The following is a 56682-nucleotide window of genomic DNA, read 5'->3' on the forward strand; positions in this document are numbered from 1 at the left end:
CAGAGCCAATGATCCCAAACGCATGTTCAATACCATGCATCTGCAAAACCTTAACAAAGGCCTCTTCCGTCGTCATCTTCATAGGGGTGTTCTCCAAGCAAGAGTGAGAAAACCGGGCACCGGGACCCGGGGGTTGATATGGTTTTGGCGTAAGGGTGCGACCTGCGTTAGGGCCAGACGCGTCTGCGGAATATGTCCAGTGCGATCTCAGGCAGACCGGATGGCATCCGCGATCAGTTCGACGCCGGGGCCTATGCGGTTGGTCGAAATTGAAGAGTACCCGAGGCGGTAGAAATTCTGCGGCCTGTCGGGCCCCGAGAAAAACGGAGCACCCGGTTCGATATGAACACCCTGGTTCTGCAGCTTTAGCGCAAGCTGCGTTGTGTTGACGTGCTCGGGGGCCGACATCCACATTGATGAGCCGCCCATTACGCCCCGTCCAGCCACTGTGAGCCCGCTTTCTTCGATGGCTTTGTCCATCGCATCGCGCCGCTCTTGCAGGGCTTTCGACATACGTCGGATCTGCGCGTCGTAATGGCCCAATGACAGAAAATACGCTGCCGTGCGTTGAATATGACCCGGCGGGTGGCGCAGGACCAACGAGCGAAGAGCACGAGCTTCGCGGATGAAAGGCTCGGATCCGACCATGTATCCAAGCCGCAATCCCGGAAACAGCGACTTGGAAAAACTGCCGACGTAAATCACGCGCCCATCCCGATCCATGGACTTGAGTGCAGGCGAAGGTGCGCTGCGAAAGGCCATTTCGAATTCATAGTCGTCCTCGACAACCATTGCATCCAGATCGCGTGCCCGATCCAGTAGCTTGTTGCGGCGGTCGATCGGCATCGTCGCGGTTGTCGGGCTTTGATGGCTGGGGGTGGTAAAGATGACATCCGCTTCGTCGGGGATCGCTTCTGGTGGCAAGCCGTCGCGATCGACGCTCAGGGGGGTCACAGCGCAGTCCCAGTGGTTCAAAAGGCTTCGCAGCGCGTAGTAGCAGGGATCTTCGATTACGGCCGTGCGTTTGTGTGTCAGCAAGATGCGTGAGGCCAGCCAAAGCGCGTTCTGCGCGCCCAGGGTGATCAAGATCTCTTCGGGGCGGGCGACGATACCACGGCGCGGCAGGGTGTGGCGCGCGATGAATTCGATTAGCAACGGATCATCCTGATCCACGTAATCCCCTGTCAGCGAATCGAAGTCTTTGTGCCCCAATGCGCGAACCGCGCATAATCTCCAGTTGGCGTGATCAAACAGGGTTCGGTCGGCCTGACCGTAGATGAACGGATAGCGGTATTCGCGCCAATTGCTGGGTTTCGGCAGGACGTCGCTGTCCAGAAAGCGGCGCGCCAATGCCCTGTCCCAGTCGACAGATTCCGTGCCGCGCTGCACGGGCGAGTATTTGGGCGGAACCGGTGCGTTTTGCGAGACGTAATATCCTGACCGGCCCTTTGCCGTCAGATAATCATTGGCCAGCAACTCGGTATAGGCAAGCGTCACCGTGATGCGGCTGACGCCCAGGTGTGCGGCCAGCTTTCGCGAGGATGGCAGTTTTTCCCCCACGTGAAAGCGACCGGACAGAATGCCCTCGGCAATCATCTGCTGGATCTGGGCCTGCAACGTGCCCTGACCGTTGAGCTCAAGAAAGAATGTTTCGACCGATATCCCCATGCCTGCTTATAGGTTGGACTTAAGGCAGGGGCAATCTGGACTTACAGTGTCATGAAAAATTTTCCCAAGTGGGTTGACCAGGGTCCTTTGTGAAACTACAAAACTAGAGATCTAGTTTAATGGAGGCAACTCATGTGGGAAACTGCTGCTGCCGGATTTTCCGCCATGGGTTCGGAAGCCCGGCTGAAAGTCCTCAAGACGCTAGTGCGGGCTGGTGAGGCCGGTCTGACCGTTGGCGAAATCCAGAACCGGACGGGGATTGCCCCGTCGACTTTGGCGCACCACCTGCGGTTTCTTGCAGCCGGAGGTGTGGTCGAGCAGGAAAAGATTGGTCGCACCACGATCAACCGGGCCTGTTATGACGAATTGAAGACGCTGGCGCAGTTCATTCTTAGCGAATGCTGCGCTGACGCGGTTGGAAAGGCGGCCAACGATGGCTGAATTGACGCAATCGCCCCGGCTGACCGCCAAAGGTGCACTTGAGATGATCAAGACACCCTGGGCATTGATTGTCGCCATTCTTGTGGCGGTGGCCGTTCTCGACCCCGGCAACATGCGCGAGGTTGCGAGTTTTGCAGTCAGGGCCTTGGCGCATACAGGACAATACATCCTGTTTGCCGTGCTTCTGTTGTCATATCTCAAGGCAACCGGGGCCGAGGTGATGGTGGCGCGCGCCTTTGAAGGGCGCGAGACCCGGATGATCTTTCTGGCCGCCCTGTTCGGCGGACTTGCACCATTTTGTTCTTGCGAAGTCATTCCCTTTATTGCGGGCTTGCTTGCACTCGGAGCGCCGCTGTCGGCCGTGATGGCGTTCTGGCTCAGCTCGCCATTGATCGACCCGCCGACGCTTTTGATTACGGCTGCTGCGCTGGGATGGCCCTTTGCCATCGGTAAAGCGGTTGCAGCCGTTGCGCTTGGCCTGTTCGGCGGGTTCGCGGTTCGGTTACTGATGCAGCAGGGGGCATTTGCCCAGCCCTTGCGCGAATACAAACCTGCCGGGTGTTGCGGATGTGGTCCGAAAGCGGATGACAAGCCGGTCTGGAAGTTCTGGCAAGAGCCCGAGCGTCGCGTTCGGTTCCGTTCGGAATTCGTGCACAACGGGCTGTTCCTGCTGAAGTGGCTGGCGTTGGCCTATGTGCTCGAAGCTTTGTTGGTCAACTATGTGCCTGCGGACCTGATCGCTGGCGTCGTTGGCGGAGAAGGCGTGCTGCCGATCATTGTCGCCGCGCTGGTGGGGATGCCGGCCTATCTGAACTCTTACGTCGCGCCGCCGCTGCTGGCGGGTCTGATCGATCAGGGCATGACCGCGGGGGCTGCGATGTCGTTCATGGTTGCGGGAGCCGTCAGTTCCATACCGGCGATGGCCGCAGTCTGGTCATTGGTCAAACCGCGCGTGTTTGCCGCCTACCTGAGCCTTGGTGTGGGGGGCGCAATAATCGCAGGTATCATCTTTCAGGTGGTTTGAATGAAAAAGCTGCCCGATGTCAGCATCGGGTGGCCTTATTTTGTTGGTTATCTCGATCAACCGGATTCGCAGAGGCTGGGCAGTTTGAATCGATACCGTGCTTCACCGCTTTTAACGTAAACGCGTTTTTCCACGCAGGCCGTCGTTCCAACGGTTTGTGAAATCTGCGACTCGGTCGACGTAATCGACGTGGCCGATCCATCGGGCAGGCGAACCGAGGCCACGACGCCGTTCTTCAGGTCCCCGTTCACCGGGGTTGCGGACAGAACCGGTACGATCAGGAAAGCCTCGTGCTCGTGTTCGCCTTCGTCCCCCAGCAGAAACAAGGTGGTAACGATGGCAATCATGACAATACCGCCCGCCAGACCCAGCCCCCATGTCCTGAGAAAGGCATAGATCGTTACGGCGCGGTGCGGGCCGAAAATCGCAGAAAGTATGTTCAGCATGACAAGTCCGTCAAAAAAGCCCCAGCCGTTCCGACCGGGGCTGATTGTCTGTTACAGACGAGGATCATCCTCGTCTTCATCATCCGCCCCGCCTTTGGGCAGGTTGAAGAAACTGTCGGCGTCGATGATAGGCTCGTCGTCTTTTTCATCCGACCGATCATCGGACAGCGAGAAGGTTTCCAGACCTTCGATCGCGGTCGGGATTTTCGGCGCAGCGTCCATTTCCAGCGACTGCTCGGTCGAAACCAGCTTGCGACGCTCGTCATCGCTCATCACGCCGCCTTCGGCCGCTTTCTTGGCAGCGGCCTTCTGCACGATCGCATCCAGTTCGGACTGTTTGCACAGGCCCAAAGCAACCGGGTCGATCGGCTGCATGTTTGAGATGTTCCAGTGCGTGCGCTCGCGGATCGACTGGATGGTCGGCTTGGTGGTGCCAACCAGCTTGGCGATCTGGCCGTCGCTGAGTTCGGGGTGGAACTTGACCAGCCACAGGATCGAGTTCGGACGGTCCTGACGCTTGGACAGCGGGGTATACCGCGGGCCACGGCGCTTTTCTTCGCCGGATGCCGCCGGATTGAACTTGAGCTTCAGCTTGTGCAGCGGGTTGTTCTGCGCGGCGTCGATCTCATCCTGAGTCAGCTGGTTGTTTGCGATCGGGTCAAAGCCCTTTACGCCTGCGGCCACATCGCCATCGGCGATGCCCTGCACTTCCAGTTCGTGCATCCCTACGAAATCCGCGATCTGCTTGAAGCTGATCGTGGTGTTGTCCACCAGCCATACGGCGGTTGCCTTGGCCATAAGCGGTTTTGCCATCAGCCCGTCTCCTATACATACATCTTTCCCGTCGCCGGAATTCGGCGGCCCCTTGGTCTTGGGGCAGGTTTCCGTTGTCGGGGAACTTGGCCCGTATATAGTCGCCACGCAGCAAGAAGGGAAGAGGCGAATGCGCTGGGTCGTATTGTGGGTCTTCAGCGCGATGACAGCGCTGGCCGAAGGTGAAAAAGCAGGTGAGTTCGACTATTACGTCCTGTCGCTTAGCTGGTCGCCCAACTGGTGCGCCCGTGAAGGGGACGCGCGCGGGTCAGACCAATGTGACGACCGGCACGACCACGGATGGATCCTGCACGGGCTCTGGCCGCAATTTCATCAGGGCTGGCCATCCTTCTGCCGCTCGCCCGAGGCGCCGCCAACACGCCGCATGACGCGGGAAATGGAAGATATTCAGGGTAGTGCGGGCCTTGCATGGCATCAGTGGAAGAAACACGGCACCTGTTCGGGGCTTTCTGCGCCCGACTATTTCGCCCTGTCCCGGCGTGCCTATGACGCTGTCGAACGCCCGCAGGTCTTCCGCAAGCTGGACGCATCCGTCAAACTGCCGGCTTCGGTGGTCGAGGATGCGTTTTTGAAAGCCAATCCGGAACTGGAGCGCGATATGATCACGGTCACCTGCAAACAGGGCTATATCGAAGAGGTCCGCCTATGCCTGTCGCGCGACCTTGATCCGGTGCCATGCGGCCGCGATGTAATTCGCGACTGCACCGCCAAGGACGCGCTGTTCGATCCGATTCGTTAAAGCTTTTTGTTCTGGCAGTCCCGCGCATAGTCCAGCGCCTTGGCGGTGCCTTTCAGATCAATCGCCATCACCACCTCGCCTGCGGGATTGTAAACTGTCATCGTCTTGTTCTGGGCAATCGCGGTGACGAAATTCCGGTCGGTAAAAAACACCGTCGCACCGGGCACTTTGCGTTCATTGAACCCGATAGCGGTGGCATCAAAGCTCTTGCCGTCCAGTTCGAACCGGATGGGATAGCTCTCACCTTGCTTAATGTCGCCCCAGGCTTTGTTGTACACGGCGAAATACCCGCGATTGCCCAACGCGTCGTAACCCAGCCTGACCACCGAGAGATCCTGATACACCGTCTGGATCAGACACCCGTTCCCAAGCGCGGGGTCCATCATAATGTTCCAGCCTTCGACGAAGCCCTTGTCGACCAGTTCCTGCGACAGGGCAGCGGTTGCGGTGAAGGCGGCGAAGGTAAAGGCGAGAAGGCGGGTCAAGTTAAGCACTCCCAACTAAAAAATGTGGTTGGCTGTATCTAACTGTAACTCGGTTTCAGGCAAACAGTATTCTCTGAAACCTAGTCCAGATGCTTCAGCAGTCTCAAAGTACGACAGTTTTGCGCGGCAACTATGCTACAGTGATTGCGTTCAAGAATGTGAGAAACGCTATGACTGCCAACAAAGCGCAGGCGGATTACTGGAGTTCAGCTCCGGGACTTCAGTGGATCAGGTTCGAAGAAGAACTGGACGCTGTTTTTGAAGCGGTGGACCAAGAACTCATCCGGCGAGCGGGTGATATCCATGATGCGGATGTACTTGATGTTGGTTGCGGAACCGGCGCCACGAGCCGTGCTTTTGCGAAAAAGCTGACCCCAAATGGAACACTGACGGCGCTGGATATTTCCAAACCGCTCTTGGAGCACGCTCAAAAGAAAGCTGGAAAACTTACTGTAAAATCAAAGTATTTTTTGATGGACGCGCAACAAGGTGCGATCCCAAGCGCGCCATTTGATCTTGTGATTTCGCGCTTTGGCGTCATGTTCTTTTCCGATCCGAACGCTGCGTTTGCCAATATACGAAAGCACATGCGGGCGCGGGGGCGTTTGATTGTAGCGGCTTGGGCTCCAATGGCAATAAACCCTTGGTTCGATGCTCCGTGCAAAGCGGCAGTTTCACGTTTGGGTCCACCTGATCCTGCTGATCCCAACGCACCGGGACCGCTGGGTTTTCAGGATATCGATTACGTTGTCGATGTGTTGAAAAAAGCAGGATTCAGAAATGTGACAGGAGAAGTTTCGGCGATCACACTAAAACATCAAGGACCGCTCAAAAAAGTTGCTGACTTGGCTTCCAACATAGGACCAGCAGCGCGAATTCTAAAAAAGTATTGTGGAACGGATGCGGATGTCGCGGCAATACAAGAAGCCGTTATGGAAAAATTCAGGGTATTCGAGAAGCCGGAGGGCGTGGGTATTCCCGCAAAGTTAAACTTTTTTGAAGCAGTTAACCCTGGATAAGCTTACAAAAGACAGCCAGGAGACAGACACGTACAGCTGGTGTAACACCCCACGTCAGTCTACAATTCCTTACGCGCCCTGAGCGCCGCCGTGATCGTCCCGTCGTCCAGATAATCCAACTCTCCACCGATGGGCACGCCTTGCGCCAGTGAGGTCAGGCGCACCTGGCCTTCCAGCTGATCGGCGATGTAATGGGCGGTGGTCTGGCCGTCGACAGTGGCGTTCAGGGCAAGGATCACTTCGGTGATCCCTTCGGCCAGGACCCGATCCCTGAGGCGGGGAATGCGCAGCTCGTCCGGGCCGATACCGTCCAGTGCAGACAGTGTGCCACCCAGCACGTGATAGCGGCCTTTGAAGACCCCTGACCGTTCCATCGCCCAAAGGTCGGCGACGTCCTCGACCACGCAGAGTTCGCCGGTCGCTCGGGCCTCGCTATTGCATATGTCACAGATATCCGTGGTGCCCACATTGCCGCAATTCAGGCATTCGCGGGCGGTGACGGCCACTTGCTGCATGGCGTCTGACAGGGGCGTCAGCAGCAGAGCGCGTTTGCGGATCAGGTGCAGCACCGCGCGGCGGGCCGAGCGCGGGCCCAACCCCGGCAGTTTGGCCATCAGGTCGATCAGATTGTCGATTTCGCTGTTCGTGCCCATGGCCTGTCCTGCTTTGCGCCGGAGGGAGCCTCCGGCGGGAGTATTTGGGAAAAGATGAAGCTCAGAACGGTAGCTTGATGTCTTTGGGCAAGCCCATGCTTTCGGTCAGCTTGCCCATCTCTTCCTGTGAACGTTCGGCGGCTTTGGCCTGAGCGTCCTTGATGGCGGCCAGGATCAGGTCTTCGACCACTTCCTTGTCGTCGCCGTTGAAGATCGACGGGTCGATGTCCAGCCCCTTGAGTTCACCCTTGGCTGTGGCCGTTGCCTTGACCAGCCCTGCACCGGATTCGCCGACAACCATCATGTTGTTCAGTTCTTCCTGCATTTCGGTCATCTTGGTTTGCAGGTCTTGTGCGGATTTCATCATCTTGGCCATGTCGCCCAGACCGCCAAGCCCGCCGAGTCCTTTCAGCATCAGTCGTCTCCTGTGTTTCTGTTTGGTTCTAAATACGGACCGCAGGCAGGCGGCACAAGAGGTCTCCCGCCTGTCCAGATCAGAGCGTCGCGGACTGATCATTTATCCGCCCGCATTCCCTCCCTCAGTTGCATGGTGGAGGGGCGTGAGTATGCCGGTTTCTTGAGGCGTGGACCCGCGGGCTTAGGCCTAATCCTCTTCGAACGGGTCCCATTCCTCTTCGACTTCGGGAAGGGCCTCGGTCACAACCTTGGCGGCGCGCTGCTCCGGTGTTTCGATCCGAATGATCTTTGCCTTGGGGAATTGCGTCAGCACGGCCTGAACCAGCGGGTGTTCTTCGGCCTCGGCTTTCAGGGCCAGTTCGGCCCGGTCCCGCACTTCCGCGATGGTCGCGGCATCCCCGTCCGAGACAATGGAGACGGCCCACCGATTGCCGGTCCAGCGTTGCAGGGCAGAGCCCAATCGCGACGCCAGATCCGACGGTGCCTGAGGTGTCTGGGTGAATTCGATCCGGCCAGGCTGGTACGACACAAGGCGCACGCCGCTTTCCACCTCGACAAGCAGTTTCACATCGCGGTTTGTGCGGATCAGTTCCACCACATGCCCGAAGGTTGGATAGCGGGCCAGGGCCGTCTGTGCATCCTGCGCCAGCGCGGCAACCGGTGCGCCACCCGCGCCGCGCGGGGGCGATGTATAGGCAGGCGGCGGGGTCGCGTTGGATTGCGTTGCCACAGTGGCCTGCCGGGACAGTGACATGCCCCCGCCCGGCCCGCCGGGAGGCGAAGGTGGGACGTCTTGCAGCCGTTTGATCAGCTCTTCGGGGCTGGGCAAATCGGCGACATGCGTCAGTCGGATAACAGCCATTTCGGCGGCCATCATCGCGTTGGGCGCGGCAGAGACTTCCTCCAGCGCCTTCAGCAGCATTTGCCACATCCGGGTCAGAACCCGCATCGGCAAGGCCTCGGCCATGTGCTGGCCCCGTGTGCGTTCGTCGGGGGAAACTGTCGGGTCTTCGGCCGCGTCAGGTGTGATCTTTACGACAGACACCCAATGCGTGATTTCGGCCAGATCGCGCAGCACGGCCAGAGGATCTGCACCTTCCGCATATTGACCGCTCAGTTCAGTGAGCGCCCCTGCCGCGTCACCACGCAGGATCATGTCCATCAGGTCCAGAACCCGTCCACGATCGGCCAGACCCAGCATCGCACGGACCTGATCCGCCGTCGTCTCACCGGCTCCGTGCGAGATTGCCTGATCCAGCAGTGAGGTCGCGTCGCGGGCCGATCCTTCTGCGGCGCGGGTGATCAACGCCAGCGCATCGTCGGCGATCTGCGCGCTCTCCGCCCCGGCGATCTTGCGCAGCAGGCCGATCATGTCTTCGGGCTCGATCCGGCGCAGGTCAAAGCGCTGACACCGCGACAGAACCGTGACCGGCACTTTGCGAATCTCGGTGGTCGCGAAGATGAATTTCACATGTGCGGGCGGTTCCTCGAGCGTCTTGAGCAGCGCGTTGAATGCGCTGGTCGAGAGCATGTGAACCTCGTCGATGATGTAGATCTTGTAGCGTGCACTGGCGGCGCGATAGCGGACACTGTCGATGATCTCGCGGATATCGTTGACGCCGGTACGGCTGGCCGCATCCATTTCCATCACATCGACATGGCGACCTTCCATGATTGCGACGCAATGCTCGCACTGACCGCAAGGCTCGGTTGTCGGTCCTCCGGTTCCATCCGGTCCGATGCAGTTCATGCCTTTGGCGATGATCCGCGCCGTGGTGGTTTTTCCCGTTCCGCGAATGCCGGTCATGATAAAGGCCTGCGCAATCCGGTCGGCCTCGAAGGCGTTTTTTAGGGTGCGCACCATAGCATCTTGACCCACCAGGTCGGCAAAGGTTTCCGGGCGGTATTTGCGGGCGAGAACCTGATAGGCGGGGCTTGGCGTGTCTGTCATGTCTTCTCGCTCGGATTCGGTGCTTCGGCACAGCGTAGTGGCGGCGGCACTCCGCGTCCACTGTGGGGCGCGATGATTTTTTGTTTCAGAAACGGGCTGGTTTCCAACTAAACTGGTCCAGCGGATTTAATGACTCATTTCTTAAAGAGTACCTTGGGGGAGGACGCACTTCATGTCGCAGCTGGTCATTTTTGCTCTGCAGGTCGGAGGCGGAACGCTTGCCCTTACTTCAATGCCCGGGCGAGGCGGGGATTACGTCGGCGATCTGGATATGATTGCGGCGTGGAAACCGGGCCTTGTGATTTCAATGACGACGGCTGTTGAAATGCTTCAGGATGGCGCGCAGCACTTTGGCAGCGACATCCAAAGCCGTGCCAGCCGGTGGGTTCACCTGCCGATCGAAGATTTTGGAGCACCGACGCAGGCGGTTCAGAAGGCCTGGCCAGAGGTCAGCGCCACGGCCCGACATGCGCTGTCGGGCGGTGGCCGGGTTCTTGTGCATTGCCGTGGGGGGTGCGGCAGATCCGGGATGATTGTTCTGCGACTGATGGTTGAATGCGGTGAACGCGCCAGCGACGCACTGGACCGCCTGCGGGCCGTGCGCCCCTGCGCTGTCGAAACCGATGCGCAGCTGGCCTGGGCGTCCCGGATCACCCCGGCACAGGTGGAAGTGGGATCAAGCTGACAGCTGATGGGTTGCGTAGCCGGTTTTCCGGGGCCGGATCGTTGAAACCTCGATCATGGCGCAAGGCGGGTTCGCGACAATGCCCGAGGGCAGCGTGCTGAATGTAGGTCCGAAGATCAAATCGGCATAGGCATCAAGGTCCCGAATTGCCGTATCAGGGTGCGCCCCGCAGAAAACGCGAACACTGTCGGATCGCGCTCGGATCGTTGCCATGCACCCTTCCGCGCAATGTGACAGCGCGCTGTTGCCTTCAAATTCGAAATCCTCGCTGGTGGCCGAAACCGCCTGCGCCATGGCTTCGGAAATCGAGCGGGCCAGTCGCGCCAAAGCCGGGCAGGTTTTCCCAGTCCGCTGGCACACAGTAGCGCTGTATTCGTGTGACTTTGTCTTCCAGATCATCCTGCGCCCTCCGCGCGTGGTGGGCTGGATATTGGGGCAGGTGGGACAGCATCTCGCTGTCAGGACCTGCCCGGACACCCCGCCCGAGTTTCGGTTTCAGTTCCGATGGCAGGTCTCCTGACTTGCGGGTCATTGCTCTGCCGACCTTCCCAGCCCGTGGGCCAGTGGTATTTCGGCATTGCTTACCGCTTACAGTTGCGGGGGCAGTCGCGGACTTGGTTGATATCTGTGTGACCAGACAAACCGCACCGTGTTCCCTTTTCATCCCGACCTCTTGTGGGGGCCGGAAACCATCACACAACCGCTAGCGCCTGATCGCGTTCCGAGTCAAGCCGATCTTTAGGCCGGACGTTTGGTCATGCTGGATGCGGTTTACGTTCCGGCTTAGTTTCGTCGGCATCGAAGGCAGGCAAACCATTGTTTCAGCGAAAGCCGGGGATCATGTTGGATACGGAACAGACGGTGTTGATCGAAGATTTCCGCTTTCCGTCAGGGTCCGTGACCTTGTCGGCGCGGCTGTACCGGCCAGTGGGTGAGCCGGAAACCGTTGTCGTACTTAACAGTGCCACGGGTGTGCCGCGTGACTATTATCAACATTTTGCGCGATGGCTGGCTACCAAGCGGGGGATAGCTTGCCTGACCTATGACTATCGGGACTACGGGCTTTCTTTGGTCGGCCGCCTGAAAGACGCAACTGCAACAATGGCGGATTGGGCGTTGATCGACATGCCAGCGGCACGGGCCGAAATGCGCAGGCGGTTTCCAAAGGCGCAGCAGTGGACCATCGGCCATTCCGTCGGTGCGATGCTGGGGCCGGTGCAGCCGGATATCGACCAGATCGACCGAATGATCGGTGTGTGTTCGGGACTGGTGACTTTGAAAGATCACCCATGGCCCTATCGGGGGTTGGCAGGGCTGTTCTGGTATGGCCATGCACCGCTGATGGTGCGGGCACTTGGCTATCTACCCGGCAAAGCAATCGGGTTTGGTTCGGACCTGCCCGCCTCGGTCTACTGGCAATGGCGCAAATGGTGTACAGCCCCTCTTAGCTACGTTCCCGAGATCGGGCAGAATTTGCCTGATGCGCATTGGGGCAGTTCTGGAACACCAGTGGATCTGTTCACGTTCGAAGATGACCAGATGGCTCCGCCCGAGGCGGTTTGGCGCCTTGCTGATTTGTATGGCCCCGAGGCCAGACGCCACCTTCTGAAGCCGGCTGAATTCGGACTGCCGGAAATAGGCCATATCGGAGCATTTGCCCGTCGCAATGCAGCGGTCTGGCCGCGCCTGATCGCCTGATCAGACGCGACGCAGGTTTTCCTAACACCTTGCAGTTATGGCCGTTTGCGAAGCTTCTTGTCCTGCATGACACCGCGCACCATCTTGCCGAACGCCTTGTCCCGCGCCCGCGATTGGGCAACGGTTTCCGAGTTTCGCTGATCTTCACGCCGCAGCTTGCGCCAACGGTCCAGCCGGGTCGGGTCAAGTGCGCCTTCGCCGATTGCGTTCTGCACGGCACAGCCGGGCTCGGTCTCGTGCTGACAATCCGAAAAGCGACAGCTTTGGCCAAGCTCCGTGATGTCCGAGAACACGTTGTCGATCCCGTCCTGAGCGTCCAGCAAACGCAGTGCGCGCATTCCCGGCGTATCGATCAGCCAGCCACCGTTACCCATCCGGTGCAACGCGCGCACCGTTGTCGTGTGTCTGCCCCGTGCGTCGTCTTCGCGAATTTCAGACGTGGCGAGGTTTTGATCCGTCATGGCGTTGCTGAGCGTCGTTTTACCTACGCCCGACGACCCGACCAGCGCGCCGGTCTGGCCTTTGGGGCACCATGCCAGAACCTTTTCGACATCTGCCGGGTCCAGCGCATTGACCGCCAGCACCGACAGAAAAGGGTCCAGAGATTGCACTTGTCCCGAGAAACTGCCGGGGTCATCCGACTGGTCAGCTTTCGTCAGGACAACGACCGGATAACATCCGGCCTGATGCGCCAGCGCCAGATAACGTTCCAGCCGGGGAAGGTTGAAGTCCGCATTGCACGAGCTGACGATGAACAACACATCGACATTGGCTGCTATCAGTTGTGTTGCGGCACCTGTACCGGCAGCCCTGCGTTGCAGCAGGCTGCGCCGGTCCAGAATGTGACGCACGCGGTTTTCGGCGTCGGCAAGGACCCAATCCCCAACGGCATATGAACCGGTCGGATTATCCGGTGTCAGCAAAGGGATATCACCATCCGGGCTCAGCCCGATCAGACGGTCCCGATGTACCGATGCGATACGAAAGGGCGTGTCAGAAGGAAAAACCGCATGCTGCGCGGCAAAGTAAGAGGACCATCCCAGGTCCGAAAGCGTATAAGACATTTATCTGCCTGTTTTCAGAAACAGCAATGCCAACGGATGGCAAGCGCGCATCCGCAGGTCGTGTGTTCAGGCAGTCCGGTGATTCCGGTGAATCAGAACCAGTCTGCCCGAAGGGTTTTCACTACAGTCATAAAGCCCTCCTGTGGCTGTGGTTCACGAAGTGAGAGGTTGGACATCGACCCAAGCGGGGCTCGTTGTGGCTGCTTCCTTCCGGACCTGACCAGGTTGGCGAGGCGCTCGCCCGCGCCAACCTCTCGAGTCCGGATATAGGGAAGGCATCGGGAAAAGACAACCCGTCAGAGCGTCAGGCGGATTCGTTCAAATCCCCTGCCATCCGAGCCCAGCAGCACGGGATCGAACCTGCGTAACTCATCCAGATATTTCAGGGCGCCCGGACCTGTTCGAAGAATTGTCGTCACGCCCCGCCGCGGCATCAGCGAGAACGGGTAGGGCTGCGAGACGGTCGGATCAGGTGGAAGGTGCTGTAACAGGTAATCCCGCACAAGGTCCTTGATGCTCAGCGGTGGCAGGCTGATCTGCTCTGTCGTTGTCGCATGCGGAAAATGCCCGCCTCCGCTGGCGCGGTAATTGTTCAGCGCCATAACGAATATCTGCTCCGGTCGTACGGGATGGCCTGCATATGTCAGATCACTGATCCGCCTGTGGTCGGGATGGATCATTTTCCCCTGCGCATCGTATCGCGGCGGCTGTGTGGGGTCGATCTGATAAGACAGTCCAAACACGATGTCGAAATTGTACCCGGCCCGTTCAGGGTTGATCAGTTCGGGTTCGGAACCAGACTTTAACTGGTTGAATACGCTGGCTGACATCTCCAACCAGTCCAGCAGGTGCGCACCGCTGATCCGGATTGCGCGCAACTCGTTGGGAAACACATGCAGATCCGCGACATGGCGTAGACATATCTCTCCGGCGGGTACCTCGGTATAATGGCGGGGTCCTGCGCGCCCGCCGGATTTGGCAGGCGAAACAACCGACAATGTCGGCAGACCCGCCAGATCGGTTCCCTGCAAGAACGGGCGCAGTGCGGCGGCTTGCGCTGCAGCTACAAGGGTCAGCGCGCGATCCGGCGCACAGCAACTGAAATAGCTGTGCAATGTATCCGGGATATGTGCCACCGGTGCGGCAACGGATTGACGGGTCATACGATGCGCCACCTCACACAGGACCGCAATTTCACTGTCTTCCCCGACGGCTGTGCCGTTGCTGATAACCGGACGCAGTTCGACGCGGCTATCCCGGATTTGCACTTTGCCGTCCGGCCCGGCGGTCACGGCCAAATCGATAACCCCCAGGTAAGAGCCCGCTGATCCCGGCATGACAACGGGCGTTCCATGTACCAGCCCCGTCAGGTGATCGACCATCGGGGTATTGGCATGGCCCTCTCCTGGAAGTGTCAGGTGAGTGTGCCCGGCTACAATGGCATCGATGCCTTTGATCGCGGCCAAGGGTATCACGGCGTTTTCCATCCCCGCCACCGGTGCGGTGCCCCCAAGGCCGGAATGAGCAAGCGCCACGATGATATCACACCCCTCGTCGCGCAATGTCTGCGTCAGGGACTTTGCCGCAACCAGGATATCCTCGACGACGATATCGTCATCCAGATTATGCGCCTCCCAACAGGCCGTTTGCGGCGGAAGAACCGAGAAGATGCCGATGCGAACAGGAATGTCTTTACCGTTCAAAGACACAGTGCGGTTCAGAACGATATGCCGCTGCCAGGGCTGAGGTCCGCGCGTGCGATACAGGTTGCTGCAAATAACCGGGCAGGGGGCTTGCGTCAGGATGTTGCCCAATGTCGCCAGCCCGAACCCGAAATCATGGTTGCCCAGCCCGATCGCGTCATAATCCAAGGCTTTGAACGCCTTCATCATCGGATGGGCAGTGCCACTTTTTGCTGCCCAATCGCCCATTGGGGTTCCCTGCAACGAATCCCCGTTGTCAAACATCAGCACCAGCGCGTCCTTGGCCTCTTGCCGGGCTGCGCGGATCAGGCTGGCGGTGCGTGTCAATCCAATCGTCTGGTCTGGCGTGTCAGTGTAATAGTCAAAACCGGTCAGGTTCATATGCAGGTCGGTTGTGGCCAGAATGCGAATTTTCCCACTGTCACCAATGGGCTGTACCTGCGTCGAGGAGGGGATCTTCACTTTGAGTATTCTGCTATTGAATGTGTGTATTGATTAAATCCATCAAAATTCACTCTAGATGATTTTTCCGAGGCCACCATGCGGCTTTTCAGCGGCAGGGTGGTGGATTTTCTATCCCTGAATAGCCATTGCAACACGGGCTGAGACGTGGCAGCCCTGTGCGCAAGACCAAAAGGAAATCCAATGAAAAACGCAGAGCAGGTAACCTTCGGGGGTTCGGGCCTTGATCGGGCGGCGCAGTATCGCGGAGATGCGGACAAGCTGGCCGAGGCGATGCACAACCCGGCCGCGCGATGTGTCTTGCTGTGGCGTGGAAAACTGCTGGTACAGGGTGAGGGGCTGGACCAGCTTGCCATGATCCCGATGACGCACCCGCTGATCAGCAATGGTCCCGGCGGCGTCATTGAATCCCCGGTGTTTTTGGGTCTGAGCGCCGACAGCGCCCCCGTGTTTGCCGTTGATATTTCCGCATGGACAGCCGAGGGGCTGGATCTGACCAGTCTGGGCGCCTTCGTGGACAAGTCCGAACAACAACACCCGGATTTACCGCAAGGCCACGTGTTTGCCGAACTGCGCCGGATCATGACACGGCTGTCGGCGCGCGACGCGGAACTGGCGGCAACGTCAAAGGCAATAATCGGCTGGCATGAAACGCATCGCTACTGTGCCCGATGTGGTGCCGCCAGCGAGGTGTCGCAGGGGGGATGGCAGCGCAGTTGCCTGTCCTGTGGCGGGCAGCACTTTCCGCGCACCGATCCGGTTGTGATCATGTTGATCACGCATGGTGACAGCGTGCTGATGGGCCGGTCTCCGGGCTGGCCTGACGGGATGTTCTCCTTGCTGGCGGGATTTGTTGAGCCCGGCGAAACGCTTGAGGCAGCTGTGCGCCGCGAAGTGATGGAAGAGGCGGGCGTGCCGGTAGGTGCGGTTTCGTACCTGTCCAGTCAGCCCTGGCCATTTCCGGCCTCATTGATGTTTGGATGTGCGGGTGAGGCGCTGTCACGCGACATCGTGATCGACCCGGTCGAAATAGAAGAGGCGATGTGGGTCAGCAAATCCGAAATGATGCAGGCCTTTGCCGGTGATCATCCCCGGTTGTTGCCGGCTCGCAAGGGGGCTATCGCTCATTTTCTGCTTCAGAACTGGCTTGCAGATACTCTGGACTGAGGAAACATTAGCTCAGCAATAAAACAGCAAAGGTCATTATGCAGTTTTCAGCGCGCGAAGATATCGAGGCCCCCATCCAATCGGTATTCGACATGGTGTCGGATTTTGAACGATTCGAGCGTATGGCAATGCGCCGTGGCATCGATGTGCGCCGTTTGGGCGGTGGCACAGCGGTGACGGCCGGAACCGAATGGAATACGGAGTTCAAGCTGCGCGGAAAGCCGCGTCAGATGTCGGTGGTGATGACGGATTTCGACAGGCCTTCGCAAATGCGATTTGACGCTGCCAGCAAGGGCATTACCGGGTTCACGACCGTGGATTTTCTGGCCCTGTCCCCGCGCCGGACTCGCCTGAGCGTTGAAATGTCACTCGCCGCCAAGTCCCTGCCGGCACGGTTGCTGTTGCAATCCATGAAACTGGGGCAATCCAGATTTCGCAAGCAGTTTCAGGTGCGTCTCAGCGAATTCGCACGCGAGTTGGAGCAGAGGCACCTGCATGGGGCGTGAACGGCGTCTGCCGGGCTGATTGGGGCAAGGCTTGGGAATGAAACCTCGGATGTCGCACATTATTTTCTGCACGGCGCATCAAGCAGTGGAAAATCGACGATCGCACAGGCATTGCAGCTGAAGACAGAGAAGCCGTTCTGGCATATTTCGATCGATCACCTGCGCGATTCTGGTGTTCTGCCGCTTGAACGCTATCGCCGTGACGAGTTCGATTGGACCGACGACAGATCGGCTGTCTTTGATGGGTTTCATCAGTCGCTGGCTGCTTATGCGGCCTCGGGCAACAATCTGATTTTGGAACATATTCTGGATACGCCGGGGTGGGCCAAAGACTTGCGCGACCTCTTCCGTCCGTTCGATGTTCTTTTCGTAGCTGTCCATTGCCCGGTTCCCGAGTTGAACGCGCGCGAACGATTGCGCGGCAACCGTCCGGTGGGAAGCGCCCAACGTGACCAATCCATGATCCACGCTGGCAGAGTTTACGATATCGAGATTGATTCGACGGACGGCATCGAAGCCAACGTGCAGGCAATTCTTCAAGCATGGCGCAATGACCTGCGCCAATCGGAATTCAGCCCGCTTTTCGCGTGACGCGTCAGCCGCGCGGATGTGCTGCCGGATAGACGCCCAGAACTTCGACATTGGTCGTGAAATGCTCAAGCTCGTCCATGGCCAGCTGCACGTTGCGGTCTTCGGGATGCCCGACAATATCCGCGTAAAACTGCGTCGCGGTGAAGGAGCCGTCGACCATATAGCTTTCCAGCTTGGTCATGTTGATCCCATTGGTGGCAAACCCACCCATCGCTTTGTAAAGCGCGGCAGGGATGTTGCGGACCTGAAACACAAAGCTGGTGATCATCCCATGATCGCCCCGGCGGGACAAATCCGTTTCGCGCGACATGACAAGAAAGCGGGTCGTATTGTCGTCATTATCCTCGATATGGCGGGCCAGCACGTTCAGGTTATAGATCTCACCGGCCAACTCGCTGGCCAGCGCGGCTGAATGCGGATTGCCTTCCTCGGCCACTTCGCGGGCGGCGCGGGCGTTATCGGGGCTGACGCGGCCGCGGATGCCGTGTTCCTTAAGGAAACCTGAACATTGCGGCAGCAGCACCAGATGCGAATGCGCCTCGGTGATGTCTTCGAGTTTTGCACCCGGCACGGCAAGAAGGTTGATGTGAACCCGGACAAAGGCCTCATCGATGATATGCAGCCCGCTGTGGGGTAACAGCCGGTGAATATCGGCCACCCGCCCATAGGTCGTGTTCTCGACCGGAAGCATTGCCAGATCCGCATCGCCTGAGCGGACCGATTCGATCACATCCTCGAAAGTGCGGCAGGGCAGGGCTTCCATATCTGGCCGAGCGTTGCGGCAAGCCTCGTGACTGTAGGCGCCGGGTTCCCCCTGAAAAGCAATGCGATTGGTCATTTGGTCGATTCCATGCAACAAGTTCGCGATTTGGTCGTTTCGTCGCGGTGTCTATACCTTGCCTCTCGCAAGGGGAAGCCTTAGACAGCTGCCCAGACAGCTGAAATGGACTCGCGATCAATGTTCGACACGATGACAGTAACCAAGGCCGCCGCAGGCCTGTTCGGCACATTCCTGGTGCTGCTTCTGGCCAAGTGGGGGGCGGATGTCCTCTATTCTTCCGGTGGCCATGGCTCGGCTGAGGCCGCCTACATTATCGAAACCGAAAGCTCGGGCGAAAGCGCCGACGGTGAAGAAGTGGTCTTTGAGGACCTGCTGGCCGCCGCAGACGTCGAGAGCGGCGCAAAAGTGTTCCGCAAATGCACCGCGTGCCACAAGCTGGAAGACGGCGCAAACGGCACCGGCCCTTACCTGTACGGTGTGGTTAATCGCCCCGTCGCCTCGGCCAACGGCTTCACCGGTTACTCGGCCGGTATGCAGGCGCATGGCGGCAACTGGACACCCGAAGCGCTGGATGCCTTCCTGACCAAGCCCGGCAGCTATATCTCGGGCACATCGATGAGCTTTGCCGGCCTGAAAAAGCCGCAGGATCGCGCCGACGTGATTGCCTATCTGCAGACAATCGGCAACTGATTGCCTGACCGATCAGAACCATTCAAAGCCGCTGCCGCAACGCAGCGGCTTTTTTGTCTGAAGAAACCTTCACAAAGTGCTCACGCATTCTAAACTTGAATCTGCACGTGCTGGCACTTTAGCTAGCGGTTACGACATTGACGGTGACAATGACCGAGAGGATGAGCAATATGATATCCCTGATGCCTGCTGCACGTGATCTTGAGGTAAGGCCATGGGTTGGCATTTTGGGGCTCTGCGCCGCTCTGATTGCTCCGCATGCAGCACAGGCGCTGGATGAAGGCGTCACCCGCAGTCACGGGTATTCGTATTTCGGAAATCTGGATTACCCGGCGGATTATTCGCATCTGAATTATGTGAATCCCAACACCCCCAAGGGTGGCGAGCTTTCGCTGGCAGCCTCTGGAACGTTCGATTCCCTCAACCCCTATTCGCGAAAGGGGCGCGCCGGTGCGCTGACCACATTGCAATATGATCGCCTGTTTGAAAGTGCCGAAGACAGTGTCGGGCAGTATTACGGTGTAGTTGCGGAAAGTCTGGAATATGACGAAGGGCGCAATTACGTCATTTTCCATTTGCGCCCCGAAGCAACTTTTTGGGATGGCACGCCGGTCACGGCGGAAGATGTTGTCTACAGCCACCGTTTGTTCATCGAACAGGGCCTGCCGTCTTATGCGCAGGCCGTTGGCCGTATGGTGACAGGAGCCGAGGCGTTGGATGACCATACCGTAAAATTTACCTTCAATCCCGAAGTCACGCGCCGCAGCCTGATCGAAACCGTCGGCTCAACTCCTGTTTTCTCAAAAGCATGGTTCGAGGCGGATGAGACACGGCGATTGGATGAACCGCGGCTGGAAGTGGCGGTGGGCTCTGGCCCCTACAAGCTCGACAGCTACGACATCAATCGCCGCATCGTTTACAAACGCCGGGACGATTATTGGGGCAAGGACCTGCCTTTCAATGTCGGGCGCAACAACTTTGATACAATCCGGGTTGAGTATTTCGCCGATCAAACGGCGGCTTTCGAGGGTTTCAAGGCGGGTGAATACACATTCCGGATCGAAAGTGATCCCAAGCTTTGGGCGACCGGGTATGATTTCCCAAAGCTGGATGAAGGCACAGTTATTCGGGATGAGATCGCGGATGGCAGCCCGCCGACACCTTCGGGCTTTGTCTTCAACCTTGGAAATCCGCAATTTGCCGACAAGAATGTTCGCAAGGCCCTGGCCCTGGCCTTCAATTTCGAATGGACGAACGAGTCATTGTTGTTCGGCCTGAACACGCCGCGGGATTCTTTCACGCAAGGAACCCCGATCGAGGCGCAAGGCCTGCCCGAAGGGGCGGAGCTGGCGTTCCTGCAGGCGCTTGGCGACGTCGTTCCCGAAGATGTCCTGACGGAACCCGCTGTTGTGGCGCACGAATCAAACCCTGCACGCCTGAATGACCGAAAAAACCTGCGCAAAGCTGCCAACATGCTGGACGAGGCAGGCTGGTCCGTCGGTGAAGGCAATATTCGTCGCAATGCCGAAGGGCAGACTTTGAAGGTGAATATTCCATATCCTTCAAACCTGCCGACCTCGACCGCAACGATGATCGAAACCTATGTCCAGAACCTGCAATCCATCGGGGTGGATGCCTCGACCGAGAAAGTGGATCCGGCGCAATACACGTTGCGCAGCCGCGAGCGGGATTATGACATTGTCTATTCCACGCGCTACGGATCGTTCTTGTCTACCGGGGGCGGTCTGAGCCAGATGTACGGATCGGAAGAAGCGGCCTTTAGCCTGTTCAATCCGGCAGGTCTGGCCAGCCCCTTGGTCGACGCAATCATCGAAGCGTCCTTTGAGACTGACAATCAGGCCGATCAGGACACGGCGTTGATGGCTTTGGACCGCGCCTTGCGGTACGAGTTTTTCGTAATCCCCGTGGGGTACATCGCAGAATATTGGACAGCATATTACGATATGTACGAATACCCGGAAAACCTGCCGCCCTATTCGCTGGGTTATCTTGATCTGTGGTGGATCAATCCGGAAAAACAGGCTGCGTTGAAAGCGAAAGGCGCGCTGCGATAACATGGGCGCCTATATACTAAGACGCTTATTGCTGATCATTCCGACCCTTCTGGGTATCATGATCGTCAACTTCACGCTGGTCCAGTTCGTACCTGGCGGGCCGGTCGAACAGATCATCGCGCAAATCGAAGGTCAGGGTGACGTGTTCGCCGGGTTCGCCGGAGGAGGCGACGCCGGAGCGGGTTCCGAACCGGCGGGCGGTGTCTTCGACGACAAATATGTCGGCGCACGCGGCCTTCCGCCCGAGTTTATTGCCGAACTCGAAAAAGAATTCGGCTTCGACAAGCCCCCGCTTGAACGGTTCGTGATCATGATGGGCAACTATCTGACGTTTGATTTCGGCGAGAGTTATTTCCGCTCGATCAGTGTGATCGATCTGGTGCTTGAAAAGATGCCGGTCTCGATCTCGCTGGGGCTGTGGTCGACCCTGATTGCCTATCTGGTCTCGATCCCGCTGGGTATTCGAAAGGCGGTCAAGGATGGATCGCAATTCGATACCTGGACAAGCGGGGCGATTATTGTGGCCTATGCTATTCCGGGCTTTCTGTTTGCGATCCTGCTGCTGGTGCTTTTTGCTGGCGGGTCATACTGGCAAATCTTCCCGCTGCGCGGCCTGACGTCGGACAATTGGGATAGCCTGAGTTTCTTTGGCAAGATCACGGATTATTTCTGGCACATAGCACTGCCGACGATTGCGCTGACAATCTCGGCCTTTGCGACACTGACCCTGCTGACCAAGAACTCGTTTCTGGATGAGATCAAGAAACAATATGTCATGACCGCCCGTGCCAAAGGGCTGAGCGAGCGCAAGGTTCTCTATGGTCATGTCTTCCGCAACGCGATGCTGATCGTGATTGCAGGGTTCCCGGCCGTGTTCATCGGGGTGTTTTTTGGCGGGTCGATCATTATCGAGACGATCTTCTCGCTGGATGGTCTGGGCCGATTGGGGTTCGAGGCCGCCGTGGCCCGCGATTACCCGGTGATCTTCGGCACGCTGTTCATCTTCGGTCTGATGGGGCTGGTCGTTGGCATCATCAGCGACCTGATGTATGTGCTGGTCGACCCGCGCATCGATTTCGAAAAGCGGGAGGGGTAAATGGCTTTGTCCCCGCTAAACCAGCGCCGCTGGAGCAACTTCCGCCGCAACAGACGGGCCTTCTGGTCGCTGATCATCTTCGCGGTATTGTTCGGCCTGTCGTTGTTTGCCGAGTTCATCGCCAACGACAAACCCATCCTTGTAAAGTATCGGGGAGAGTACTTTACGCCGGTTTTCAACTTCTATGCCGAAACCGAATTTGGCGGTGATTTCCAGACCGAAGCGATCTATCGCGACCCCGAGGTTCAGTGCCTTATCGACAGCGGTGGATTGGAAGACTGTTTCGATGATCCCGAAGGCATCATCGAACAGATCGACGCCGGAACGTTCCAGGCTGAGGGTTTTGAACCCGGCTGGTCGCTCTGGCCGTTGATCCCCTATTCCTTCAATACCTCGGTGGACCGCCCCGGTGCTGCGCCCCTGCCGCCCAACGGCCAGAACCTGCTGGGTACCGATGATACCAAGCGCGACGTGCTGGCCCGCGTGATTTACGGCTTTCGTTTGTCGATCCTGTTCACGCTGCTGGTGACGGGTGCGGCTAGCTTGATCGGGATTTTCGCGGGTGCCATCCAAGGGTTCTTTGGTGGCTGGCTGGACCTGATCTTTCAGCGGATCATCGAGATCTGGTCGGCAACCCCGTCGCTTTACGTGATCATCATCATGTTTGCGGTGCTAGGGCGAAGTTTCTGGTTGCTGGTCGCACTGATGATCCTGTTCAGCTGGACCGGGCTGGTCGGAGTGGTGCGCGCCGAGTTCTTGCGGGCGCGGAACCTTGAATATGTGCGCGCCGCGCGGGCGCTGGGCGTGGGCAACATGACGATCATGTTCCGCCATATGCTGCCCAATGCGATGGTGGCCACGCTGACCTTCATGCCGTTCATCGTCACCGGAACCATCGGCGGGCTGGCTTCGCTGGATTATCTGGGCTTTGGCCTGCCATCCTCGGCCCCCTCGCTGGGAGAGCTGACCTTGCAGGCCAAGCAGAACCTGCAGGCCCCATGGCTGGCCTTCACCGCCTTCTTCACCTTTGCCATCATGCTGTCGCTGCTGGTCTTCATATTCGAAGGCGTGCGCGATGCGTTTGATCCCAGAAAGACCTTCTCATGAGCTTGCTGGATGTGAAAAACCTCAAGGTCTCGTTCCGTCAGGATGGGCAGATCAACGCGGCGGTCAAAGGCGTGTCCTTCACCGTGGACCGCGGTGAAACCGTCGCGCTGGTGGGTGAATCCGGATCAGGAAAATCCGTGACGGCGTTATCGACCGTTTCCCTGCTGGGCGACAGCGCCTTGGTCGAAGGCTCGGTCACCTATGACGGGCAAGAGATGATTGGCGCCTCGGAACAGCGTCTGATGGATGTGCGGGGCAACGACATCAGCTTTATCTTTCAAGAGCCGATGACGTCGCTGAACCCTTTGCACACGATCCAGAAACAGATGGCTGAATCGCTGGCCCTGCATCAGGGTGTGGCTGGCGATGTGGCACGGGACAGGATTGTCGAATTGCTGACCAAGGTCGGTATCCGCGATCCTCAAGACCGGCTGGACAGCTATCCGCATCAGTTGTCAGGCGGTCAGCGGCAGCGGGTGATGATCGCCATGGCCCTTGCCAACAAACCGGACATCCTGATCGCGGATGAGCCGACAACGGCACTGGATGTGACCATTCAGGCGCAGATCCTCGAGCTGCTGGCTGAATTGCAGAAATCGGAAAACATGGGGATGCTGTTTATCACTCATGATCTGGGCATCGTGCGCCGCATCGCCGACCGGGTCTGTGTGATGAAAGACGGCGAGATTGTCGAGACCGGCGTGACGGCCGAGATATTCGAAAACCCGCAGCACCCCTATACCCGCAAACTACTGGCGGCAGAACCGTCGGGTCAGCCTGAACCCGTTGCCACAGATGCGGAAGAGGTCGCACGCACCGACCACCTTAAGGTCTGGTTCCCGATCCAGCGCGGGTTTCTGAAGCGTACGGTTGGATATGTGAAAGCAGTGAACGACGCGACCCTCAGTGTGCGCGCGGGTGAGACGTTGGGGATTGTTGGTGAAAGCGGGTCGGGCAAGACCACACTGGCACTGGCCATGATGCGGCTGATCGCGTCCGAGGGTGGCATCACCTTTCGCGATCAGGACGTGCGCAAATGGTCCACGCGGGAACTGCGGCGGTTGCGCAAGGACATGCAGATTGTGTTTCAGGACCCGTTTGGCAGCCTCAGCCCACGAATGACCTGCCAGCAGATCATTGCAGAAGGTCTGGCCATTCACAACGTCGACCCGGACCGCGCACCGCGTGAACTTGTGGCCGAGGTGATGACCGAAGTGGGGCTTGATCCGGCGACGATGGATCGATACCCGCACGAGTTTTCCGGCGGTCAGCGTCAGCGCATCGCCATTGCCCGCGCGATGGTTCTGCGGCCCAAACTGCTGGTCTTGGACGAGCCGACCAGCGCGCTGGATATGACCGTTCAGGTTCAGATCGTCGATCTGCTGCGCAATCTGCAACAGAAATACGGGCTGGCCTATCTGTTCATCAGCCATGACCTGAAAGTGGTCCGGGCCATGTCGCACAACGTGGTCGTCATGCGCAACGGCGATGTGGTCGAAATGGGCGCGGCCGAGGATTTGTTCGAAAATGCCCAGACCGACTATACCCGCGAATTGATCGCAGCGGCGGGCTGAGAACAGCCCGCCCGGTGTCGCGCGTCAGGCGCTGGCTTTTTCCCGTGCAGATGACTGGGGCACAGGCCCGCGCAGTTCCTCGTAGTGATCAAAGCTCAGCTTGACCCACCCGGTCCCGCGCGTGGCACTGGCAAGGGTGCGGTGCAGTTCGTCCTCGGCAACGGCGGGCAACTGGGCGTTGAATATCTCCCAGCCCGTCGCATTCGGGTTGCCCTCAAATCCCAGAACCTGCCCCTGAAGGGTGCTGATCGTTGGTACGAGATCGCCCACAAAGGCCGAGGGTAAGTGTATCTCGGCGCTCAGGATCGGTTGCAGGACCACAGGTTTGGCTTGCGGCAATGCCTCGCGCACGGCGTTCTTGCCTGCGGTCCGGAAGGCATAATCCGAACTGTCCACATTGTGGTGTTTGCCATCGCTCAGGGTCACTTTGACATCAACCACGGGAAAGCCCTCGGGGCCTTGTTCCAATGCGTCCTTGGCCCCGTGTTCCACCGACGGGATGTAGTTCTTGGGAACGGCACCGCCCTTGACCACTTCATCGAACTGGAACCCCGATCCGCGCGGCAATGGTGCGACCGATATTACCACATCCGCGAATTGCCCCGCGCCGCCGGATTGTTTGCGATGGCGATGGCGATGCTCAACCGTTGCGCGGATGGTTTCGCGATAGGCGGTTTCCACCTGTTCCGCCTCGATCTCGATCCCGAAATCCTCTGCCAGCTTGGCGGTCACGCGGCGCATATGTTGCGGACCTTGCGAGCCCAGAATCGAATGGCCGCTCATCTCATCCTGTTGCAGGTGCAGGCCCGGATCGATTTCGGCCAGACGGCTCAGGGCGTTTGACAGGCGCACATCGTCCCGCTCATGCGCGGGCGAGACGACTTGTCGATGCGCAACCGGATGAGAAGACGCCCATTCCGGCAGTTCCGTCGCAGAAGAACTGTCATAAATGTATCCGGGGTTGAGGTGATCGGATTTGACCGCCAGTCCGATCTGCCCAGCCTCCAGCGTGGCGATCTGGGTCTTGGCGTCTAGAGTTGTCAGGTTGCCGACCGTTTCACCGCCCAACGCCTCATGCGCTTTTACCCCGTCCCCAAGGCCGCGCAGAACGATGATCTTTCCGATATGCTTTTTGACATCCGCAAAGCCAGCAATGGCACGGGCGCTTTCGGCGGCCTCGTCCCGTCCGGCAGCAATATCAAACTCGGGGGCCTCATGACGCAGCGCTTTCATCAGGCGCGTCAGCCCGTTGCCGTGGCTTGCGGCGCCCAGACAAGCGGGGATCAACTGATGATTCTGTAGAACTTGCGCGGCCAGCTCATAAACCTCATCGCTTGGGGGCTGTTTGTCTTCGATCAACTGTTCCAGCAGGTGATCATCGAAATCGGAAAGCGTCTCAAGCAACTCGGTCCGGGCTTCCTGCTCGCGATCCTCGACAGATTTGGGCAGCTCAATCAGGGCCGACGGCTGGCCCTCCTGATACTTCCACGCCCGTTCCGAGATCAGATCGACCGCGCCGATGATCGTGTCGCCCTCGCGGATCGGAACCTGACGCAGGGCGATGTGGTGCGTGCAATAGGTTTGCAGCGCCGCGATGATGTCGCGGATGCGGCCATTGGGGTTATCCATGCGGTTGATGAAAAGAAAACAGGGAATGCCCGCCTCTTCCACCAGCCGAAGATAGGGCGCACACAGCACGGCGGCATTTGGATCGGGTGGTACCACGATAACGGCAGCATCCGAGATTGCCATGGCAGGGCCGACATAAGCGAGGGAATCGCCACCCCCATCCACGTCGATCGCGCACCAGGGCTCGTCCAGGTAAGAAAAACCGTGCAAGTGCACGGTTCCGGAAACATCGAATGTGGTCGGGCGCCCGTCGAGGCGGCTGATGGCCTCGACCAGGGTAGATTTGCCCGACTGGCTGGGCCCGAGGACGGTGAATACGCGCATGAGTGTTGTCCCTCTTTCAGGTTGCAGAATGGCTGCACGAAAAGGGCCATCCGACGCAGTCGCGTCAGCTAGGACTGTCTGTAATTTGCCCGCCTCAGGCCGCAGGGCGAAACATCACCCCACAGCTTGAGTGTGGGAAAAACCGCAGGCGTGCGTCAAGCCCCCGATGTGTTTTGTGCTTTCCGGGCTGAATGTTGCCCGCAAAAAGAGAGGTCAGATCGCCGAGCTGTGCCCGGCTTTGCTGAGGTCGTATGCGTCAAAGCTGCGGGCAACCATCCGGGTCAGCGCGCGCGCCTCGGGGGGGATAAACAGCCCCTCGTCGCTGATTTGCAGCAGCCCGTCGAATGAGGCGTTGGCAGCGCGATACATGTCGTTCAGCGCTGCGACCGAGATATCGTGATCGCGCAGGATTTCAGCCGAATCGATCCGGAAATCGCACATCAGCGCTTCGATCAGACGGGCGCGCAGAATATCCTGACCTTTGAACAGGTGCCCGCGGGACGTCGAAAACTGCCCGTTGCGAATGGCCTTGGTATGAGCAGACGTAGCCGGGGCATTCTGCGCATAGCCTTGTGGAAAGCGCGAGATCGAGCTGGCCCCGACACCGATCAGCACATCGGCCTGATCGTCGGTATAACCCTGGAAGTTCCGCTTCAGACGGCCCGCGCGCAGGGCATGGGTCAGCCCGTCATCCTGTGTGGCAAAATGGTCGATGCCGATCTCGGCGTAGTTGTCCCACAGGAACAGGCGGCGGGCGGTGTCGAACAGTTCCAGCCGTTGTTCGGGCGTTGGCAGTGCGTCCGACGGGATCAGTTGCTGCCGTTTGGCCATCCACGGCACATGGGCATACCCATAAAGCGCCACGCGATCCGGGCTGAGCGACAAAAGCTTCTGCACGCTTTCCGTCATCCGGGCCTTCGTCTGGTGTGGCAGCCCGTAAAGGATGTCCGCGTTCAGGCTGGCAATGCCACGTGCGCGGATCATGTCGATAGCGTCGCGCGTGGTATCGTAGCTTTGAATGCGGCCAATGGTTTTCTGGATTTCATCGTCGAAATCCTGCACCCCGATCGAGGCACGGTTCATGCCTGCCTCTGCCAGCGCATCCAGACGTGCCTCGTCAATCTCGTTTGGATCGATTTCAACCGAGAATTCGGCATCCGGCCCCATGGGGACGATCCCCAGAATGTGCTGTGCCAGATCGCGCATCAGCTGGGCATTCAGCAACGTTGGCGTACCGCCGCCCCAGTGCAGGCGCGACAGGACCACACCCGCGGGCAGGCGCGCCGCCAGCAGGTCCAGCTCGGCTTTCAGAACATCCACATAGGCAATCACCGGATTGTCGGTTTGTGTGCCTTGCGTTCTGCAGGCGCAAAACCAGCACAGCCTGCGGCAGAACGGGACGTGGATATAAAGGGATATGGCGCTGCCGGGTTTGATTCCCGAAATCCAGTCGCCAAACATGTCCGCCCCCACGTCATTGTTGAAATGGGGCGCTGTGGGATAGCTTGTGTAACGCGGTACTTTCGCGTCAAAAAGTCCAAGCTTTGCCAATTGTGGTTTCACTATCATGACGATACCCTTAGGGGGCAGGCGACTTAGGTGCTTTGACGGAGATCAAGTGGAAACGCAGATGACAATAAAAGCACAGTTCGATCACTCAAATTGCGAAGACTGCCCGATACGACATCGCGCGGTCTGTGCCCGCTGTGACGCGGACGAGCTGGAAGCGCTTGACGGCATTAAATATTACCGCAGTTTCGAGGCGGGTCAGACCATCATCTGGTCGGGTGACCAGATGAATTTCGTCGGCTCGGTCGTATCGGGGATCGCTTCGCTGACGCAAACCATGGAAGACGGGCGCACCCAGATGGTCGGCCTGCTTCTGCCCAGCGATTTCGTCGGTCGCCCGGGGCGCGACGTTGCGCCTTACGATGTGCAGGCGACAACGGATGTCGTGATGTGCTGTTTCCGCAAGAAACCATTCGAAGAGCTGATGGACGAAACGCCTCACATCGCGCATCGCCTGCTGCAGATGACATTGGACGAGCTTGACGCCGCCCGCGAATGGATGCTGGTTCTGGGTCGCAAGACAGCGCGCGAAAAGATTGCCAGCCTGATTTCGATCATTGCCCGGCGGGATGCGTCGATTGGTCAAAAGGGCCTGTCAGGACCGATCGTGTTCGATCTGCCCCTGACCCGAGAAGCCATGGCGGATTATCTGGGACTTACGCTTGAGACGGTCAGCCGCCAGATTTCAGCTCTGAAAAAGGACGGTTTGATCTTACTGGAAGGCAAACGTCACGTGACCATCCCCGATCTTGGGCGACTCATGGAAGAAGCAGGCGACGATTCCGATGGCGGGTTTCTGGTCTGACCAGTCTTTCGTTCGGCAGAGTTCGCTTACCGCGACCAGCCGGTCGGTTCACGTACTAACATAGGAGTGTGGCATGGGGTTCAGCAGTCTGTTGGCAATGCTGTTCATTGGCGCAATCGCCGGATGGCTTTCGGGAAAGATCATGGAAGGCCGTGGGTTCGGCCTGATCGGCAACATCATCGTCGGCATCGTAGGCGCGTTCCTGTCGGGCATGATCTTTCCGGCGCTTGGTTTTTCCGTTGGAGGGGGCCTGTTCTCGTCGATCCTTTTCGCGACAATTGGGGCGGTGATCCTGTTGTTCCTGATCGGCCTCATCCGCCGGGGGTGAAAAAAGCCGCCTGTCGAGGCGGCTTTTTAACTTGATTGGGTCAGTGCGCCAGGAACACCGGAACCGAGGATTGTTCCAGCATGTTCCGGGTCGCCCCTCCCAGAATGGCTTCGCGAAAGCGGGAATGGCCATAAGCGCCCATCACGATCATGTCCGATTCGGTATCCGTCGCGTGGCGATTAAGGATATCCGAGACTCGGGTCATGGTCTTGCTGAGCACGTCGATCTCGCATTTGACACCATGACGGGCCAGCATCTGGGACAGCATCCCACCCGGGTCTGACCGGTCCGGCCCATGCTGTGGCGGGTCGATGACCACAATACGGACGATCTCGGCCTGTTTGAGGAAGGGCAGGGCCCGCCGGATGGCGCACATGGCCTCGACGCTTTCGTTCCAGGCGATCATGATGTTGCCCGGCGCTTTCAATGGCGCGCCGCTGTCGGGAACTACAAGAACCGGGCAATGTCCTTCGAACATGGCCGCTTCGATAATGGGTTCGGCCTCGGCCCCCCGACCATCACCATACGGATGCGGCAGGATCACAAGGTCGGAAAACCGGGCCCGGTGCGCGACGTGGCGCCCGATATCGGCAATTTGTGCAACGCCGTGTTCGGCGGACCAACGCACACCGGATTTGCCGAGATAGTCATTGGCAAAGGCCAGCAAATCCTTTGCCTCGGCATTGGCCCGGTTCAGCGTTTCCTGAACGATCAAAGCATTGGCACCCGCATAATAGTAACCTGTCTGACTGCGATCGACGCCCAGACACAGGACTTCGGCATGGGCATCCTGAGCCTCAGCCAGGGCCACAATCTGCGCCAAAGCAGCCTGTGCGGTCTGCGTTTCGGTCATGACTGTGAGAAGAGATTTGTACGCCATTTTGACCTCATGTTTCGGGCAATTGGTCTCATGTGACCTGTTAGCCCTTTTCTACTACCATGCGTGTCATAGAAAACGCTGGACTGTCTTGATACAGATCAAAGCAATGAAGGTGGCCGTGCTTCAGAACGGCAGCCAGTCAAATGGGTTTCGCGCGTCATAAGAATCAAAAGCGCGCGGGGCATGGCAAAGGGACGCAATATGTCGAATTACATCAAGCTGATCGTGCTTGGTCTGATCGCGCTGTTTGCAGCGATCGGAACCAATTATGCACGCGATTTGGCGTATCAGGTACATGCGCTGCTGGTGATGCTCATCGCCGGTGGCCTGTTCATCTGGACGCTTCGAAACACTGACGAGCCAGGTAATCAGATCGACCGCTCGGGCGAATACATGGATGGCGTGATCCGCTATGGCGTGATCGCAACTGCCTTCTGGGGCGTGATCGGGTTCCTCGCCGGGACCTTTATCGCGTTTCAGCTGGCGTTTCCGGTACTGAACTTCGAATGGGCGCAGGGTTATCTGAACTTTGGTCGTTTGCGTCCGTTGCACACCTCGGCAGTCATTTTTGCCTTTGGCGGTAACGCATTGATCGCAACCTCGTTCTACGTGGTTCAGCGTACCAGCGCGGCGCGGCTTTGGGGCGGAAACCTCGCGTGGTTCGTGTTCTGGGGCTATCAGCTGTTCATCGTGCTGGCCGCAACCGGTTATGTGCTGGGCGGAACGCAGTCCAAGGAATATGCCGAACCAGAATGGTATGTCGATCTGTGGCTGACCATTGTTTGGGTCGCCTATCTGGCTGTCTACCTGGGTACGATCATCAAGCGGAAAGAACCCCACATCTATGTGGCCAACTGGTTCTATCTGGCCTTTATCGTCACCGTCGCCATGCTGCATCTGGTCAACAACATGACCATCCCGGTCAGCATCTGGGGTTCGAAATCGGTCATCGTCTGGTCAGGCGTGCAGGATGCCATGATCCAGTGGTGGTATGGCCACAACGCTGTGGGCTTCTTCCTGACCGCGGGTTTCCTGGGCATGATGTACTATTTCATCCCGAAACAGGCCGAACGTCCGGTGTTTTCCTACAAGCTGTCGATCATCCACTTCTGGGCGCTGATCTTCCTGTATATCTGGGCCGGTCCACACCACCTGCACTATACCGCGCTGCCTGACTGGGCGTCGACGCTGGGCATGGTGTTCTCGGTGATCCTGTGGATGCCGTCCTGGGGTGGTATGATCAACGGTCTGATGACCCTGTCGGGGGCCTGGGACAAGCTGCGCACCGATCCGATCATCCGCATGATGGTCATCTCGGTCGGCTTCTACGGCATGTCCACCTTTGAAGGTCCGATGATGTCGATCCGTGCTGTGAACAGCCTCAGCCACTACACCGACTGGACCATTGGTCACGTGCATTCGGGCGCGCTGGGCTGGAACGGCATGATCACTTTTGGTGCGCTGTACTTCCTGGTGCCTGTCCTGTGGAAGCGCGAGCGTCTGTACTCGCTGCAAATGGTCAGCTGGCACTTCTGGCTCGCCACGATCGGCATCGTGCTTTATGCCGCGTCGATGTGGGTCACCGGTATCATGGAAGGCCTGATGTGGCGTGAAGTGGATGCAAACGGCTTCCTGGTGAACTCGTTCGCTGACACCGTGGCCGCCAAGTTCCCGATGTATGTGGTGCGTGCTCTGGGTGGCGTGATGTTCGTCGCTGGCGCCGTGATCATGTGCTACAACCTGTGGATGACTGTGCGGAAAGCGCCGGCCAAAGAGGCCAGCCTGACCGTCGCGGTCCCGGCTGAATAGAGGGAGGGCCGGAGCAATGGCAATTCTCGACAAACATAAGATCCTCGAGACCAACGCGACCCTCCTGCTGATCTTCAGCTTTCTGGTCGTGACCATCGGTGGCCTGGTGCAGATCACCCCGCTGTTCTATCTTGAGAACACCATCGAGAAGGTGGAGGGCATGCGCCCTTACACCCCTCTCGAAATGGCAGGGCGTGAGATCTACATCCGCGAAGGCTGCTATGTCTGTCACAGCCAGATGATCCGCCCGATGCGGGACGAGGTCGAGCGCTATGGCCACTACTCGCTGGCGGCTGAATCGATGTATGACCACCCGTTCCAGTGGGGATCAAAGCGTACCGGGCCTGATCTGGCGCGTGTCGGTGGCCGCTATTCGGATCAGTGGCAGATGGACCACCTGCGCAACCCGCAGTCTGTGGTGCCTGAATCGGTGATGCCGAAATACGGCTTCCTCGAACATCGCAAGATCGACGGCAAGTATATCGGTGACATCATGGCGACCAATGCGGTTGTCGGCACCCCCTATACCGACGAGATGCTGGAAAACGCGGTTGCCGATTTCAGCGCGCAGGCCGATCCTGACAGTGACTACGACGGTCTGCTCGAGCGGTACGGTGACAAGGTTAACGTGCGCAACTTCGATGGTCAGCCTGAACTGACCGAAGCCGATGCGCTGATCGCCTATCTGCAAATGCTGGGTACGCTGGTCGATTTCTCGACCTTTACCCCGGATGCAAGCCGTTAACAGGAGGGTGTGATGGAAGAATACACACTTCTTCGACAGTTCGCGGATAGCTGGATGCTGCTTGTGTTGTTTGTCTTCTTCGTTGGCATCGTGATCTGGGTTTTCCGCCCCGGTGCCAGCAAGGAATACAAGGACACCGCCAACATCCCCTTCCGGCACCAAGACAAACCCGCCACACCCAAGGAGGCGCGGCAATGAGCAAGACACCTGATAAACAGCCGGGCGATCCTAATACAACCGGGCACAGCTGGGACGGAATCGAGGAATTCGACAACCCCATGCCGCGCTGGTGGCTATGGACCTTCTACGCCACCATCTTCTGGGGCGTGATCTATACGATCATGTTTCCGGCCTGGCCCCTGGTCCATGGCGCGACAGCCGGTGTGCTGGGATGGTCAACCCGTGAAAACGTACAGCAGGACATGGTTGCCTTCGAAGAGGCAAACGCGCCCTGGAACGCCAAGCTGGTGGAAACTTCGCTGGAAGACATCTCTAAGGATGCAGAGCTTCAGCAATATGCCGTGAACTCGGGCGGTGCGGTGTTCCGGACCTGGTGCGCACAATGCCATGGTTCGGGTGCGCAGGGTGCGCCGGGTTTCCCGAACCTGCTGGATGATGCCTGGCTGTGGGGCGGAACGCTGGACGACATCGTCTACACCGTCAGCTACGGTGTCCGGAACGAAGAAAGCGACGATGCGCGCTATTCCGAGATGCCGGCATTTGGCGAAATCCTCGAACACGACGAAATCACGCAGGTGGTCCAGTACGTCATGTCGCTGAGCAATGCCCAGACCGACGATGCGGCAGCGCAGGCAGGCAAAGTTGTCTTCGAAGACAACTGCGCGGCCTGCCACGGCGAGGATGGCACAGGTGATATCTTCCAGGGTGCGCCGAACCTGACTGACGCGATCTGGCTTTACGGTGGCAGCGAAGAAACGCTGACGGAAACCGTAACTTACAGCCGCTTTGGCGTCATGCCGAACTGGGATACCCGCCTGACCGAGGCGCAGATTCGCGCCGTATCTGCCTATGTCCACCAGTTGGGCGGCGGTCAGTAAAATATAAAGAACACCTTCGGGCGGTTCGCCGCCCGAAGGCTGGGGCACCGGCTGTTCCATCTGTTCGCGCGTTTCCTGAACAGCCGGTGCTTTTTTCCAACAATAAGGCCACTTAAACCTGTGGTCCAGATTCAGGTTTACTGTTCCCTGCGTCAAAAGTTGCTCGGATCCACTTCGCGCGGGTTTTTAATCCACCAATGACCTTCCGGCAGCCAACGGCGTTTGTGGCGACCCGGCTTTGGCGCATCGCGAATATGCGGTGCATTGATCCGGGTTGCGGTCATGAAAGATCTGGCAAAAACAGTCAGCATGGTTGGTCTCCTCTGCATGGGTATCTCTGCAATAAAGATTGACCTTTGAGGTGCTGAATGCGACTCAAATACCATTCCATGGTGTAAGTCAGGGTTACATATGAATTGGTTGTCGCTTCCCCCGTTGGCCGCGCTGAGGGCGTTTGCGGCATTTTCTGAGAAGCGCAATGTGGTCGAAGCTGGGGCTGCGCTAAACGTAAGCCATGCGGCGATTAGCCAACAGTTGCGCGTACTTGAGAAACATCTGGGTGCTGCCTTGCTGGATCGAACCGGCAAAGCCCTGACCCTGACCGCCGATGGTGAACACCTGGCCCGAGCCCTGCAACTGGGGTTTGGCGCGATCGAGGCGGCAGTGGGGGATTTGGCGCGGTCTGGTCAGGATCGCCCGGTCCACGTGTCGCTGACATCCTCTTTTGCAGCCTCATGGCTGATGCCGCGCCTACCGGCCTTTCGCGATACCCACCCCGAGGTGAACCTGATCCTTGATCCCACCGCGGAAATTGTCGAACTGCGACCGGGTAGGATCGATATTGCCATTCGGTACGGCCCCGGCGGTTGGACCGGTGTGCAATCTGAAATGCTGTTGCAGTCGCCCGTGGTCATCGTCGCCGCCCCGAAACTGCTGGGGGAAAAGACATCATGGACCCCGACCGAACTGGCCCAGCTCCCCTGGCTTGAGGAAATCGGCACCACCGAGGCGACGACCTGGCTGGCCGAACACGGTGCCGGTCCTGAACGCGGTGCGGGTCGAACCGAGCTGCCGGGAAACCTGGTACTGGACGGACTGAGGGCCGGGCAGGGGGTCACTGTCACAGTGCGACATTTCGTCGAGCCTGACATTAAGGCCGGTCGCATCGTTGAGCTTTATGCAGAGCCGGATACGCGCGGTTACCATATTGTGACGCCAAATTCGGCACTTAGACCCGCAGTAAAGACATTTGTGACGTGGTTGAGGCGTCAGGCTCGGGAAATGTGATAAAAGGTGTCTGTACGATGCGCGTTTTGACCCATGTCAAAGTTGCTATGCGCGTGATCTGGAAGAACACACACTCAGAAGAGCCAGTACCGGAGCCAGCCTGTGAGCGATTCCAACCCCACCCCCAGCCTATACGCCGCACGAGAACCGATCTTTCCGAGACGCGTTTCCGGGCCATTTCGGAACCTGAAATGGATCATCCTTATCGTGACACTGGGCATTTACTATGTAACGCCCTGGATCAGATGGGATCGCGGCCCCAGCCTGCCGGATCAGGCCGTGCTGCTGGATCTGGCAAACCGGCGCTTCTATTTCTTCTGGATCGAAATCTGGCCGCACGAGTTCTATTTCGTGGCGGGCCTGCTGATCATGGCGGGGCTGGGTCTGTTTCTGTTCACATCTGCACTTGGGCGGGTCTGGTGCGGTTATGCCTGCCCGCAAACGGTCTGGACTGACCTTTTCATTCTGGTCGAGCGCTGGATCGAAGGCGACAGGAACGCCCGTCTGCGCCTGCATCGTCAGGAAAAGCTGGATTTCCGCAAGGCGCGGCTCCGGGTGACGAAATGGGTAACCTGGTTCCTGATCGGTCTGGCCACCGGCGGCGCCTGGGTGTTTTATTTTGCGGATGCGCCGACGCTGCTCCGCGATCTTGTGACGGGTAACGCACATCCCATCGCTTACACGACGATGCTGGTTCTGACTGGTACGACCTTCTTTTTCGGCGGGTTCGCCCGCGAACAGATTTGTATCTACGCGTGTCCTTGGCCGCGCATTCAGGCCGCGATGATGGATGAAGACACGCTGGTCGTAGGATACCGCGAATGGCGTGGTGAGCCGCGCGGCAAAGGCAAGCGGACAGCCGATTCAGAGTTGGGGGATTGCATCGACTGCATGGCCTGCGTGAATGTCTGCCCTGTCGGAATCGATATCCGGGATGGTCAGCAGCTTGAATGTATCACCTGTGCCCTGTGTATCGACGCGTGTGATGACATGATGGCCAAGATCGGCAAACCACGCGGGCTGATCGACTATATGGCGCTCAGCGACGAGCCGCGCGAACGCGCAGGCCAGCCGCCCAAGAATATCTGGAAGCATATCTTCCGGCCCCGCACGATCCTGTACACCTCGTTGTGGTCACTGGTGGGGTTTGCGCTGCTGTTCGCCCTGTTCATTCGCTCTGACATCGATCTGACCGTAGCGCCCGTGCGCAACCCGACCTTTGTCACCCTGTCAGACGGCACCATTCGGAACACCTATGATGTCAGACTGCGCAACAAGCACGGCGAGGACCGCCTGTTCAAATTGTCTCTGGCGGGCGATCCGTCGATGCGACTGGAAATTGAGGGAACCAAGATCGATACTGTGAATGTCACGGCGGATACGGCACAATTGACCCGTGTATACATCGTGGCATCCCGTGACAGCGGTCCGGCGGCAGCAGAAGCGACACCAGTGCGGATCTGGGTCGAAGACCTCAGCAGCGGCGAACGCGCTTACAAAGACACCACGTTCAACGGACGGGGGAACTGATCATGGCCGAACGTAAATTCACCGGAAAGCACGCTCTGGCGGTGTTTGTCGGTGCCTTTGGCGTGATCATCGCGGTGAACCTTGTGCTGGCTTATAATGCGGTGAAGACGTTTCCCGGGCTGGAGGTCAAGAATTCCTACGTTGCCAGCCAGGAGTTCAACGATCGCCTGAAAGAGCAGCAGGCATTGGGCTGGACGGTTCGGGCAGAAACCAAAGGTGGCCTTCTGATCCTGCATATTACGGACGCGACCGGTGCACCGGTTCAGGTCAGCGAATTGCAGGCGGTGGTTGGCCGCGCAACCCATGTGCGGGACGATTTTGCACCGGATTTCACCTTTGACGGCGCGGCCTATGCCACACCTGCCACGCTGGGCAAGGGCAACTGGAATATCCGGTTGGTCGCGCGTGATGGCAGTGGCGCCGAGTTTTCGCAGCGCGTTCCGCTGTACGTGAAAGGGTAGCCGATGACGGCGCAGCTTTCATCCGGTACGGCGGCCTGTCCGGGGTGTCTGGCAGCACCAGCAGAACCCGCGCGCCCGATTCCGGAAGATGTGCAGATTGCCTTGTCGCTGCCGGGCATCCACTGCTCGGCCTGTATCGCGACGGTCGAACGTGAACTGAACGCCCATCCCGGTGTCGAAGACGCGCGGGTCAACCTGACTCTGAAACGGGCGATGATCAAAGCCGCGCCGGAAACCCGCGCGGCCGATCTGATCCCGGTGCTTGAACGGGCAGGTTTCGAAGCGCACGAGCTTGACCCCGGCGCTTTGTCGGCAACACAGGCGGACAAGGCGGGGCGTGACCTGCTGATGCGACTGGCCGTCGCCGGGTTCGCATCCATGAACGTGATGCTGTTGTCGGTGTCGGTCTGGTCCGGTGCAACAGACGCGACGCGCGACATGTTCCACTGGATTTCCGCTGCAATCGCGCTGCCTGCCATTGCCTTCTCGGCGCAACCGTTCTTTGCCAACGCCTGGAGCGCCCTGCGGGTGCGGCGGCTGAACATGGATGTGCCGATCACGCTGGCGATCCTGCTGGCGCTGGTCACCTCCCTGTGGGAGACCGCACTGAGCGGAGAGCACGCCTATTTCGATGCCGCGCTGACCCTGACTTTCTTCCTGCTGGCGGGCCGGTATCTTGATTACCGCACCCGCGCCGCAGCCCGATCCGCCGCAGAAGAGCTCACCGCTCTGGAAGTGCCGCGCGCGATCCGTATCGTGGACGGGGTGGAGGCCGAAGTTGCGGTGGCCGATCTGAAGGTCGGTGATCTGATCCTTGTGCGCCCCGGTGGCCGAATGCCGGTGGACGGTCAGATCGTGTCTGGTCAGTCCGAACTGGACCGTTCGCTGTTGACGGGGGAAACCCTGCCGGTGTTTGCCGAAGCCGGCCAGTTGGTCAGCGCGGGCGAGGTCAACCTGACAGGACCGCTGACCCTGCGCGCCACAGCAGTGGGTCAGGATACGTCGCTGCACCGGATGGCGGATCTGGTGGCCATCGCTGAATCGGGGCGGTCCCGCTATACCTCGCTGGCCGACAAGGCCGCCAAGCTTTATGCGCCCGGTGTCCACATCCTTTCGGCGCTCAGCTTTGTGGGGTGGTACATCTATTCGGGCGATTTGCGCACCGCTCTGAACATTGCCGCAGCGGTTCTGATCATCACCTGTCCCTGCGCCTTGGGTCTGGCTGTTCCAGCAGTGACCACCGCTGCCTCGGGCCGGTTGTTCCGCAAGGGTATGCTGATCAAGCACGCAACCGCGCTCGAACGGTTGTCCGAGACCGACACCGTGGTTTTCGACAAGACGGGCACACTGACCTCGGGGGCGCCGGAACTGGTCAATCTTGGCGACCACGCCCGCGCACAGGTCGAGGTTGCTCTGGCCCTGGCCGAGGCCTCTGCGCATCCCTTGTCCGTGTCATTGGCAAAGGCCGCGCGACAGGCCGGGATCAAACCGGCTAACGTCCGGGACATAACCGAAGTGCCGGGATACGGCACCGAAGGGGAATACCGCGGTCAACCTGTTCGTTTGGGCCGGGCCGCATGGGTTGGCGCACAGCAGGGCGCGGAAACGTCCGCCTGGCTTGCAATTGGCGACGATGCGCCCCTAGCATTCCGTTTCTCGGACGCGCTGCGTCCGGGCGCGGACGAGGCAGTGGAAGCGTTGCGCGCGTCAGGCAAGCACGTGCTGCTGATCTCAGGGGATTCGATGGGTGCCGTGCAATCATTGGCCGAGAAGCTGGGAATAACGGATTGGGTCGCCGAGGCTTTGCCGCAGGACAAAGCACAGCGCATTCAGGACCTCAGGGGCCAGGGCCGCAAAGTTCTGATGGTAGGGGACGGCCTGAACGATACGGCTGCTTTGGCGGCGGCACATGTGTCGATCTCTCCGGCCTCGGCGCTGGATGCGGCGCGGGTTGCCTCGGACATCGTTCTTCTGGGCAATGACCTTCTGCCCATCGCGGATGCCTGCGATACGGCCATCAAGGCCACCCGTCGCATCCGCGAGAACTTTCAGATCGCAACCGTTTACAACGTGATTGCCGTTCCGCTGGCCGTGATCGGACTGGCGACACCGCTGATCGCGGCCTTGGCGATGTCGACCTCGTCGATTACCGTATCGCTGAACGCATTGCGGCTGAGGTAACCCTGATGGAAGTGCTTGCCTATCTGATCCCGATTTCCCTGTTTCTGGGGGGCGTTGGTCTGGTCGCCTTTATCTATACCGTTCGTTCCAATCAGTACGAAGACCCCGATGGCGACGCGCGCCGCATCCTGAGTGACGAGTGGGACGACAAACCCAAACCCTGACCAATCGCCCGATACGCACAGAGTTCATCCAAGCGCCCTTGAAATTGCCGCAATGCCCGGCTATGTCCGGCCCATCCGCAAGCAGAGAGAACACGCCAAATGGCCACCACCAACCCGATCCAGTTCATTCAGCAAGTCCGTGCCGAAGTTTCCAAGGTCGTCTGGCCGACCCGGCGCGAAGTGCTGTTGACCACGGTCATGGTCTTCATCATGGCGGCGCTGACAGCTGTGTTTTTTGCTTTGGTCGATCTGGGTATCCGGGGCGGCCTTCAGCTGATTCTGGGCGCTTTCGGCTAAGCCGGTTCAGGCGGGGGCAATTGCGACTGCCCCTTGCACCTCGCGCGATGTCAGAGTAGGTGACGCATATTCGGAATGGGCGTGTGGCGATTCGGGTCACGCGCCGCTTTTTATTCCGGATGACGTGATAGGATTTAAATGACGGGTGTGTCCGCAAGATGTGATACCCCGAAGACAAACAAGGACGACAGGTTCATGGCGAAACGGTGGTACTCGGTCAGCGTTCTTTCGAATTTCGAAAAGAAGATCGCAGAGCAGATCCGCACGTCGGTGGCTGAACAGGGCCTTGAGAACGATATCGACGAAGTTCTGGTGCCCACCGAAGAGGTGATCGAAGTGCGCCGGGGCAAGAAGGTCACCACCGAACGCCGCTTTATGCCGGGTTACGTGCTGGTGCATATGGAAATGTCGGATCAGGGCTATCACCTGATCAACTCGATCAACCGCGTCACCGGTTTTCTGGGTCCGCAGGGCCGCCCGATGCCGATGCGCGACGCCGAGGTGAACCAGATCCTCAACCGCGTTCAGGAAGGCGAAGAAGCGCCCAAGTTGATGATCACCTTCGAGATCGGCGAGAAGGTCAAGGTCAACGACGGCCCGTTCGAGGATTTCGACGGCATGGTCGAAGGCGTGGACGACGAAGCGCAGAAGCTGAAAGTATCGGTCTCGATCTTTGGCCGCGAAACCCCAGTTGAGCTGGACTTTACTCAGGTCACGAAGCAGAGCTAAGCGCGCTTCCAGAGAAATTCGAAACGCCGCGATGTGAAAGCATAGCGGCGTTTTCGTATCTGTGCCGCAGAAAGCACAACGATCTACCTGCGCCAAAGTATCGACACAATTTGTTGATTATTTCCAGAACGGCGACAATTGAGGGATTACTAGAAAATGACAGCTTTTGCGCAAGATGTGTTGGCCGTCAAAAGCAAAGAAGCACCCAATGTTTCCAGTCTTCTTGTCGAAGTTGCTCGACGGACCGGGAGAAGTCCATTTTCGCTGGCCTTTGACTTTTTCAAGCTTCGCAAGAAACGCGGAAAGCTGAGGTTTTACGAGTACTTTCTTTACGAGCTTTATGATCGGGAGCGTTGGTCTGATATTGAGCGTGAGGAGTTCGTTTCATCTCATATCCACTGGCCGCTTGTAAATGCTTGCAACAACAGTCAATGGCAGGCCCTCACCGAAGATAAATGGTTGTCTGCGTGTTTCCTCGAACACAACAGGCTGCCCGTTCCGAAAACACTGGCTGTCTTTGATCGCAGCGCTCGCCAGTTCGGGGGAACGCCAAAACTGACAAACGCCGAAGACTTGAAGTCTTTCTTTTCGACCCACGGGTCATATTCAGTTTTCGCGAAACCTATCGTCGGGATGTGGAGCGCAGGTGCCATGCGCATTTCGGGGCACACTGATACGCATGTCATTCTGGACGGGCAGGAACCTCAAACCTACGAGGACTTCGCAAATTCGACACTTGGTGAAATCCCCTACATCTTTCAGGACTGTCTGAAACCACATGGTTTTTTTGACGGTATTACCGACGCTATTGCGACCGTGCGCAGTTTGAACATTATCGACGACAATCAACTTTCCGTTCCGTTTACAATGCTAAAGCTGCCCCTTGCGGGGAATGTTGCGGACAACTTCTGGCGGCCCGGCAACCTTCTTTGCAACCTGAACCCGGAAACCGGCGAGGTTAAGGCCATAGCCTCAGTTGAAGACGGTCGCCGAGTTGAACTTAGCTCTCTGCCGGAATGCGACCGCACTCTTATTGGTGAAAAACTGCCATTCTGGGCTGAACTGAAAAAGCTGAACCAAGAAATCGCTTTGTTGCACGCAGAAAATCACTTTGGATCAACGGATATCGCTCTTACAGAGAATGGCCCGGTTGTGGTTGAAGTGAACAATGGCTGCGCTTTTGAACTTGTGCAAATTGCGACTGGTAAAGGGTTTCTCGACGAAAAAATGAAAGAGTTCTTTAGCAAACACAATGTGAAATTCTAGAATATTGGCGAATGCGGCCTTCAACGTTGTCGGATAAGTTCCACTCGCACGTGTTTTCAGGGCTCGTATTCTTGTGTCAGATCATTGTGATAAGCCAGAGGGGCGTACAGCCAGTAATGTTTCGCCCCAAAGAACGCCCAGCAAGCTTTTGACGACCAGAACGCAGTGCCTTTTGTAAGCCGGGTTCTTTTTTGATTATGGAAGCGTAACACCGCGGTGCATTTGGCACCGCGGCGGTTTAGTTTAAGACGCGGAGTCTCGACGCCGTTTCGCGTTTGGGCTTACTGCGACTGAACCATGGCTGCGCGCAAAAGCTGCGGGCGGTCGGTCTGGGACGGCAGGAAGACCGCCTGCGACCCGGCATCCAGCGCCGAAAGGCTTGCATCATACCATTGCATCGCAAGATCGCGGCGCGCCTGAACACCAAAGCCTTCGCGCAGATGGTGACCGACCAGTTCTCCGTATGCGGGTTCACCCATGGCAACCAGCATCAGCGCAGACCCAACTGCGGTATCCATGTTGTCCTGACGATATCCCATCGCAAGGCAGACCTTGCTGGTTGCGGCAAGATCAGCAGGGCTAAGACCCGAATCCAAGGCAAGCTTGCGCACCTGGGTTTCAGCCTCTGATTTCGAGTTGATAGACAGCGCGTCAACTTGCGGTGCCAACATGTCGCCAAAGGCGGCGCACTGGTCTGCGACCTGATCGGGTGTAAGACCCTGAATGCCCTGCATCAGCTCTTCGCCCTGTGCCATCGCATAGCTGCGGGCAAGGCAGAATTGTTCGCTAAGCGCAAAGTCAGGATCGGACATGTTAGACAGGGTCGTATAGCCGCCATTGGTCGACGTTTGCAGCATGACCCCGCTGCACCGGTTGGCCAGCGACGGGCCTCCGGTTCCGCCGGAAAACAGGCTCGGCAGGCTGGCTGTCGTGGTTTCAGTGGCGCTTGTTGCGGGTTCGGCCTGTTGAGGCGTGATAACCGGGATGGCCGGTGCCTGGGTCTGAGGTGCCGCCGCCAAGGCAGAGCCGGTTTGCACCTGTTGGCGATAGGCCATCAAGAGCGGTTGACCCGAAAGCTGGGTTGCCGCCTGCCCACCGCTTGTCGCCCAGTAATAGGCCTGCATCAGAAAGTCATACTGATAGGGCTGGAAGTCATAGCCATTCACAGGATAGCCCATGGACACCTGATAGCGTTCGATCGCCGACCGGGTTCCATGCCCGACCTGCCCATCGACACGCCCGGCGTTATAACCGAAATAGTTGAGCGCGGTCTGCGTTTGCGCCCCTTGCGAGGTCGATGGAATGCCCGACCTGTAGGTCCGGGTTGTTGACCGTGACTTTTTCTTCTGCTGGTCCTTGCCGATTGCATATCCGACGACCCCACCTACAACAGCACCACCGATGAAGTCGCCCGCATCGGCCCGCGCGGTCTGGGGGACGGACACCGCAAAAGACAGCGCGGCGATTAGCATAGTGAATAAACGAATAATCATGACGAACCTCCGAACAAATTTGTTCTGACCAAGTATAGCACAGCCGCAGCATGGCGCGGTTATTTATGCGGCGCAAGGAACGAAGCTACAGCAGTCTTTCAATCGGGTGCCGGGTTAGCTCCGGTTTTTTCAAGCAAATTAAACCCTTAATATGGCGCGATACCTAGTGTTTCAGGCCGACTGGTTTTTCCTGGCTTTGACCGGAATGATCAGCACTTTCCCGCCCTGGCGCGTCAACGCCGGTGTTCATCGACTTTAAACTCGATTCGGTGATCCCGAATTGAAAGGCAGGCCACTTGCCAACCCCCATGATCCCCTGTAAACGCCGCCTCTATCGTCTTCGGGCGAGATTCTCTCGTGGGAGGTTACCGGGGTCGCGATCCCGGGCCGGACCACGCAACAAAATCCGGGTGAGACGCGTTTCACCCTAGTTGAAAGGAAAACCAAATGGCCAAGAAGCTTGCTGGTACAATGAAACTGCAGGTTCCTGCAGGTCAGGCGAACCCGTCGCCGCCAGTTGGTCCGGCGCTGGGTCAGCGCGGCATCAACATCATGGAATTCTGCAAGGCGTTCAACGCCAAGACCGCAGATATGGAGCCCGGCGCGCCGTGCCCGACCGTTATCACCTACTATCAGGACAAGTCCTTCACCATGGACATCAAGACGCCGCCCGCGTCTTATTACCTGAAAAAAGCTGCTGGTCTTAAGCCGGTCGGTAAGCGTAACCGCCCCCGCGGCGCGGAAAACCCAGGTCGCGAGACCGTGGCAACCGTGACCTCCAAGCAGGTTCGTGAAATCGCCGAAGCCAAAATGAAAGATCTGAACGCCAACGACGTCGAAGGCGCAATGCAGATCATCCTGGGCTCGGCCCGCTCCATGGGCATCGAGGTGAAGTAAGATGGCAAAACTCGGTAAACGTACCCGCGCTGCGCGCGAAGCCGTCGCTGGCAAGGAAAACCTGTCGGTGGACGAAGCTGTTGCCCTGGTCAAAGCCAATGCAACTTCGAAATTCGACGAGACTATCGAAATCGCGATGAACCTGGGCGTTGACACCCGTCACGCAGACCAGATGGTGCGCGGCGTTGTCGGACTGCCGAACGGCACAGGCAAAGACATGCGCGTTGCTGTCTTCGCACGTGGCGCGAAGGCTGACGAAGCGAAAGAAGCAGGCGCGGATATCGTTGGTGCAGAAGACCTGATGGAAACCATTCAGGGCGGCTCCATCGAATTCGATCGCTGCATTGCAACCCCGGACATGATGCCGATCGTCGGTCGTCTGGGTAAGGTTCTTGGCCCCCGTAACCTGATGCCGAACCCCAAGGTTGGCACTGTGACCATGGACGTGAAAGCAGCCGTGGAAGCAGCCAAAGGCGGTGAAGTTCAGTTCAAGGCGGAAAAAGGCGGCGTTGTGCACGCAGGCGTTGGCAAAGCGTCGTTTGACGAAGCCAAGCTGGTCGAAAACATTCGCGCTTTCGTCTCGGCTGTTGCACGGGCCAAGCCGTCGGGCGCCAAGGGCACCTACATGAAGAAAATCGCGCTGAGCTCGACCATGGGCCCTGGTGTGACCGTTGATGTGGCAGAAGCTTCGGGCGAATAAGCCTGACCTACGCCAAAGCAATGTTGCGGGCGGTCCCTTCGGACCGCCCGTTTTTTTTAGCTGAACTGCAACGCTGTGTGGCTGGCTGTATCGCCGGTCAGGGTGAAGAAGCTCCGGTCTTCAATGGGCACCCATTTTCCTGTGCCCTTGTCCAGCGGCTCGGACGCAATGACCTTGCCGCCGTGGTCCAGACCTTCCCCGAAATACAGGGACGGGCTGCGCTGATCGCTGGAATACCGAAAGGCATACAGGTTCTGCCCATCCGAAAAGGCGACGGCCATGCGATCCGGTTGCGTCCGATGACCGTCAAGCGCATCGATCTGACGCAGAGTTGCGACAACAGCGTCCTGCGGCGCATCATCCAGCCCGTTTGCCAGCAGGAGCAGAAACAGAAGCTCTGAATCCGTCGACCCGCGCCGCGCCGCATAAAGTTCGTCCGGCAGTGAGGATTCAAGCCGTCTTCGCAAACGCCCGAACTCGCCAATCTGGCCATTATGCATGAAGGACCATTTGCCAAACGTGAAAGGGTGGCAGTTTGCGCGCGACACTTCGCCGAACGTCGACGCGCGGACATGGGCCAGAAACAGCGAGGATTTTATCATCCTGCAAAGATCGACCAGGTTACCATCCGACCACGCGGGCAGGACATCCCTGTACAGGCCGGGGCGATCCTGGTCTGCGTACCAGGCCATACCAAAGCCATCGCCATTGACGGCAAGTTTAGCTTCGGCCGCGTGCTGGCTTTGCTCCAGCAAGGAATGCTGGGGCCGGATGACGATGTTTTCAAGCGGGATACTTGGTCCGCAATAGGCGGCAATTCTGCACATTTGTTCTGATTCTTCTTGTTTCTGAGAAAAATTGTCGGGTTATAGTCTTGAACTTGGAACAATGTCACGAACTATTTTGCGCTCAGCCCTGAAATTCGACCAAATCAATTGCTCGTCACCGCACTTAATCTTGTGGTTCTGGTCATCCCTTGTTGCGTCTGATTAATCCCAATTTACCTCTTGGAAACCCCGGCCATCTGTCCTAAGTAGACCTGCGGAATAAAGCGTGCGATTCGTCGTGCGCTTTATTTTGTTTCGTCCAAGACGGTGGGTGGTGCCATATGGCCCCTTAATTCCCTGCCTGAGACGGGTAAGACCAAAGAATTCTGAGGGTCCCACCCTCGGGCGAGTTTTGGCCAATCCCGTAACAACGGACCTGAACGCCGGGGCGCAAGCCGCGGCAAATATGAGCCGGGGTGAGAACTCACCCCTAACTTGGAGAGAACTGTGGATAGAGCCCAGAAAGAGAAAGTGGTCGAGGAACTCGGCCAAATCTTCGAAAGCTCTGGCGTCGTAGTGGTTGCCCACTACGCCGGTCTGACAGTTGCCGAGATGCAGGACCTTCGCGCACGTGCACGTGACGCGGGTGGCTCCGTGCGTGTTGCCAAGAACAGGCTCGCCAAAATCGCCCTCGAGGGTAAGCCGTGTGCAAGCATGGCCGACCTGCTGACAGGGATGACCGTTCTGACCTATTCCGAGGACCCCGTGGCAGCAGCCAAGGTGGCCGAGGACTTCGCCAAGGATAACAAGAAATTTGAAATCCTCGGCGGTGCAATGGGCGAGAACGCTCTGGACCGCAAAGGCGTTGAAGCCGTTTCGAAAATGCCGTCTCGCGAGGAGCTTATTGCTTCGATCGTGGGCTGCATTGGCGCACCTGCTTCGAACATCGCCGGCGCGATTGGCGCACCTGCAAGCAATATCGCAAGCATCCTTTCCACCATCGAAGAGAAGGCGGAAGCTGCGTAAGCGGTTGGCACTGAATGATCTGCGTAGGGTACCTACCCTGACGTTGGAACACACATTGTAAACGGAAAGAGCTGATAAAATGGCTGATCTGAAAGCACTCGCAGAAAGCATCGTGGGTCTGACCCTGCTGGAAGCACAAGAACTGAAAACCATCCTCAAAGACGAATACGGCATCGAGCCCGCAGCTGGCGGCGCCGTAATGGTCGCAGCAGCTGGTGGCGACGCCGGTGGCGCAGCTGAGGAAGAAAAAACCGAATTCGACGTCGTTCTGAAGAACGCCGGCGCTTCGAAAATCAACGTGATCAAAGAAGTTCGCGGCATCACCGGTCTGGGCCTGAAAGAAGCCAAGGAACTGGTCGAAGCCGGCGGCAAGATCAAAGAAGGCGTGTCGAAAGACGAAGCCGAAGACGTCAAAGCCAAGCTGGAAGCAGCTGGCGCCGAAGTCGAGCTGGCCTAAGCCTGGTCTCAGGCGCATCGCTGATGCGCCGAAAATTTTGGCTGGATCCGGAGAAATCCGGGTCCAGCCGAACCTGTCTTAGAAAGGGCCTCACGGAATGGGGCGTTTTCTAAGACACGGTTTTCGGATCGGGAGGCCGCCTTCGGGACGGTGGCCACGAATTGATCCGGACGTGTTGTCTCGATTGTGCAAGATGCCGGGGCCCGACGGTGTCTTTGCCCGCTGAGAACATCGAAAGGTGACATCTGACATGGCTCAAACGTTCCTTGGCCAGAAACGTCTTCGTAAATATTACGGCAAAATCCGCGAAGTACTGGAGATGCCGAACCTCATTGAGGTACAGAAATCTTCTTATGATCTTTTCCTGCGCTCCGGCGATGCAGAACAGCCCACAGACGGCGAAGGCATCAAGGGCGTGTTCCAATCGGTTTTCCCGATCAAGGATTTCAACGAAACCTCTGTTCTGGAGTTCGTGAAATACGATCTGGAGAAACCCAAATACGACGTCGAAGAGTGCATGCAGCGCGACATGACCTACAGCGCACCGCTGAAGGTTACCCTGCGCCTGATCGTGTTCGATGTTGATGAGGACACCGGCGCGAAATCGGTAAAAGACATCAAGGAACAGGATGTCTTCATGGGCGACATGCCCCTGATGACCCCGAACGGCACCTTTGTCGTCAACGGCACCGAGCGTGTGATCGTCTCCCAGATGCACCGCTCGCCCGGTGTGTTCTTTGACCACGACAAGGGTAAAACCCATTCCTCGGGCAAGCTGCTGTTTGCCTGCCGCATCATCCCGTATCGCGGCAGCTGGCTGGACTTCGAGTTTGATGCCAAGGATATCGTGTTCGCCCGTATCGACCGCCGCCGCAAACTGCCTGTGACAACCCTGCTTTATGCGCTGGGTCTGGATCAGGAAGCGATCATGGACGCGTATTACAAAACCGTGTCCTACAAGCTGGACAAGAAGAAGGGCTGGGTCACGCCGTTCTTCCCCGAGCGTGTTCGCGGCACCCGTCCGACCTATGACCTGATCGACGCGAAATCAGGTGAGGTGATTGCCGAGGCAGGCAAAAAAGTCACCCCGCGCGCGGTCAAGAAGCTGATCGACGAGGGCACCGTCACAGAACTGCTGGTTCCGTTCGATCACATCGTTGGCAAGTTTGTCGCCAAGGACATCATCAACGAAGAAAACGGCGCGATCTATGTCGAAGCCGGTGACGAACTGACGCTGGAATATGACAAGGATGGCGACCTGATCGGCGGTACCGCGAAGGAACTGATCGACGCGGGCATCACCGATATTCCGGTTCTCGACATCGATAACGTCAATGTCGGACCCTACATGCGCAACACCATGGCGCAGGACAAGAACATGAACCGCGAAAGCGCGCTCATGGATATCTACCGCGTCATGCGTCCGGGTGAACCGCCCACCGTCGAAGCGGCGTCGGCCCTGTTCGACACCCTGTTCTTCGACAGCGAGCGGTATGACCTGTCCGCCGTTGGCCGCGTGAAGATGAACATGCGCCTGGCACTGGACGCGCCGGATACCCTGCGTACCCTGCGCCGCGAAGACATCGTGGCCTGCGTCAAGGCTCTGGTCGAACTGCGCGACGGCAAAGGCGACGTGGACGATATCGACCACCTCGGCAACCGTCGTGTGCGTTCGGTCGGTGAACTGATGGAAAACCAGTACCGCGTCGGTCTGCTGCGCATGGAGCGCGCGATCAAAGAGCGTATGTCGTCGGTCGAGATCGACACCGTCATGCCGCAGGACCTGATCAACGCGAAACCGGCTGCTGCTGCTGTGCGTGAATTCTTCGGCTCGTCGCAGCTGTCGCAGTTCATGGACCAGACCAACCCGCTGTCGGAAGTCACCCACAAACGCCGTCTTTCGGCGCTTGGCCCCGGTGGTCTGACGCGTGAGCGTGCGGGCTTTGAAGTGCGCGACGTGCACCCGACCCACTATGGCCGGATGTGCCCGATTGAAACGCCGGAAGGCCCGAACATCGGTCTGATCAACTCGCTGGCCACCTTCGCCCGCGTGAACAAGTATGGCTTCATCGAAACACCTTACCGCGTCGTCAAGGACGCCGAGGTGACCGATGAGGTTCACTACATGTCCGCGACCGAGGAAATGCGTCACACCGTGGCGCAGGCGAACGCGACGCTGGACAAGAACGGCAAGTTCATCAACGATCTGGTTTCGACCCGTCAGGCAGGCGACTACACCCTTGCCCCGCGCGAGAATGTGGACCTGATCGACGTGTCGCCGAAACAGCTGGTTTCGGTCGCGGCTTCGCTGATTCCGTTCCTTGAAAATGACGACGCCAACCGCGCTCTGATGGGCTCGAACATGCAACGTCAGGCGGTTCCGCTGCTGCGGGCCGAGGCACCGCTGGTCGGTACCGGGATCGAGGAGAAGGTCGCAATCGACTCAGGCGCTGCGATTCAGGCGAAACGCGCCGGCATCATCGACCAGGTCGATGCCCAGCGTATCGTTATCCGTGCCACCGAGGATCTGGAACTGGGTGACGCTGGCGTTGACATCTATCGTCTGCGTAAGTTCCAGCGCTCGAACCAGAACACCTGCATCAACCAGCGTCCGCTGATCAAGGTGGGTGACACCGTCCAGAAGGGCGAGGTCATTGCCGACGGTCCGTCGACCGATATGGGTGAACTGGCCTTGGGTAAGAACGTGGTCGTCGCGTTCATGCCGTGGAACGGTTACAACTACGAAGACTCGATCCTGATCTCGGAACGTATCGCGCGTGACGACGTCTTTACCTCGGTCCATATCGAGGAATTCGAAGTCGCCGCCCGTGACACCAAGCTGGGCCCGGAAGAGATCACCCGCGACATCCCCAACGTCGGTGAAGAAGCGCTGCGCAACCTCGACGAGGCGGGCATCGTTTACATCGGCGCGGATGTTGAGCCGGGCGATATTCTGGTCGGCAAGATCACTCCGAAGGGCGAAAGCCCGATGACCCCGGAAGAAAAGCTGCTGCGCGCCATCTTTGGTGAAAAAGCATCTGATGTGCGCGACACCTCGTTGCGCGTGAAGCCGGGCGATTACGGTACGGTCGTCGAGGTTCGCGTCTTCAACCGTCACGGTGTCGAGAAAGACGAGCGTGCGCTGCAGATCGAGCGTGAGGAAGTCGAACGTCTGGCCCGTGACCGGGACGACGAGCTGGCGATCCTTGACCGCAACATCTATGCGCGTCTGCAAGGTCTGATCCTGGGTAAAACCGCTGTCAAAGGCCCGAAAGGTGTCAAGGCAGGGTCGGTGATCACCGAGAATCTGCTGGACACCCTGACCCGTGGTCAATGGTGGCAGCTGGCGCTGGAAGACGAGCAGGACGCACAGATCGTCGAGGCCCTGAACGAGCAATACGAAGTGCAAAAGCGCGCTCTGGATGCCCGTTTCGAGGATAAGGTCGAGAAAGTCCGCCGTGGCGACGACCTGCCGCCGGGTGTGATGAAGATGGTCAAAGTCTTCATCGCCGTGAAGCGCAAGCTGCAGCCGGGCGACAAGATGGCCGGTCGTCACGGGAACAAAGGTGTGATCTCCAAGGTTGTTCCGATGGAAGACATGCCGTTCCTGGCCGATGGGACCCCGGTCGACTTCTGTCTGAACCCGCTGGGTGTGCCTTCGCGTATGAACGTCGGTCAGATCCTTGAAACCCACATGGGTTGGGCCGCGCGCGGTCTGGGTCTGAACATCGATGAAGCTCTGGGTGAATACCGCCGTTCCGGCGACCTGACCCCGGTGCGCGAGGCGATGAAGCTGGCCTATGGCGAAGATGTCTACGAAGAAGGCATCACTGGCATGGACGAGGAAACGCTGATTGAGGCAGCGGGCAACGTGACCCGCGGTGTTCCGATCGCAACCCCGGTCTTTGACGGTGCCAAAGAGGCTGACGTCAACGACGCACTGGTGCGTGCGGGCTTCTCGGAAAGCGGTCAGTCGGTTCTGTTCGACGGTCGTACGGGTGAGCAATTTGCACGTCCGGTGACCGTGGGCATCAAGTACCTGCTGAAACTGCACCACCTGGTGGACGACAAGATCCACGCGCGTTCGACCGGGCCCTACAGCCTGGTTACCCAGCAGCCGCTGGGTGGTAAGGCGCAGTTCGGTGGTCAGCGCTTTGGTGAGATGGAAGTCTGGGCTCTGGAAGCTTACGGCGCCGCCTACACTCTGCAGGAGATGCTCACCGTGAAATCGGATGACGTCGCCGGCCGGACCAAGGTCTATGAGTCGATCGTCAAGGGCGAGGATAACTTTGAAGCGGGCGTACCGGAATCGTTCAACGTTCTGGTGAAAGAAGTCCGCGGCCTCGGCCTGAATATGGAACTCCTGGATGCGGAGGTCGATGAGTGACGAAGGGATGCCGGGCTGAAGCCCGGCCTACCATCTGATCCGGCGTAGGCCGGGCTTCAGCCCGGCACTGCGTGACCCCCGCACCCTCTAACTCTGAGGTAAAGAGATGAACCAGGAAATCACCAACAACCCGTTCAACCCGCTGACGCCCCCGAAGGTCTTTGACGAAATCAAAGTCTCGCTGGCGTCGCCCGAACGGATTCTGTCTTGGTCCTATGGCGAGATCAAGAAACCCGAAACCATCAACTACCGGACGTTCAAGCCCGAACGTGACGGTCTGTTCTGCGCGCGTATCTTTGGCCCGATCAAAGATTACGAATGTCTGTGCGGCAAATATAAGCGGATGAAGTATCGCGGCGTTGTCTGCGAGAAATGCGGTGTGGAAGTCACCCTGCAGAAAGTCCGCCGCGAGCGTATGGGCCACATCGAACTGGCCGCGCCCGTTGCACATATCTGGTTCCTGAAATCGCTGCCGTCCCGCATCGGTCTGATGCTGGACATGACGCTGCGCGATCTGGAACGCGTTCTGTACTTTGAAAACTATGTCGTCATCGAGCCCGGTCTGACCGACCTGACCTACGGCCAGATGCTGACCGAAGAAGAGTATATGGATGCGCAGGATGCCTTTGGCATGGACGCGTTCACCGCCAATATCGGTGCCGAAGCCATCCGTGAGATGCTGGCCCAGATCGATCTGGAAGCCGAAGCCGAACAGCTGCGCGCTGATCTGGCCGAAGCCACAGGCGAGTTGAAGCCCAAGAAGATCATCAAGCGTCTGAAGGTTGTTGAATCCTTCCTCGAGTCGGGCAACCGGCCTGAATGGATGGTCATGACCGTGATCCCGGTCATCCCGCCGGAACTGCGTCCGCTGGTTCCGCTGGATGGTGGCCGTTTCGCGACGTCGGATCTGAACGATCTCTATCGCCGCGTGATCAACCGGAACAACCGTCTGAAACGTCTGATCGAATTGCGCGCGCCAGACATCATCGTCCGCAACGAAAAGCGGATGTTGCAGGAATCCGTGGATGCTCTGTTTGACAACGGCCGTCGTGGCCGCGTGATCACCGGCGCCAACAAGCGTCCGCTGAAATCGCTGTCGGATATGCTGAAAGGTAAGCAGGGCCGCTTCCGTCAGAACCTTCTGGGGAAACGCGTCGACTTCTCGGGCCGCTCGGTCATTGTGACCGGTCCGGAGCTTAAGCTGCACCAGTGTGGTCTGCCCAAGAAGATGGCGCTGGAGCTGTTCAAGCCGTTCATCTACTCGCGCCTTGAAGCCAAGGGTCTGTCTTCGACCGTAAAACAGGCGAAGAAACTGGTCGAGAAAGAACGTCCCGAAGTGTGGGATATCCTCGACGAGGTGATCCGCGAACACCCTGTCATGCTGAACCGTGCGCCGACGCTGCACCGTCTTGGCATTCAGGCGTTCGAACCGGTCCTGATCGAAGGCAAAGCGATCCAGCTGCACCCGCTGGTCTGTTCGGCCTTCAACGCCGACTTCGACGGCGACCAGATGGCCGTTCACGTGCCGCTGAGCCTTGAGGCACAGCTGGAAGCCCGTGTTCTGATGATGTCGACGAACAACGTTCTGTCGCCTGCAAACGGCGCGCCGATCATCGTTCCGTCGCAGGACATGATCCTGGGTCTGTACTATGTGTCGCTGGAACGTGCGGGCATGCCGGGCGAAGGCAAGGTCTTTGGTTCGATCGACGAAGTTCAGCACGCGCTGGATGCGGGTGAGGTGCATTTGCACACCAAAATCACCGCGCGGATCACGCAGATCGACGAAGAAGGCAACGAAGTTCAGAAGCGCTATGAAACCACTCCGGGCCGTCTGCGTCTGGGTGCCCTGCTGCCGATGAACAACAAGGCGCCGTTCGATCTGGTCAACCGCCTGCTGCGGAAGAAAGAAGTGCAGCAGGTGATCGACACCGTCTACCGCTACTGCGGTCAGAAAGAGTCGGTTATCTTCTGTGACCAGATCATGTCGATGGGCTTCAAAGAAGCGTTCAGGGCGGGCATCTCGTTCGGCAAGGACGACATGGTCATTCCAGACGACAAGTGGGGCATCGTTGATGACACCCGCGATCAGGTGAAAGACTTCGAACAGCAGTACATGGACGGCCTGATCACTCAGGGCGAAAAGTACAACAAGGTTGTCGATGCCTGGTCGAAGTGTAACGACCGTGTGACCGAGGCGATGATGAGCACCATCTCGAACGTCGCCAAGGCCGAAGACGGGTCTGACATGGAACCGAACTCGGTCTACATGATGGCCCACTCCGGTGCGCGGGGCTCGGTCACTCAGATGAAACAGCTGGGCGGTATGCGCGGCCTGATGGCCAAGCCGAACGGTGACATCATCGAGACGCCGATCATCTCGAACTTCAAGGAAGGTCTGACCGTTCTTGAATACTTCAACTCGACCCACGGTGCCCGTAAGGGTCTGTCGGATACCGCTCTGAAGACGGCGAACTCGGGTTACCTGACCCGTCGTCTGGTGGACGTGGCGCAGGACTGCATCGTTCGTGAGATCGATTGTGGCACCGAGCGCGCAATCACGGCCGAAGCCGCAGTCAACGACGGTGAGGTTGTCGCCTCGCTGGCCGAGCGTATCCTGGGCCGTGTGGCGGCTGACGATATCCTGCGTCCGGGTACGGATGAGGTGCTTGTTGCGGCTGGTCAGCTGATCGACGAACGTATGGCAGACACCATCGACGAAGCGGGCGTTCAGTCGACCCGCATCCGCTCGCCTCTGACCTGCGAGTCCGAGGAAGGCGTCTGTGCCACCTGCTACGGTCGTGACCTTGCTCGCGGTACCATGGTGAACACGGGTGAGGCTGTCGGCATCATCGCCGCCCAGTCCATCGGTGAACCCGGTACACAGCTGACGATGCGGACCTTCCACATCGGTGGTGTTGCGCAAGGTGGTCAGCAGTCGTTCCAGGAAGCCAGCCAGGCTGGTGTCGTATCCTTCGAGAACCCGCAGATCCTGGTCAATGCCGCAGGCGAAAGCCTTGTCATGGGCCGGAACATGAAGCTGGTGATCAAAGACGATCACGGCGAAGAGCGCGCCAGCCACAAGCTGGGCTATGGCTCCAAGCTGTTCGTCAAGGGAGGCACCAAGGTGGCCCGCGGCGACAAGCTGTTCGAATGGGATCCCTACACCCTGCCGATCATCGCCGAGAAAGCCGGTACCACCAAATACGTCGATCTGGTTTCGGGCCTTGCCGTCCGTGACGAGACCGACGAAGCAACCGGCATGACCCAGAAGATCGTGATCGACTGGCGCGCCGCCCCCCGTGGCAGCGACCTCAAGCCCGAGATCATTCTGGTCGGTGACGATGGCGAACCGGTCCGCAACGATGCGGGCAACCCGGTTCACTATCCGATGTCGGTGGATGCGATCCTGTCGGTCGAAGATGGCCAGAAGATCGAAGCCGGTGACGTTGTTGCGCGTATTCCGCGTGAAGGTGCCAAGACCAAGGACATCACCGGTGGTCTGCCGCGTGTGGCCGAACTGTTCGAAGCCCGCCGTCCGAAAGATCACGCGATCATCGCAGAAGCTGATGGTTACGTGCGCTTTGGCCGCGACTACAAGAACAAGCGCCGCATCAGCATCGAACCGGCTGACGAGTCGCTGGAACCCATCGAGTACATGGTACCCAAGGGCAAGCACATCCCTGTTGTCGAAGGCGACTTCGTTCAGAAGGGCGACTACATCATGGACGGTAACCCGGCCCCGCATGACATCCTGTCCATCATGGGTGTCGAGGCGCTGGCGAACTACATGATCGACGAAGTGCAGGATGTGTATCGTCTGCAAGGCGTGAAGATCAACGACAAGCACATCGAAGTCATCGTGCGCCAGATGCTGCAGAAGTGGGAGATCCTAGATTCAGGCGACACCACCCTGCTGAAAGGCGAACATGTCGACAAGCAGGAGTTCGACGCAGCCAACGAAAAGACCATCGCCCGCGGTGGTCGTCCGGCACAGGGCGAGCCGATCCTTCTGGGGATCACCAAGGCCTCGTTGCAGACGCGTTCGTTCATCTCGGCGGCGTCGTTCCAGGAAACCACCCGCGTACTGACCGAAGCGTCCGTGCAGGGCAAAAAGGACAAGCTGGTCGGCCTGAAAGAGAACGTCATCGTTGGTCGCCTGATCCCCGCCGGTACCGGTGGGGCCACGCAGGCCGTCCGCCACATCGCGCAGTCGCGCGACAATGTGGTGATCGAAGCCCGCCGGGAAGAGGCCGAAGCGGCCGCTGCCCTGGCTGCGCCGATCATGGATGATGATCTGGTCGGGGATGAGCTGGACGTTCTGGTGGAAACACCCGAAAGCCGCGAGTAATCGCCCGATTGACAAGTTTAGGAAGGCCCCGCGATTTCGCGGGGCCTTTCGTTTTTGCAGGGCTGAAACGCGCACCACGCTTAAGGCGGTTCCAGACCACTGGAATATCGCGCTCGCCGTATGAGACCTGCAATAACAGTAGGGTTTTTCTGGTTTAGCCTAAACTGTGCTACCATCCGCCATGAGTTCACACAGGTGACGGGGGTGGATGATGAGAGCTGTCACAAAGTTGTCGCGCGTATTTTCGGTTTTCGGTCTGGGCCTGATGGCCGCCTGCACGGACTATGCCTATGTGGGGATGCCACCGGGCCAGCCATCGCGTGAGATCGTGATCCCGAACGGCACGACGCGCCTGATCCCGATATCCGGCTCGATCGTCGGGCTGGCATATGATGAGCCGCGACGGCGGATCTTCCTGCGCAATCTTCCCGGTACCCAGCTACAGGAGCTTGACCGAAATGGCCGTGTCCTGCGTACCTTTGCGGCACAGCGGGTTCCGGCCGGATGCGGTGGCATCACACCTGACGAGTTTCCCATCAAAGAATGCGGGTTGGCCGTTCGGGGAAGCGACGGGCATCTGTTCCTCGACCATCCGAACGGGGTGATGATCGCGGAACTGACCCGCGACGGGCAATTTGTGCGCAACATAACCCTCAGCCAACCGCAAGG

Annotated in this window: 52 protein-coding genes, 1 other RNA gene and 1 riboswitch (1 of these 54 only partly in view); of the genes, 35 read left to right on the top strand and 18 right to left on the bottom strand. The window is 58.4% G+C overall.

Annotation, left to right across the window (positions count from 1 at the left end; all coding sequences use genetic code 11):
* Positions 1-207: 207 nt before the first annotated feature.
* On the bottom strand, positions 208-1668 hold the full coding sequence (pdxR, locus tag ACR0EK_RS17880) for a MocR-like pyridoxine biosynthesis transcription factor PdxR (RefSeq protein ID WP_267363605.1): 1461 nt from the start codon (positions 1666-1668) through the stop codon (positions 208-210).
* Positions 1669-1800: 132 nt separating this feature from the next.
* Between pdxR and ACR0EK_RS17885 the strand changes: the two genes are divergently transcribed.
* Together ACR0EK_RS17885 and ACR0EK_RS17890 are read left to right on the top strand one after the other, a co-directional pair.
* Positions 1801-2109 (top strand): ArsR/SmtB family transcription factor, encoded by a 309-nt coding sequence (locus tag ACR0EK_RS17885; protein ID WP_209507696.1) that lies wholly within the window; start codon positions 1801-1803, stop codon positions 2107-2109.
* Positions 2102-3133, top strand: coding sequence for a permease (locus ACR0EK_RS17890; RefSeq protein ID WP_480900840.1), 1032 nt, complete (start codon positions 2102-2104; stop codon positions 3131-3133). Before ACR0EK_RS17885 ends, ACR0EK_RS17890 begins: the two co-directional genes overlap by 8 nt.
* A gap of 56 nt (positions 3134-3189) precedes the next feature.
* On the opposite strand, the gene ACR0EK_RS17895 is transcribed toward ACR0EK_RS17890, so the two are convergent.
* Positions 3190-3579: a hypothetical protein gene (locus ACR0EK_RS17895; RefSeq protein ID WP_480508547.1), complete on the bottom strand. Its 390-nt coding sequence runs from the start codon at positions 3577-3579 to the stop codon at positions 3190-3192.
* Positions 3580-3630: 51 nt separating this feature from the next.
* Positions 3631-4392: a DUF1013 domain-containing protein gene (locus tag ACR0EK_RS17900; protein WP_480484669.1), complete on the bottom strand. Its 762-nt coding sequence runs from the start codon at positions 4390-4392 to the stop codon at positions 3631-3633.
* Between the two features lie 130 nt (positions 4393-4522).
* On the opposite strand from ACR0EK_RS17900, the gene ACR0EK_RS17905 reads away from it, so the two are divergent.
* Positions 4523-5152, top strand: a complete 630-nt coding sequence (locus tag ACR0EK_RS17905) for a ribonuclease T2 family protein (protein ID WP_480488860.1) — start codon at positions 4523-4525, stop codon at positions 5150-5152.
* On the opposite strand, the gene ACR0EK_RS17910 is transcribed toward ACR0EK_RS17905, so the two are convergent.
* On the bottom strand, positions 5149-5637 hold the full coding sequence (locus tag ACR0EK_RS17910) for a hypothetical protein (RefSeq protein ID WP_480968001.1): 489 nt from the start codon (positions 5635-5637) through the stop codon (positions 5149-5151). The two genes, ACR0EK_RS17905 and ACR0EK_RS17910, sit on opposite strands and share 4 nt — an antisense overlap.
* Positions 5638-5807: 170 nt before the next feature.
* Here ACR0EK_RS17910 and ACR0EK_RS17915 point away from each other — a divergent pair, with 170 nt between their 5' ends.
* Entirely contained in the window at positions 5808-6656 is an 849-nt protein-coding gene (locus ACR0EK_RS17915) for a class I SAM-dependent methyltransferase (RefSeq protein ID WP_480623704.1), read from the top strand.
* A gap of 59 nt (positions 6657-6715) precedes the next feature.
* On the opposite strand, the gene recR is transcribed toward ACR0EK_RS17915, so the two are convergent.
* The 3 genes from recR to ACR0EK_RS17930 all read right to left on the bottom strand — a co-directional run bounded on the left by recR (position 6716) and on the right by ACR0EK_RS17930 (position 9677).
* On the bottom strand, positions 6716-7309 hold the full coding sequence (gene recR / locus ACR0EK_RS17920) for a recombination mediator RecR (protein WP_480538862.1): 594 nt from the start codon (positions 7307-7309) through the stop codon (positions 6716-6718).
* A 61-nt stretch (positions 7310-7370) separates the two neighbouring features.
* Positions 7371-7724, bottom strand: a complete 354-nt coding sequence (locus ACR0EK_RS17925) for a YbaB/EbfC family nucleoid-associated protein (protein ID WP_209507712.1) — start codon at positions 7722-7724, stop codon at positions 7371-7373.
* 189 nt (positions 7725-7913) lie between these two features.
* Positions 7914-9677, bottom strand: a complete 1764-nt coding sequence (locus ACR0EK_RS17930) for a DNA polymerase III subunit gamma/tau (protein WP_480900831.1) — start codon at positions 9675-9677, stop codon at positions 7914-7916.
* A gap of 172 nt (positions 9678-9849) precedes the next feature.
* On the opposite strand from ACR0EK_RS17930, the gene ACR0EK_RS17935 reads away from it, so the two are divergent.
* Positions 9850-10362 (top strand): protein-tyrosine phosphatase family protein, encoded by a 513-nt coding sequence (locus ACR0EK_RS17935; RefSeq protein ID WP_480900829.1) that lies wholly within the window; start codon positions 9850-9852, stop codon positions 10360-10362.
* Here the strand turns inward: ACR0EK_RS17935 and ACR0EK_RS17940 are convergent.
* The gene (locus tag ACR0EK_RS17940) at positions 10354-10761 is read right to left on the bottom strand and encodes a hypothetical protein (RefSeq protein ID WP_480900828.1); all 408 of its coding nucleotides are present in this window, start codon (positions 10759-10761) and stop codon (positions 10354-10356) included. The two genes, ACR0EK_RS17935 and ACR0EK_RS17940, sit on opposite strands and share 9 nt — an antisense overlap.
* A gap of 90 nt (positions 10762-10851) precedes the next feature.
* A riboswitch (cobalamin riboswitch) is annotated at positions 10852-11070 on the bottom strand.
* Positions 11071-11202: 132 nt separating this feature from the next.
* Here ACR0EK_RS17940 and ACR0EK_RS17945 point away from each other — a divergent pair.
* Complete coding sequence (locus ACR0EK_RS17945; protein WP_480968002.1) at positions 11203-12060, top strand: alpha/beta hydrolase family protein; 858 nt, start codon at positions 11203-11205, stop codon at positions 12058-12060.
* Positions 12061-12095: 35 nt separating this feature from the next.
* Here ACR0EK_RS17945 and rsgA read toward each other — a convergent pair whose 3' ends face one another.
* The 3 genes from rsgA to ACR0EK_RS17960 all read right to left on the bottom strand — a co-directional run bounded on the left by rsgA (position 12096) and on the right by ACR0EK_RS17960 (position 15289).
* Positions 12096-13124: a ribosome small subunit-dependent GTPase A gene (rsgA, locus tag ACR0EK_RS17950; RefSeq protein ID WP_480900826.1), complete on the bottom strand. Its 1029-nt coding sequence runs from the start codon at positions 13122-13124 to the stop codon at positions 12096-12098.
* A 158-nt stretch (positions 13125-13282) separates the two neighbouring features.
* Positions 13283-13381: signal recognition particle sRNA small type (gene ffs / locus ACR0EK_RS17955), an RNA gene on the bottom strand.
* A 39-nt stretch (positions 13382-13420) separates the two neighbouring features.
* Entirely contained in the window at positions 13421-15289 is a 1869-nt protein-coding gene (locus ACR0EK_RS17960) for a bifunctional 2',3'-cyclic-nucleotide 2'-phosphodiesterase/3'-nucleotidase (protein ID WP_480900823.1), read from the bottom strand.
* Between the two features lie 183 nt (positions 15290-15472).
* On the opposite strand from ACR0EK_RS17960, the gene nudC reads away from it, so the two are divergent.
* The 3 genes from nudC (at position 15473) to ACR0EK_RS17975 (ending at position 17553) form a co-directional block, all read left to right on the top strand.
* Positions 15473-16456: an NAD(+) diphosphatase gene (gene nudC / locus ACR0EK_RS17965; RefSeq protein WP_480900821.1), complete on the top strand. Its 984-nt coding sequence runs from the start codon at positions 15473-15475 to the stop codon at positions 16454-16456.
* Between the two features lie 38 nt (positions 16457-16494).
* On the top strand, positions 16495-16962 hold the full coding sequence (locus tag ACR0EK_RS17970) for an SRPBCC family protein (protein ID WP_480508564.1): 468 nt from the start codon (positions 16495-16497) through the stop codon (positions 16960-16962).
* A gap of 66 nt (positions 16963-17028) precedes the next feature.
* Positions 17029-17553, top strand: a complete 525-nt coding sequence (locus ACR0EK_RS17975; RefSeq protein WP_480508597.1) for a chloramphenicol phosphotransferase CPT family protein — start codon at positions 17029-17031, stop codon at positions 17551-17553.
* 4 nt (positions 17554-17557) lie between these two features.
* Here the strand turns inward: ACR0EK_RS17975 and ACR0EK_RS17980 are convergent, their stop codons facing one another.
* Complete coding sequence (locus tag ACR0EK_RS17980; RefSeq protein ID WP_480968003.1) at positions 17558-18391, bottom strand: prephenate dehydratase; 834 nt, start codon at positions 18389-18391, stop codon at positions 17558-17560.
* 120 nt (positions 18392-18511) lie between these two features.
* Between ACR0EK_RS17980 and ACR0EK_RS17985 the strand changes: the two genes are divergently transcribed.
* The 5 genes from ACR0EK_RS17985 (at position 18512) to ACR0EK_RS18005 (ending at position 24876) form a co-directional block, all read left to right on the top strand.
* Positions 18512-19024, top strand: a complete 513-nt coding sequence (locus ACR0EK_RS17985; RefSeq protein WP_209507801.1) for a c-type cytochrome — start codon at positions 18512-18514, stop codon at positions 19022-19024.
* 170 nt (positions 19025-19194) lie between these two features.
* A complete protein-coding gene (locus tag ACR0EK_RS17990; RefSeq protein ID WP_480968004.1) occupies positions 19195-21099 on the top strand; it encodes an extracellular solute-binding protein in 1905 nt (634 codons plus the stop codon).
* A 1-nt stretch (position 21100) separates the two neighbouring features.
* Complete coding sequence (locus ACR0EK_RS17995) at positions 21101-22195, top strand: microcin C ABC transporter permease YejB (RefSeq protein WP_267363536.1); 1095 nt, start codon at positions 21101-21103, stop codon at positions 22193-22195.
* A complete protein-coding gene (locus ACR0EK_RS18000) occupies positions 22196-23302 on the top strand; it encodes an ABC transporter permease (RefSeq protein ID WP_209507737.1) in 1107 nt (368 codons plus the stop codon). It abuts the gene before it with no gap.
* Entirely contained in the window at positions 23299-24876 is a 1578-nt protein-coding gene (locus ACR0EK_RS18005; protein ID WP_480774315.1) for an ABC transporter ATP-binding protein, read from the top strand. Before ACR0EK_RS18000 ends, ACR0EK_RS18005 begins: the two co-directional genes overlap by 4 nt.
* Positions 24877-24900: 24 nt before the next feature.
* On the opposite strand, the gene ACR0EK_RS18010 is transcribed toward ACR0EK_RS18005, so the two are convergent.
* Positions 24901-26829 carry an elongation factor G gene (locus ACR0EK_RS18010; protein ID WP_480774316.1) on the bottom strand — a complete coding sequence of 643 codons (1929 nt, stop codon included), beginning with the start codon at positions 26827-26829 and terminating at the stop codon, positions 24901-24903.
* A gap of 213 nt (positions 26830-27042) precedes the next feature.
* Positions 27043-28398, bottom strand: coding sequence for an oxygen-independent coproporphyrinogen III oxidase (gene hemN, locus ACR0EK_RS18015; RefSeq protein WP_480538847.1), 1356 nt, complete (start codon positions 28396-28398; stop codon positions 27043-27045).
* Between the two features lie 61 nt (positions 28399-28459).
* On the opposite strand from hemN, the gene fnrL reads away from it, so the two are divergent.
* Both fnrL and ACR0EK_RS18025 read left to right on the top strand, forming a co-directional pair.
* Entirely contained in the window at positions 28460-29203 is a 744-nt protein-coding gene (gene fnrL, locus ACR0EK_RS18020) for a transcriptional regulator FnrL (RefSeq protein ID WP_267363531.1), read from the top strand.
* Positions 29204-29276: 73 nt separating this feature from the next.
* Positions 29277-29531 carry a GlsB/YeaQ/YmgE family stress response membrane protein gene (locus ACR0EK_RS18025; RefSeq protein ID WP_209598278.1) on the top strand — a complete coding sequence of 85 codons (255 nt, stop codon included), beginning with the start codon at positions 29277-29279 and terminating at the stop codon, positions 29529-29531.
* Between the two features lie 40 nt (positions 29532-29571).
* Here the strand turns inward: ACR0EK_RS18025 and ACR0EK_RS18030 are convergent, their stop codons facing one another.
* The gene (locus ACR0EK_RS18030) at positions 29572-30411 is read right to left on the bottom strand and encodes a universal stress protein (RefSeq protein ID WP_480538845.1); all 840 of its coding nucleotides are present in this window, start codon (positions 30409-30411) and stop codon (positions 29572-29574) included.
* 201 nt (positions 30412-30612) lie between these two features.
* Between ACR0EK_RS18030 and ccoN the strand changes: the two genes are divergently transcribed.
* The 4 genes from ccoN to ccoP are packed head-to-tail and all read left to right on the top strand — an operon-like array spanning position 30613 to position 34023.
* The gene (ccoN, locus tag ACR0EK_RS18035) at positions 30613-32220 is read left to right on the top strand and encodes a cytochrome-c oxidase, cbb3-type subunit I (RefSeq protein WP_480484687.1); all 1608 of its coding nucleotides are present in this window, start codon (positions 30613-30615) and stop codon (positions 32218-32220) included.
* A 16-nt stretch (positions 32221-32236) separates the two neighbouring features.
* Positions 32237-32965 carry a cytochrome-c oxidase, cbb3-type subunit II gene (gene ccoO, locus ACR0EK_RS18040; protein ID WP_480484688.1) on the top strand — a complete coding sequence of 243 codons (729 nt, stop codon included), beginning with the start codon at positions 32237-32239 and terminating at the stop codon, positions 32963-32965.
* A 12-nt stretch (positions 32966-32977) separates the two neighbouring features.
* Positions 32978-33163 (top strand): cbb3-type cytochrome c oxidase subunit 3, encoded by a 186-nt coding sequence (locus ACR0EK_RS18045; protein ID WP_267363526.1) that lies wholly within the window; start codon positions 32978-32980, stop codon positions 33161-33163.
* Entirely contained in the window at positions 33160-34023 is an 864-nt protein-coding gene (ccoP, locus tag ACR0EK_RS18050) for a cytochrome-c oxidase, cbb3-type subunit III (protein WP_480484689.1), read from the top strand. Before ACR0EK_RS18045 ends, ccoP begins: the two co-directional genes overlap by 4 nt.
* Before the next feature lie 152 nt (positions 34024-34175).
* On the opposite strand, the gene ACR0EK_RS18055 is transcribed toward ccoP, so the two are convergent.
* Positions 34176-34334 (bottom strand): hypothetical protein, encoded by a 159-nt coding sequence (locus tag ACR0EK_RS18055; RefSeq protein ID WP_480488890.1) that lies wholly within the window; start codon positions 34332-34334, stop codon positions 34176-34178.
* 100 nt (positions 34335-34434) lie between these two features.
* Between ACR0EK_RS18055 and ACR0EK_RS18060 the strand changes: the two genes are divergently transcribed.
* The 8 genes from ACR0EK_RS18060 to ACR0EK_RS18095 all read left to right on the top strand — a co-directional run bounded on the left by ACR0EK_RS18060 (position 34435) and on the right by ACR0EK_RS18095 (position 41938).
* Positions 34435-35310, top strand: a complete 876-nt coding sequence (locus ACR0EK_RS18060) for a LysR family transcriptional regulator (RefSeq protein WP_480968005.1) — start codon at positions 34435-34437, stop codon at positions 35308-35310.
* 102 nt (positions 35311-35412) lie between these two features.
* The gene (gene ccoG / locus ACR0EK_RS18065; RefSeq protein WP_480871445.1) at positions 35413-36840 is read left to right on the top strand and encodes a cytochrome c oxidase accessory protein CcoG; all 1428 of its coding nucleotides are present in this window, start codon (positions 35413-35415) and stop codon (positions 36838-36840) included.
* A 2-nt stretch (positions 36841-36842) separates the two neighbouring features.
* Complete coding sequence (locus tag ACR0EK_RS18070; RefSeq protein ID WP_209507766.1) at positions 36843-37301, top strand: FixH family protein; 459 nt, start codon at positions 36843-36845, stop codon at positions 37299-37301.
* 3 nt (positions 37302-37304) lie between these two features.
* Positions 37305-39482, top strand: coding sequence for a heavy metal translocating P-type ATPase (locus ACR0EK_RS18075; protein ID WP_480915178.1), 2178 nt, complete (start codon positions 37305-37307; stop codon positions 39480-39482).
* A 5-nt stretch (positions 39483-39487) separates the two neighbouring features.
* The gene (gene ccoS, locus ACR0EK_RS18080; protein ID WP_209507770.1) at positions 39488-39646 is read left to right on the top strand and encodes a cbb3-type cytochrome oxidase assembly protein CcoS; all 159 of its coding nucleotides are present in this window, start codon (positions 39488-39490) and stop codon (positions 39644-39646) included.
* Positions 39647-39745: 99 nt separating this feature from the next.
* Complete coding sequence (secE, locus tag ACR0EK_RS18085; RefSeq protein ID WP_170427365.1) at positions 39746-39943, top strand: preprotein translocase subunit SecE; 198 nt, start codon at positions 39746-39748, stop codon at positions 39941-39943.
* A 195-nt stretch (positions 39944-40138) separates the two neighbouring features.
* A complete protein-coding gene (gene nusG, locus ACR0EK_RS18090; protein WP_209507773.1) occupies positions 40139-40672 on the top strand; it encodes a transcription termination/antitermination protein NusG in 534 nt (177 codons plus the stop codon).
* 156 nt (positions 40673-40828) lie between these two features.
* Entirely contained in the window at positions 40829-41938 is a 1110-nt protein-coding gene (locus ACR0EK_RS18095) for a sugar-transfer associated ATP-grasp domain-containing protein (RefSeq protein ID WP_480774319.1), read from the top strand.
* Between the two features lie 281 nt (positions 41939-42219).
* Here the strand turns inward: ACR0EK_RS18095 and ACR0EK_RS18100 are convergent, their stop codons facing one another.
* On the bottom strand, positions 42220-43431 hold the full coding sequence (locus ACR0EK_RS18100) for a peptidoglycan-binding domain-containing protein (protein WP_480900810.1): 1212 nt from the start codon (positions 43429-43431) through the stop codon (positions 42220-42222).
* A 447-nt stretch (positions 43432-43878) separates the two neighbouring features.
* On the opposite strand from ACR0EK_RS18100, the gene rplK reads away from it, so the two are divergent.
* On the top strand, positions 43879-44328 hold the full coding sequence (gene rplK / locus ACR0EK_RS18105; RefSeq protein ID WP_010440985.1) for a 50S ribosomal protein L11: 450 nt from the start codon (positions 43879-43881) through the stop codon (positions 44326-44328).
* Position 44329: 1 nt separating this feature from the next.
* Complete coding sequence (rplA, locus tag ACR0EK_RS18110) at positions 44330-45028, top strand: 50S ribosomal protein L1 (RefSeq protein ID WP_480484697.1); 699 nt, start codon at positions 44330-44332, stop codon at positions 45026-45028.
* Positions 45029-45084: 56 nt separating this feature from the next.
* Here rplA and ACR0EK_RS18115 read toward each other — a convergent pair whose 3' ends face one another.
* Positions 45085-45855 (bottom strand): class II glutamine amidotransferase, encoded by a 771-nt coding sequence (locus ACR0EK_RS18115; protein WP_480900809.1) that lies wholly within the window; start codon positions 45853-45855, stop codon positions 45085-45087.
* A 447-nt stretch (positions 45856-46302) separates the two neighbouring features.
* On the opposite strand from ACR0EK_RS18115, the gene rplJ reads away from it, so the two are divergent.
* The 5 genes from rplJ to ACR0EK_RS18140 form a co-directional block, all read left to right on the top strand.
* On the top strand, positions 46303-46821 hold the full coding sequence (gene rplJ / locus ACR0EK_RS18120; protein WP_209507785.1) for a 50S ribosomal protein L10: 519 nt from the start codon (positions 46303-46305) through the stop codon (positions 46819-46821).
* 79 nt (positions 46822-46900) lie between these two features.
* Positions 46901-47278, top strand: a complete 378-nt coding sequence (gene rplL / locus ACR0EK_RS18125; protein ID WP_209507787.1) for a 50S ribosomal protein L7/L12 — start codon at positions 46901-46903, stop codon at positions 47276-47278.
* A gap of 250 nt (positions 47279-47528) precedes the next feature.
* Positions 47529-51665: a DNA-directed RNA polymerase subunit beta gene (rpoB, locus tag ACR0EK_RS18130; protein ID WP_480968006.1), complete on the top strand. Its 4137-nt coding sequence runs from the start codon at positions 47529-47531 to the stop codon at positions 51663-51665.
* Positions 51666-51771: 106 nt separating this feature from the next.
* Positions 51772-56013 carry a DNA-directed RNA polymerase subunit beta' gene (rpoC, locus tag ACR0EK_RS18135; RefSeq protein WP_480900806.1) on the top strand — a complete coding sequence of 1414 codons (4242 nt, stop codon included), beginning with the start codon at positions 51772-51774 and terminating at the stop codon, positions 56011-56013.
* 211 nt (positions 56014-56224) lie between these two features.
* On the top strand, positions 56225-56682 hold the 5' portion of the coding sequence (locus ACR0EK_RS18140) for a hypothetical protein (protein ID WP_480508591.1). Its footprint extends 322 nt past the window's final position; the window shows 458 of its 780 coding nt (coding positions 1-458); it begins with the start codon at positions 56225-56227; the stop codon falls past the right edge of the window.

It is taken from the genome of Ruegeria sp. AE4, assembly GCF_056542185.1.

What these genes read in the sequence shown, in the direction of transcription:
- pdxR (WP_267363605.1), bottom strand. Translation starts at nt 1,668, where the DNA reads ATGGGGATATCGGTCGAAACATTCTTTCTTGAGCTCAACGGTCAGGGC.
- ACR0EK_RS17885 (WP_209507696.1), top strand. Translation starts at nt 1,801, where the DNA reads ATGTGGGAAACTGCTGCTGCCGGATTTTCCGCCATGGGTTCGGAAGCC.
- ACR0EK_RS17890 (WP_480900840.1), top strand. Translation starts at nt 2,102, where the DNA reads ATGGCTGAATTGACGCAATCGCCCCGGCTGACCGCCAAAGGTGCACTT.
- ACR0EK_RS17895 (WP_480508547.1), bottom strand. Translation starts at nt 3,579, where the DNA reads ATGCTGAACATACTTTCTGCGATTTTCGGCCCGCACCGCGCCGTAACG.
- ACR0EK_RS17900 (WP_480484669.1), bottom strand. Translation starts at nt 4,392, where the DNA reads ATGGCAAAACCGCTTATGGCCAAGGCAACCGCCGTATGGCTGGTGGAC.
- ACR0EK_RS17905 (WP_480488860.1), top strand. Translation starts at nt 4,523, where the DNA reads ATGCGCTGGGTCGTATTGTGGGTCTTCAGCGCGATGACAGCGCTGGCC.
- ACR0EK_RS17915 (WP_480623704.1), top strand. Translation starts at nt 5,808, where the DNA reads ATGACTGCCAACAAAGCGCAGGCGGATTACTGGAGTTCAGCTCCGGGA.
- recR (WP_480538862.1), bottom strand. Translation starts at nt 7,309, where the DNA reads ATGGGCACGAACAGCGAAATCGACAATCTGATCGACCTGATGGCCAAA.
- ACR0EK_RS17925 (WP_209507712.1), bottom strand. Translation starts at nt 7,724, where the DNA reads ATGCTGAAAGGACTCGGCGGGCTTGGCGGTCTGGGCGACATGGCCAAG.
- ACR0EK_RS17930 (WP_480900831.1), bottom strand. Translation starts at nt 9,677, where the DNA reads ATGACAGACACGCCAAGCCCCGCCTATCAGGTTCTCGCCCGCAAATAC.
- ACR0EK_RS17935 (WP_480900829.1), top strand. Translation starts at nt 9,850, where the DNA reads ATGTCGCAGCTGGTCATTTTTGCTCTGCAGGTCGGAGGCGGAACGCTT.
- ACR0EK_RS17940 (WP_480900828.1), bottom strand. Translation starts at nt 10,761, where the DNA reads ATGATCTGGAAGACAAAGTCACACGAATACAGCGCTACTGTGTGCCAG.
- ACR0EK_RS17945 (WP_480968002.1), top strand. Translation starts at nt 11,203, where the DNA reads ATGTTGGATACGGAACAGACGGTGTTGATCGAAGATTTCCGCTTTCCG.
- rsgA (WP_480900826.1), bottom strand. Translation starts at nt 13,124, where the DNA reads ATGTCTTATACGCTTTCGGACCTGGGATGGTCCTCTTACTTTGCCGCG.
- nudC (WP_480900821.1), top strand. Translation starts at nt 15,473, where the DNA reads ATGAAAAACGCAGAGCAGGTAACCTTCGGGGGTTCGGGCCTTGATCGG.
- ACR0EK_RS17970 (WP_480508564.1), top strand. Translation starts at nt 16,495, where the DNA reads ATGCAGTTTTCAGCGCGCGAAGATATCGAGGCCCCCATCCAATCGGTA.
- ACR0EK_RS17980 (WP_480968003.1), bottom strand. Translation starts at nt 18,391, where the DNA reads ATGACCAATCGCATTGCTTTTCAGGGGGAACCCGGCGCCTACAGTCAC.
- ACR0EK_RS17985 (WP_209507801.1), top strand. Translation starts at nt 18,512, where the DNA reads ATGTTCGACACGATGACAGTAACCAAGGCCGCCGCAGGCCTGTTCGGC.
- ACR0EK_RS17990 (WP_480968004.1), top strand. Translation starts at nt 19,195, where the DNA reads ATGATATCCCTGATGCCTGCTGCACGTGATCTTGAGGTAAGGCCATGG.
- ACR0EK_RS17995 (WP_267363536.1), top strand. Translation starts at nt 21,101, where the DNA reads ATGGGCGCCTATATACTAAGACGCTTATTGCTGATCATTCCGACCCTT.
- ACR0EK_RS18000 (WP_209507737.1), top strand. Translation starts at nt 22,196, where the DNA reads ATGGCTTTGTCCCCGCTAAACCAGCGCCGCTGGAGCAACTTCCGCCGC.
- ACR0EK_RS18005 (WP_480774315.1), top strand. Translation starts at nt 23,299, where the DNA reads ATGAGCTTGCTGGATGTGAAAAACCTCAAGGTCTCGTTCCGTCAGGAT.
- ACR0EK_RS18010 (WP_480774316.1), bottom strand. Translation starts at nt 26,829, where the DNA reads ATGCGCGTATTCACCGTCCTCGGGCCCAGCCAGTCGGGCAAATCTACC.
- hemN (WP_480538847.1), bottom strand. Translation starts at nt 28,398, where the DNA reads ATGATAGTGAAACCACAATTGGCAAAGCTTGGACTTTTTGACGCGAAA.
- fnrL (WP_267363531.1), top strand. Translation starts at nt 28,460, where the DNA reads ATGACAATAAAAGCACAGTTCGATCACTCAAATTGCGAAGACTGCCCG.
- ACR0EK_RS18025 (WP_209598278.1), top strand. Translation starts at nt 29,277, where the DNA reads ATGGGGTTCAGCAGTCTGTTGGCAATGCTGTTCATTGGCGCAATCGCC.
- ACR0EK_RS18030 (WP_480538845.1), bottom strand. Translation starts at nt 30,411, where the DNA reads ATGGCGTACAAATCTCTTCTCACAGTCATGACCGAAACGCAGACCGCA.
- ccoN (WP_480484687.1), top strand. Translation starts at nt 30,613, where the DNA reads ATGTCGAATTACATCAAGCTGATCGTGCTTGGTCTGATCGCGCTGTTT.
- ccoO (WP_480484688.1), top strand. Translation starts at nt 32,237, where the DNA reads ATGGCAATTCTCGACAAACATAAGATCCTCGAGACCAACGCGACCCTC.
- ACR0EK_RS18045 (WP_267363526.1), top strand. Translation starts at nt 32,978, where the DNA reads ATGGAAGAATACACACTTCTTCGACAGTTCGCGGATAGCTGGATGCTG.
- ccoP (WP_480484689.1), top strand. Translation starts at nt 33,160, where the DNA reads ATGAGCAAGACACCTGATAAACAGCCGGGCGATCCTAATACAACCGGG.
- ACR0EK_RS18055 (WP_480488890.1), bottom strand. Translation starts at nt 34,334, where the DNA reads ATGCTGACTGTTTTTGCCAGATCTTTCATGACCGCAACCCGGATCAAT.
- ACR0EK_RS18060 (WP_480968005.1), top strand. Translation starts at nt 34,435, where the DNA reads ATGAATTGGTTGTCGCTTCCCCCGTTGGCCGCGCTGAGGGCGTTTGCG.
- ACR0EK_RS18070 (WP_209507766.1), top strand. Translation starts at nt 36,843, where the DNA reads ATGGCCGAACGTAAATTCACCGGAAAGCACGCTCTGGCGGTGTTTGTC.
- ACR0EK_RS18075 (WP_480915178.1), top strand. Translation starts at nt 37,305, where the DNA reads ATGACGGCGCAGCTTTCATCCGGTACGGCGGCCTGTCCGGGGTGTCTG.
- ccoS (WP_209507770.1), top strand. Translation starts at nt 39,488, where the DNA reads ATGGAAGTGCTTGCCTATCTGATCCCGATTTCCCTGTTTCTGGGGGGC.
- secE (WP_170427365.1), top strand. Translation starts at nt 39,746, where the DNA reads ATGGCCACCACCAACCCGATCCAGTTCATTCAGCAAGTCCGTGCCGAA.
- nusG (WP_209507773.1), top strand. Translation starts at nt 40,139, where the DNA reads ATGGCGAAACGGTGGTACTCGGTCAGCGTTCTTTCGAATTTCGAAAAG.
- ACR0EK_RS18095 (WP_480774319.1), top strand. Translation starts at nt 40,829, where the DNA reads ATGACAGCTTTTGCGCAAGATGTGTTGGCCGTCAAAAGCAAAGAAGCA.
- ACR0EK_RS18100 (WP_480900810.1), bottom strand. Translation starts at nt 43,431, where the DNA reads ATGATTATTCGTTTATTCACTATGCTAATCGCCGCGCTGTCTTTTGCG.
- rplK (WP_010440985.1), top strand. Translation starts at nt 43,879, where the DNA reads ATGGCCAAGAAGCTTGCTGGTACAATGAAACTGCAGGTTCCTGCAGGT.
- rplA (WP_480484697.1), top strand. Translation starts at nt 44,330, where the DNA reads ATGGCAAAACTCGGTAAACGTACCCGCGCTGCGCGCGAAGCCGTCGCT.
- ACR0EK_RS18115 (WP_480900809.1), bottom strand. Translation starts at nt 45,855, where the DNA reads ATGTGCAGAATTGCCGCCTATTGCGGACCAAGTATCCCGCTTGAAAAC.
- rplL (WP_209507787.1), top strand. Translation starts at nt 46,901, where the DNA reads ATGGCTGATCTGAAAGCACTCGCAGAAAGCATCGTGGGTCTGACCCTG.
- rpoB (WP_480968006.1), top strand. Translation starts at nt 47,529, where the DNA reads ATGGCTCAAACGTTCCTTGGCCAGAAACGTCTTCGTAAATATTACGGC.
- rpoC (WP_480900806.1), top strand. Translation starts at nt 51,772, where the DNA reads ATGAACCAGGAAATCACCAACAACCCGTTCAACCCGCTGACGCCCCCG.